The sequence below is a fragment of the Bradyrhizobium sp. USDA 376 genome (assembly GCF_054063675.1).
The window spans coordinates 5263754-5321424 of the sequence record NZ_JBSSGN010000001.1 but is presented as its reverse complement, the minus strand read 5'-3'; the positions used below and the strand labels follow the sequence as shown (position 1 = coordinate 5321424).

Below are 57671 nucleotides of genomic sequence, written 5' to 3'. Positions count from 1 at the left end.
TGATGGCGCCGATCGTGATCGAATCCACCATTCGCGTATCCTTTGCCGTGATGCTGTTCGCGACGCTCAGCTTCCTCGGCGTCGGTGCGCAGCCGCCTGCGTCCGAATGGGGGCTCATGGTGGCCGATGCCCGCCAGTACATGTATCAGGCGCCGTGGGGTCTGATCGTGCCCGCCGCGGCGATCGCACTCACCGCCATTGCCTTCAACCTGCTGGGCGACGGCCTTCGCGACGCCCTCAATCCGAAGGACGAGCGGTGATCCCGGCCCTTGCCATCAAGAGCTATACGCTCGACTACGCGACGGCCGCAGGGCCGGTGCGCGTGCTGCACGACATTTCGCTTCAGATCGGCCCGGGCGAGGTGCTGGGCCTTGTCGGCGAATCCGGCTCGGGCAAGAGCTCGCTCGCCTGGGCACTGATGCGCCACCTGCCGGACAATGCCCGCGAAATCGCAGGCTCCCTGCATCTCGGCGACACCGACCTTCGGCGCCTGAGCCCGCGGGAGCTGACCAGAATCCGCGGACGCCGGCTCGGCATGGTGTTCCAGGATCCATCGACCTCGCTCAATCCGACCCTCACCATCGGCCGGCAGGTGACGGAGACGCTGATCCAGCATCGCGGCCTCGGGCAGCGCGAAGCGGATGCGCTGGCCGTCGACCTGCTCGGCCATGTCGAACTGCGCGATCCCGCCGCGATCATGCGTCGTTACCCGCACGAGATCTCCGGCGGCGAGAAGCAGCGCGTCATCATTGCAACGGCGTTCGGCTGCCGGCCCGACATCATCCTGTTCGACGAGCCGACCACGGCGCTTGACGTCATCACCGGCGCGCGCATCCTCGAGCTGTTCGCCCGGCTGCGCCAGGAAACCGGCGTTGCCGCACTCTATATTTCCCACGACCTCGCGCTCGTGACGCGGGTTGCCGATCGGGTCGCAGTGCTGAAACGCGGCCGTCTGGTCGAGCAGGCCCCGGCCGCCGACATCTTCCGCGCGCCACGCCATGCCGATACGCAGGCCCTCGTGCAGGGGGTGCCAAGGCCCGAGCGGCGCCTCGTTCATGACAGGTCCAGTGACGAGATTCTCCTCTCGGCCTCGGACATCGAAGTCCATTACGGCCGCGCCGGCCTCTTCGGCCATGCGCCGCCGCCTGCGACGAAGAGTGTCGGGCTGGACGTGCGAGCCGGAGAGATTCTTGGCCTGGTCGGTGAATCCGGGTCGGGCAAATCGTCGGTGGCGCGCGCACTCACGGGTCTTGCCCGCTTCTCGGGCAAGGTCTGCTTCGACAATCAGGTGATCTCAGGCGCCCGCGACATGAACGCGGCCTATCGCCGCGACGTGCAGATCATCTTCCAGCATCCGGACTCCTCGCTCAATCCGCGCCACAAGATCGGCGAAATCCTGTCCCGCCCGCTGAAACTCTATGGCGGCAATGCTTGCCGAGATTCCCCGCCTTCTCGAGCAGGTCCGCTTGCCGGCCTCTTATGCCGGCCGCTGGCCGCACCAGCTCTCGGGCGGCGAGAAACAGCGCGTCGCCATCGCGCGGGCTTTCGCCGCGCGGCCGAAGCTCGTGATCTGCGATGAGATCACCGCACCGCTTGATGTTTCCGTGCAGGCGCAGATCATCGAACTCCTGCTGGCGCTGCGCGCCGCGACTGGAACCGCCTTTCTCTTCATCACCCACGATCTCAACCTCATCCGTCAGATCGCGCACCGCATCGCCGTGATGCGCCGCGGTGAAATGGTCGATCTGTTGCCGGCCGAGGATTTCGACGCAGAGCACGTTCATCCCTATACCCGCGAACTGATGGCCGCCTCGCCCGTGCCGGTCGGCTGACGAAGGATTTGCTTCCATGGATCACGACACACTTCTCGCCCGGATCGACGTGCCTGCCGCCCTCGACCTCTTGTCACGCATGGTGCAGCACAAGAGCTACTCCAAGTCGGAAGGCGAGAAGCAGCTCGCTTCCTTCATGGCCGGCCGCATGCGCGAGATCGGCCTCGAAACCGAGCTCACGCCGTTCGGCAACGAGGGACGCGTCAACGCCGTCGGCCGCTGGAAAGGGACCGGCGGCGGCAAGAGCCTGATGTTCAACGGCCATCTCGACACCAACCCGGTGACCGAAGGCTGGACCGTCGATCCCTGGGCAGGCAAGGTCGACGACGCCTTCATCTACGGCATCGGCGTATCCAACATGAAGGCCGGCGATGCCGCCTATTTCTGCGCCGTCAAGACGCTGATCGACGCCGGCGTCAAGCTGCGGGGTGACGTCATCCTCACTTACGTCGTCGGCGAGCTGCAAGGCGGGGTCGGCACCTACTCGCTGGTCGAGCAGGGACTTCGCGCCGACTATTTCATCAATTCCGAGCCGACCGACCTGAAGGCGATGACCATGCATGCGGCGGCCTTCATGTTCATCATCGAGCTCACAGGAAATACCCGCCATTTGTCCAAGCGCGAAGAGGCGGTCGACGCCATCACCGCGGCGTGCGATCTCATTCCGCGCCTCAACACGATGAAATTCTCAGGCGCCCTCTCACCGGAACACGAAGGCATCAACCGCGTTCATGTCGGCGTCGTCCACGGCGCGCTCGGCCGCGAGCTGCACGAATGGCGCGCGCCGCAGGTCGCCGATTTCGTGCGGATCAAGGGCTCGGGTCGCTATGCGCCAGGCCAGACCGAGGCCGGCGCGCTGGCCGACATGCGTCGCGAGCTCGATGCGCTCGAAGCACGGTTTCCCGGCCTCAAGGCCACGATCATGTCGGAGGATCGCTCCGGCGTACCGACCATGCCGCCATTCGAAGTTGCGCGCACGAGCCCGATCGTCGCGGCGATCAACCGCGCCTATCGCACGGTGCGTGGCGAAGACCAGCCGACCGGGCCCGTTGCGCCGAGCTGCTTCTACGGCACCGACGCCGGTCACCTGCACTATTTCGGCAAGATGGAAGGCATCGTCTGCGGTCCCGGCGGACGCTACAACACCATGCCCGACGAACGGGTCGATATCGTCGACTTCGTCGACATGATCCGCATCTACATGCTCGCGATCCTCGAGATTTGCGGCTGACGGGCGCTCGAAATCGCGCATCTGATCCCACGAAGGCGAATGACGATGTTGTTTCCGATCGACGAATATGTGACGCACGCGTCAAGCGCGTGCGCGAGCAGATGGCAGCACGAAATCTCGATGTCCTGATCATCGATCAGAGCGAGTTTCTCGCCTATCTCACCGGCTTCCTGATCTCGGAGAACATGTATCGGGCCTGCCTGCTGCCGCGCGATGGCGAGCCGATCATGATTCTCCGCGCCGTCGACCTCGGTCCGTTCAGCGAGAGCTCATGGCTGCAGCGCTCCGTCGCCTTCGCCGATTGGGAGGACCCGATCAAGGTCCTCGCCGAGACCATCCGCAGCCTCGGTTTCGCGGCAGGCCGTGTCGGCCTCGACGAAGATTCCTATTGCATGCCGCTGTCCCGCTTCAAGCATCTGTCGGCACAGTTGCCGGACGCACAGTTTGTCGACTTCTCCGGCGTGATGGCCCTGCTCCGCGCCAGGAAAAGCGCAAGGGAAATCGCCGTGCTCCGGCGCGCCGCCGCAATCGGCGATCGCGGCATCGATGCCGCTCTGAAGGCAGCCGGCGAAGGCCGGTCGGCCCGCGATGCAGCGGCAGCTGTCTATCAGGTGTTCATGCAGGAGGGCGCCGATGCGGCACGCGCGGGGATCATCACCGCCGGCGTCGGCAACGCCTTTCTGCACGGCGGGCTCACCAACCAGCCGCTCGCTAAAGGCGACATTCTGCATATGGAGCTGTTGCCCTTTATCGACGGCTACAGTGCCCGCCTGATGCGGTCGGCCGTCATCGGCGAGATCGACCCGCGCCGGTCGCAACTCGCCCGCCGTCTGATCGATATCCAGGACCGGCAGTTCGAAGCGATGAAGCCGGGCGCCGCAGCCGCCAATATCGACGCGCTTGCGAGAGATGCGATCCTCGCCGAAGGCTTGCGGCCCGACTTTCCCAACATCACCGGCTATTCGCTCGGCTGCTATCCGGCCCACACGCCGCGCACCAGCGACTTCTCACGCGTCTTCCTGCCCGCCGTCGACTGGAGGCTGGAGGAAGGCATGGTGTTCCACATGTATGTTTCCGCCGACGGGATCGCGCTGAGCGAGACCGTGCTGGTCACGGAAGCCGGGCATGAGTGCCTGACACGCACGCCACGGCAGGTGTTTCGGGTTTAAGTGGCGGGCCTCAATGCGCAGCGACGTCTACCTTGAAGGACTCGTTCAGTCATACTGAGCCGTGTGGGAGCTGCCTCGCTTCACCGCACTTTCCGCAACCGCCGGTCCTGTCGCGGGCGAGGCTCCGCCTGCTTTCGGGAATGTCAGCGTCTCGGTCAGCTCACCGCGCGCCATCGTCACCTCGCGCTGGTGCACCGAACTTAGTCGCCAGCCCTGGTAGTCTCCGTCGAGCTTCAGACGTAGCGTGGCCTTGCTCGTCTCGTCGACGAAAATACCAACACTCTGATCGCCGCCGACAACGGTTCCGACCAGCACGAGCCGCAGTTCGGCCGGCGGCGGGCTGGGCGGCACGGGGGGCGCTTGCGCGGCTGGCACCGAAATCACCGGCGACGGCGGCGGCCGCCGCGAGGCCGAGAAGATCGGCCGTTCGTTCGTGTCTGTCAGGGCCGCGAGCGGGACTGCCCAGAGCGGATTGCCGCGCATCGCCTCCCGATTGACCGGAGACCTCGATGGCGCGGCGGAAACTATTGGCTGCAACGTAGTGGGAGCCTCCCCGAGGCTGGACGTCGGCCCGCTGAAGCCCGGGACGTCGATATCCGGGAAATCCGCCGGCAACGCGGAGGTCGAGGCGGAGACGTCGAGCAGAGACGCCAGCACGAGCATGAACCCCACCGATATCCGCCGCGCCGCCTTGTGCCCTCTCATGTTCCTCGTCATCGGCCTGTCGGAAGCAACGCGCAAGATTCTCAGTCAAGGGGGCTGGCAGCCAGCTTAGGCAAGACAAGGGCTCGCCAGGCACTGAGCACCGGGAGCAAGGCTTATCGGCCGCCGATGTGACACTTGTGCGAAACATCCGCGACCCTCCCGATGTTTCCACCGCCTGTTGCGGTCCCGTCATTCGCGCCTCGACACCGGCTCGGGGCCCCAGTATGACATTGTTGCCGCATCGTCATACTCCCCTGCTAGAGCGTGACGCTGCTGATAATGGCTGTGGTGCGGAGGCGTAGCGGTGCGTGGGACCTTGTTGCGGATGTTCTCGGCCGCCGCATCGTCCGCCCTGTGTGCGTTCCCGGCTGCAGCCCACGAGCTCAGCGCGGCCGCCGAGCTTCCGCCGGTCACCGTCGCGGCGGAGGAACAGCCTCCGAAACGGCTCGCTCGCAAGAAGCCGCCGAAGAATGGCAGTCCGCGCAATCACCAGAGTGCCGCTCGCACGGACAGCACGACTGAGGGCGGCGGTGCGGCCGGCGCGGCGCCCGCGGGTCCGTCGGCCTTGCAGCCCACGGCCGCCAGCGCAATTCGCATCAGCGGCAAAGAGGTCAACGCGGTCCCGTTTTCACGGCCCGGCGAGGCCCTGGAAGTGGTGCCGGGCCTGATCGTCACGCAGCATTCCGGCGAGGGCAAAGCCAATCAGTATTTCCTGCGCGGCTTCAATCTCGATCACGGCACCGATCTCGCGATCAGCGTCGACGGGATGCCCGTCAACATGCCGACCCACGGGCATGGGCAGGGTTACGCCGACATCAATTTCCTGATCCCCGAGCTGATCCAGTCCATCGATGTGCGAAAAGGACCGTATTTCGCCGACCAGGGCGACTTTGCGTCCGCCGGCGCCCTGGCGATCGACTACGTCAACAAGCTGCCGCACAACATCGCAGAGATGACCTTCGGCAGCTTCGGCTATCGCCGCGCATTGGCGGCAACATCGAACTCCGTCGGCGCCGGCACGCTGCTGGCGGCGCTCGAGGCCACCAAATATGACGGACCGTGGCAAGTGCCGGACGACGTCCGCAAGCTGAATGGCGTGCTGCGCTACAGTCAGGGCACGCCGACCGATGGCCTGACGCTGACGGCGATGGCCTATTCCAATGGCTGGAATTCCACCGACCAGGTTGCGCAACGCGCGATCGACCAGGGCCTGATCGATCGCCTCGGCACGCTCAATCCGACCGACGGCGGCACCTCGAGCCGGTTCAGCCTGTCCGGCAGCTGGGCGCAGTCGGGCGACTACGGACAAACCAATGTCCGGGCCTATGTCGTGCGCTCCGACCTGCGGCTGTTCAACGATTTCACCTATTTTCTCGATAACCCCATCAATGGCGACCAGTTCAGCCAGCTCGACCGCCGCACGTTCGGCGGCGTCGATGCCCGGCATGCGTTCGACTGGCGCTTTGCCGGCATCGAGGCGCAAACCCGCGTCGGCATACAGAGCCGTTATGATGATATCCATGTCGGCCTGTTCAAGACCGAGCAGCGCAACTGGCTCTCGACCGTACGTGATGACCGCGTGCAGGAGGGCAATGTCGGCCTCTGGACCGATACGACCACGCGCTGGACCGACTGGCTGCGCACCACCGTCGGCATCCGCGAAGACGTCTTCGCCGGACACGTCTTCAGCGATACGCCGCAGAATTCGGGCAACGCTCAGGCGTCGATGGCGAGCCCGAAGGCCGGTCTCGTGCTCGGCCCCTGGTACAGGACCGAGTTCTACGCCAATGCCGGCTACGGCCTGCACAGCAACGACATCCGCGGCGCGACGATCACGGTCGATCCCAACGACAAGGTGACGCCGCTGGACCGCGTGCCGCTGCTCGTGCGCTCGCGCGGCGCCGAGCTCGGCGTTCGCACCAAACCGATCGAGGGCCTCACCAGCTCGCTCGCGGTCTTCGTGCTCGACTTCGACTCCGAGCTGCTGTTCGTCGGCGACGCCGGCACCACCGAGCCGAGCCGCCCCAGCCGCCGCGTCGGCGTCGAGTGGACCAACCAGTACAAGCCGCTGCCGTGGATGACGGTCGATCTCGACGTCGCCCAGACCCACGCCCGCTTCACCGATTTCGATCCGGCCGGCTCCCGCATCCCCGGCGCGCCGGCGTGGGTGGCGAGCGGCGCGGTCACGCTCGGCGGCGACACCGGCTGGTTCGGCGCACTGAAGGCGCGTTATTTCGGCCCGCGTCCTCTCATTGAAGACGATAGCGTGCGTTCGCGGTCGTCGCTGATCTTCAATGCCCGCGCCGGCTACATATTCGACAACGGCGTTCGGGTGCAGCTCGACGTGCTCAACCTCTTCAACGCCCAGACCAACCAGATCGAATATTACTACCTGTCGCGGCTGCCGGGTGAGCCAATCGAGGGCGTCGCGGATCGTCACGTCCATCCAGCCGAGCCGCTTGCGGTGCGGCTGACGGTGGCGGCGCGATTCTGACCGCGGCGAGCTTGCGCGACCGGCATGGAAGCCACCGGCGTCGGCCGTCATAAATCCTGAAAAAATCTGACATAGAGCGGATGCTTTGATGAACCGAGAGCACGAGTTCGGCTGACGCAAGACCCCGGCTCCGACCGCCCAGCCGGTCGTGTTCGAGGCAGGAGTGAGGGGAATGCAATCTGAGCCGGACATCACCATGATCGCCTCGGCAGAGCGGTTCGCGCGCACGGCACAGGACGGGGCCGTATCGACGCGTGGACAGGCCGCACGCCCCTGGGCGCTCGTCCCCATCGTGACGGCGTCGGGCTTTGCGGGCCTCGGCTACGAGATAGTGTGGACGCGCCAGTTGAGCCTTGCGCTCGGCACCGAGATGATGGCGGTGCTCGGTGTCATCGCCGGATTTTTCGGCGGCCTGGCCCTGGGCGCGTTCGCGCTCGATCGGATGATCCGCCGTTCGACGTCGCCATGGCGTGTCTATGCGGTCCTTGAAGCCGTCATCGCCATCTGGGGCCTGATCAGCGTGTGGCTACTGCCGGCCGCCGGGCGGGCCCTGTCGCCTCTGCTCGGCACCGAACCGTCTCCGGTCCTGCTGTGGGCCGGCAGCCTGGCGCTGCCGACGCTCGCACTGCTTCCCGCAACGATCGCCATGGGCGGAACTCTGGCCGCGCTGGAACGGATGACGCGACAAGCGCGCGGCGAGGCGCGCGTCACGGCCGGCGTGTATGGCGCGAATACGGCCGGGGCACTCGCCGGCACGCTCGCCTCCACATTCCTGCTGATCCCGGCGCTGGGATTTTCGGGGACGCTGCTCTGCCTCGCCGGCGTCAACGCGTTCTGCGCCCTCGCCACGCTCGCGCTTGGACCTGCTGCGGGCAAAGCCGATGCCGAACAGCCGCGGCCGCAACGAATGCGAGACCTGCGGCTCACGATCACCTTGTTCGCCACCGGACTGCTCGGAATCACATTCGAGGTTCTCGTGATCCGGCTTGCCGCGCAGGTGATGGAAGACACCGTCTACACCTTCGCAGGACTACTGGCTGCGTATCTGCTCGGCACCGCGGCTGGCGGCCTGCTCTGGCAGCGGACCGGGCGCGAGGCGACTGACGGAAATCTCCGCGGCCTGCTCGCCGCAACGGCATTCGCCTGCATCACGACTGCGGCGCTTGCGCCCTTTGCCGGCCGGCTGGTCGATATCGCATCGCCTGCGGATGTGTTCGGCGAACTGGCGGTGGCGATCGCCCTCTTCCTGGTTCCCGCGATTGCGATGGGCGCGCTGTTCGGCCTGCTGGCCCAGCGGATGAGCGATCAGCGCGGCTCGGTCGGCGCGGCGGTCGGCATCAACAGCCTCGGCGCCTGCATCGCACCGCTGGTTGCGGCGCAATTCCTGATCCCGGCCTTTGGCGCCTGGACGGCGCTGCTAGCCGTTGCGCTCGGATATTTGCTGCTGCTGCCGCCTAGCCGATCGGCATTGCTGTGGTCTGCGCTACCTGCGATCTCCGCACTCCTCCTGTGGCTCAATCCTGCGCCAACACTGACGCGGGTGCCGTCAGGCGGCGCGCTGCTTGCGGTGCGTGAAGGACCGATGGCAACGGCGAGCGTCGTCGACGACGCGGCAGGCACGCGCTACCTCGAGGTCAACGGGCATTTCCGCATGGGCGGGACAAGCTCGACGCGGTCCGACTATCGGCAGGCGATGCTGCCGCTGCTGCTTCACGGAGCGCCGCACCGCGCCTTGTTCCTTGGCATCGGCACGGGCGCCACCATGGTTGGCGGAACGCAAATGCCTGGTGTCAGCGTGCACGGCGTCGAGCTCTCCCGGGAAGTGGTGGACCTGCTGCCCTGGTTCGTCGATCCGCCGGCGGCGTCAGTGCCGCGGCTGACCGTGGCGGACGCCCGCCGCTACGTCGCGGCGGATACGGGCCAACACGACGTGATCATCGCCGACCTGTTTCACCCCGCGCTCGACGGCAGCGGCGCGCTCTATACGGTGGAGCATTTCCAGGCGGTGAAACGCAGGCTGGCGCCCGGCGGCATCTTCTGCCAGTGGCTGCCACTCTACCAGCTCGACATGCCTTCGCTCCGCGCCATCATCCGCGGCTTTCTCGACGTCTATCCGGACGGCGCGGCCTGGCTCAATCACTACAGCGTCCGCACACCAATGCTTGCCCTCATCGGAACACGGGACGGTGGCCATCCCGATATCGATGCGCTCGATGCGCGACTGCACGATCCCGCGACCGCGAAGGTCGTACGGCCGCTGGGATTCGAGGCCCCGATCGATCTGCTCGGCCAATACCTCGCAGGTCCACGCACTCTCTCCGCCTTCGCCGGCGAAGGTCCGCGCAACACGGATGATTATCCATTCGTGACGTTCGATGCGCGGCGGAATGTCCGCGCGCTCCGCGCAGCCCCCTGGTCGCTGCTGCTGGCCGTGACGAAAGACCTCCAGCCGGATCCGAATGAACTGCTGGCCGGGCCCGGGCGCGATGCGTTGAGCGCGCGCCTCACCGCCTACTGGCACGCGCGCAACCGCTTTCTCGAAGCCGGCGCGTCGCTGCCCGGCGATCCGCGCGGTGCCGCCCTGATCGAAGCGGCCTCTCCGGGCCTCATCGACGCACTTCGCCTGAGCCCCGAATTCGATCCGGCCTATGGGCCGCTGATGGGCATGGCGAGATCGCTGCTCGGTTCCGACCGCGCCGCGGCCGCCCGCCTGCTGCGCAAGATCAATGAGGCGGCGCCGTCAAGGCCTGAGGCGCGGGAGCTGCTGCTGCGCGAATTCGGCTTGCGGAACGAGTGATCCGCCGCCCCTACGGCGCGAAATTGACGCGATAGCCCCAGCAGTCGAGATGATCGGGAATGGCGTTGAAGGCGATCGTGATTCTCTGACCGCCCTGATTCCTCGGCACCTCATGATAGAGGTAGCTTGGAAACAGCACGAGATCGCCAGGCTCGGCCTCCGGCAAGGCATACTTGCCCGCGTTGAAGGGGCCGATCGCGGCTTCGCGCGTGTGGTGGCGGAAGGAGAAGTCGAAGCCGCCGGGCGGCCGCACGAAGACCGTCTTGCAGGCCGGATGCGAGGGCGTCAGATAGAAGATGCCGGAGACGAAGCTGTTGGCGTGGGAATGCAGCGTCTGGTTTCCGCCGGTCTCGAGCATGTTGGTCCACATCTCCTTGACGGTCCAGCGCAGCTCTTCGCCGAACAGGAGGACACCGAAATCGACCAGCTTGGGGACGGCAAGCTCGGCGATCTGACGGAACAGCTCGTTGTCGCGGGGGTCGGCAACTTCGGTGTGGAAGAGCTGACCCGAACGCAGGTTGCCCTCGATCCGGGTATTCCGGATCGCGGCCACGGCGGCTTCGTTCAGCGAGGGCGGTAGCAGCCCGGGCGAGCGCAGCAGGGGAATCGGGAAAAGCGGCTCGATCTGATCCATGTCGCAACGTCACCCTGTTCTTGAAACGCGGGCAGACAATGCGCGGGCTAAGATGACACTGCGATGACAGCGCGAAGGATCTCTAAAATTCTCCGATCCCGCTACTCGTCTGCCCGGAGCACTTTCAGCGTCTCGCCCGGCCGCAGCTCGTGCCGCCGCTCGCGCACCTCGTCAGAGGCACGCGAAGCCATGTCGAGACATTCGTCGAACTCGCCATTGCCGGCTTCGACCAGCGCCTGATGCAGGTGCCGCTCCGCGAAATAGCGCGAGAGATGATCGGGCGGCAAGGCCGCCGCCAATGCGCGCGCCTCCGCGACGGCGGCATTGCAATCGTCCCGGGTCGGTTCCTCCGATGCGGGCACCGCCGCGCCGGGTGCGGCCACAGCGCAGCCGAGACCGGCGAGCAGGCCGAATGCGCAGACGGTCATACGAAACAGATGCATGTCAGTCGCACCGGGCAGCAACGGCCCGCCTCAAAACGAGTGCGGCGGGGCGCAAAATTGCGCCCCGCCGGATGGCCTCACATCACGTCAGCGGTGGTCGTGATGATGATCGTCGTGATCGTGGTCGTGCTCAGCCCGCTGCCCGAGCCGGCGCGCCAGTTCGGCGTTGGTCTCGACCAGGAGCTTCGGCGAGCCTTCCGGCCTGACGAAGATCGGGTTGGCATAGAACCAGGCGTTCGAGTAGGCCTGAACGTCGTGGGTCACCTTCTTGGCACCGTTCACCGTCTCCAGATGCGTCGGGCATGCCGGATCGGTGCAGCTCACCTGCGCATTGTTGGCATCGAGCAGCGGATTGCCGGCGGTATCACTGACGTTCGGAGTGCCGTTCGGAATGTTGGTTCCGCGCGCGCGGATGTAGAACGGCTTGGTGCCCGCGGTAAACGTCGTCGTGAACCGCAGCCGCACGCCGTCACGGTCGCCCCGATGCTCGCGGTGCATCTGCGTCGCCGCGATCTGCCGGGCGATGGTCGCCGAGGCGTTGTACACGATCGACGCGCCGGCCGTGCCCGCGGCATTCGCCACCGCGTAGTTGGCCGCGTCAGGCGCAACGACGCCGGTGATCTGGCCCGTGATCAGATCGACATGGTCGAGCGACGGCTTGTTCAGCGGCTGCTTGATGCCCACCGGCAGCAGCAGCGGGTTGTTGAAGGTGTAGGGGCTGTTGTTCTCGTTTGGAATGGTCAGCACCATCTCGACCGTGATCTTCTCGCCGGGCCTCACGACCAGAGTCTCGCCCATGGTCTTCCAGTCGTCACCGCGCGTCTTGGCGCGGAACACCAGATCCGGACCGATGAGATCCGCATTGACCGAGTACGAGTTGCCCGAGCGCATGCCGTCGACGACGTGCTGCGACGAGAAGCGTCCGGCGTTCGGAACATACAGCTTGGTGTATTCGCCGGGAATGAAGTCGGCGGTCGTGAACGAGTCGCGCGCACCGCCGGCACCGCGGCTGTGCCAATCCGAGCTCACATACACGAAGAAGTTGCGGCCTTCGCCGAGCAGTCCGTCCCAGAGGCCGCCGACCTTCGCGGTGTAGATGCCGCTCATGCCGTAGGTGCCGCCGCCGACCGCGCCGGTGCCGTAGGAGCCGGAACCGCCATTGGCGCCGCCTTCGGCGAAGTGGCCGGGCGATTCGATGCCGAACGCGACCGTTGGGCCCGCATTGTTGAAGTCGCGGAAATGCTCGATATTGTAGCCCTTGTTGGCGGTCGCGCTGAACGGCCCCTGACGTTCGGTGTGGGTCGGGATGACGTAGGACTGAAGCGGGTAGTTCGCCTGCAGCCACTTGATGCCGGTGAGCGCCTTCTGGTGGCCTGCAGTGCCGGTGTTGTTGACGTTGTCCTTGCCCGGCCAGAGCTGGTTGCCGCCGGCGTCGATGACGGGGCCGATCGCGTCGGCGTCGGCGCGGTCGAAGCGGTATTCGAATTCCGCCATCTTGTCGGCGTTGCCGGTTCCCCGGCGCGGGTGCTGCCCGGTGATGACGGCGACGTCGACGTGCTCATGGCCGGGTGCGATCCACTCGAGACCCTCGATCAGCACCTTGTCGTATTGCGCCGAGCGATTGACGATGGTCGGATACTCGACCTCGCGGATCGACTGCCAGCGCCACATCTGCGCGCCGGTGCCGGAGCCGTTCGGGGTGCCCTTCAGGCTGCTGATCGTGATCCCGTCGATGGTCTGGCCGAGCGTCTGGCTCCAGGTCGTCGTGGTTTGTCCCGGAATATTGGCGCTGGTGTCGCTGAAACGGCAGTCGCGATTGCCGGAACCGCCGTGGTTGCCGAGCGTGAACCAGTCGAGGTCGAAATTGTTGCCGCCCGCCGACGCGGCGCCCCGCCCGACGGCGCGGTCGATGGTGTAGCCGGCGGCAACCGAACCATCCGTGCAGGTGTTGTGGTTGTGCATGTCACCGGCGACATAGGGATTGCCGCGGCGCTCGCCGCGACCGAACTCCTCGGCCGTCGCGCTCTGAGTCAGCGCCAATGATGCCGATGCGGCGGTCAACAGGATGGTCTTGCCAGATGGAAACATCTATCGCCCCTTATTCAAGTCGGATATCGCGAAACAGCAGAGACTGGGAATTCGAGGACTCTCTTGCCCCGACCGCGTGAGCGGATTCCCTGCGCGCGGCGATCATGACCAGAGTTCCGATACAGCTTCGTGAAGGATTTATGTTTGGTGTGCGCAGGTCGGCAATTTCCACGAGGCATCTTGCCTCCAGCGTTTGTCCGTTGCATTTTCCGCGCCGCGCGATGATGACAGTCGAAATGCTCTGCCGCATAAGGCGGCGGCGTGTGCTGCGAGATTTGTGACAACCATATGTCAATGCCGGCGACACCAGTTGAAGTGCAGTCCTTTCCGATATCGCACGCGGGAGGTTCGGACCCGGGCGCAAATGTCGCCGCTGGCATGACGAAGCCTTCGCCTTCCCTCCTCTCGGCGCTGGTGCGCCTCTCGCGCGAACCCTTGCTGCACTTCATCCTGCTCGGGGGGATCATCTTTGGCATCGACGCCGTGCTGCATCCCCCTGCCAAGGACGAAAAGGTCATCACAGTCACCAAGGCGATGCGTCAGTCCTTCATCGACAATTTCGACGAGGACAAGGAACGCGCCCCGTCCAGCGAGCAGCTCCAGAAGATGATCGACAGCTGGGTCGCGAGCGAGATCCTCTACCGCGAAGGCAAGGCGCTTGGCGTCGATCGCGGCGACGAGACGATCCGCGACCGGATTGCCTTCAAGATGCAATTGTTGATCTTCGACCAGATCCGCGTCCCGCGTCCCACGGACGAGCAGCTCCAGGCATGGTTTGCGGAGAATCACGCCCGCTTCGACGAGCCCGAGCGCGTCTCCTTCTACATCACCCCGCCCACGGACCAGGCGACGGCGCAGCGTCAGCTCGACGACATCGTCCAGCAGCGCGAATCCGAGGAGCTGCAGCATCTCACGCGCGCCGTCCTCGCCCGGCCGGTCGACAGTCTTGCCGCAGGCTTCGGCGAAGGTTTCCGCGATCAACTGCTGGCGATGCCGGAAGGGGAATGGAAGCTGCTGCAATCCAAGGACGGCTGGCACGTCGCCCGGCTGGATTCCCGGCGCCCGGGGAATCTTGCCAGCCTCGACAAGGTTCGGGATGAGGCCGCCAGGATCTGGCATACGGATGAGACCCGCAAGCTGGCCTGGGAAGCGGTCAAGCGGCTCAAGGCGTCCTATCAGGTGCGGTACGAGCCGTGAGAGCGATCCAGTATCTGCGATTGGCGCTGCTGGCTCTGGTGCTGGCGCTGGCCGTACTCATCCGGCCGTCGGCGCTCAGTGCGCATGAAGCGGCGATGGGCGTGCTCGAATTCCGCGAGGTTCGACCCGGTGCCTTCGTCGGCCGCTGGAGCATCGAGCCTTCGATCGGGGCATCGCGGGTCGACCTCAGGGTGCCGCCGCACTGCTTTCTCCGCCTGCCCGAGATGAATTGCGGCGCGAAGGGGCTGGTCGGTCCGATCACCATCACCAATCTCGGCTCCAACATGTCGGTCGTTCTGATCAAGGTCATCCCGATCGAGGGCGAGCCGCGCAGCTACACGATCTCGACGGCCAATCCGGTCGTCTCCGTTCTCGGCACCGGCGCGCCGACGCTCGAGGTGTGGCTCGAGCTCGCCAGGACCTACGTGAACTACGGCATCGACCACATTCTGCTCGGCGCCGATCATCTGCTGTTCGTGCTGGGTTTGATCTGGATCGTCGGCAGCGGCTGGCGTCTGGTGAAGACGATCACGGCCTTCACGATCGGACACAGCGCCTCGCTCGCCGCGGCAGCTTTCGGCCTGATCGGCGTGCCGGAGCGCCCGCTCAATGCCTGCATCGCATTGAGCATCGCGTTCGTCGGAGTGGAAATCGTCAAGCAGCAGCGCGGCGAGATCGGGCTCACCGCCCGCTATCCCTGGATCGTGGCATTCAGCTTCGGCCTGGTGCACGGCATCGGCTTCGCAAGCGCGCTCGCGGGACTCGGGCTCGAACGCCGCCTGCTTCCGGCAGCGTTGCTGTTCTTCAACATCGGCGTGGAGATCGGACAGCTCGCCTTCGTGCTGCTCGTGCTCGCCCTGATCTGGGCGCACCGACGGCTTGATGCCGTCGTGCCGCGCTGGGGCGAGGCCTTGCCGGCCTACCTCATCGGGTCGGTGTCGATGTTCTGGTTCTTCGGCCGTCTGGCGCGCGTGTTCGCCGTGATCTGAGCGAGAGTCCACACAATGTCTTTGCGCCTTCCCCTACCCCTCACGATCGCCATCGTTTCGTTCGCACTGACGCAACCGGCTCTCGCGCATGAGCAGGCCGGCGTGGCGGGCGGACTCCTCAGCGGCCTGCTCCACCCGGTCACGGGCATCGACCATCTGATCGCGATGGTGGCGGTCGGGATCTGGGGCGCGCAGCTCGGCGCGCCCGCCATCTGGATCCTGCCGATCACCTTCCCGCTCGTCATGGCGATCGGCGGCGTATTGGGCGTGCTGCATGTGCCGCTTCCGATGCCGGAATTGATGATCGCCGCCTCCGCCGTGATCCTCGGGATTGCCGTCGCCGCCCGGCTGCGCCTGCCCTTTGCCGCGGCTGCCATCGTCGTCGCGGTGTTCGCGATTTTTCACGGTCATGCGCACGGCGCCGAGCTGCCGCGCGCGGCGAACGCGCTCGCTTATGGCGTCGGCTTCATCACCGCCACCGGCCTGTTGCATCTGTGCGGCATCGCGATCGGCACGTTGACGCGCTGGCCCGCCGGCGAGCGGCTCATCCAGGGACTTGGGGCCGGCATTGCGGCAGTCGGCTGCTATTTCCTCGCGCAGGGCGTCGGAGCCTTCGCATGAAGCTGAATTCCGCGCGCCTGTTGATCGCGACAGCGATGCTGCTTGCTGGCGGAAATGCCGCCGAGGCGCATATCGTCGCGGCCCGCCTCGGCGATTTCTACATGGGTGTCGTGCATCCCCTCACCGATCTCCAGGATGTCGTTCTCTGGACCGCGACCGGCGTGCTGGCGGGTACGCTCGGAGCCGCCAGGGGGCGCTGGCTCATCGCTGTGTTTCCGCTCGGACTGCTGGCCGGCTTGCTCCTCGGGCAGGTCTTCGGCGCGGCTTCCACACAGCTTGCGGACGCGGCAATGATGCTCGCAGTCGGCCTGCTGCTCGCGGCCGCGGCGCAGGTGCCCACAGTGTTGCTCTGCGCGATGGCCTTCGCGGTCGCCGTGATAAGAGGCGCTGCGAACGGCGCCGACCTCGCGCCCGAAACCGACCGGCTGCTGTTTGCAGCAGGATTGACGTGCGTCGGCTACGCCGCCATCACCCTGACGATGGCGCTGACCGCGGTGTTCAGGCGAACGAACTCGGACAGTGCAACATCCTGGCGAGCCATTGCCGTCCGCGCGCTTGGCGGCTGGATCGCTGCGATCGGTCTGATGATGGCAAGCCTTGCACTGGCGTCATGAGGGCGCAAGGTTGTAGGATCAGTCAGGAACTGGAGCTGGAAGGCAGGCCTCCGAACCAGCCGCCGAAATAGCCGGCATAAAGCGCCGGCCGTTCGAGATTCATCGAATGCCCGATGCCGGGCACGATCACGAGACGGCAATCCGGCATCGCCTTGGCCATCGCGCGAAGATCATCCCGCGCAATCCAGCCGTCCCTTTCACCCCACAGCACCATATGCGGATGCCGCAGTTCCGGCATGCGGCGCTCGAGCTCGCGGCTTTCCTTTTCGCGCGTGAGGTTGACGGGGGTGCCGATCCAGATTCCTTCCGAGACGCCAAACGTCTGGTCGATGATGCGGTCGAACAGCGCCTCGATCTCGTCCAGCCCGTCGCGAAAGCGCGGGATGGCGCTCGGCGCCATGCTTTCCGGCACGAACAGCGAGGACGCCGCCGTTGCCATGACCGTGCGGGTCAACTCCTTGCTCATCATCATCGACCGGAACAGGCCGATCTGGTCGGCATTGAAGGCCATGCCGAGCGGCGTCACCGGATCGAGCGCGAACACCCGCCCGAAGCGCTGCGGCTGCATCAGCAGCATGCGCGCAGCGATGATGCCGCCGGTCGAATGCGTTGCGAGATGGCAATGGCCGATGTCCAGCGTATCGAGCGCCGCCAGCATGTCCTCGGCGTGTTGCTGCATGGAATAGTTGGAATAGTCGACGTTCGGCTTCGGCCGATCGCTGTCACCGCATCCGCGCCAGTCCAGGCCGATGACCCGCAGCCCCGTTGGAAACAGCGGCGCGGCGAGCTCGATCCAGTCCTTGCTGGCGAGATTGCCATGGATGAAGACGACGGTGACGTCGCCCTCTCCCCACTCTCGCCAGCCAAGCTGGACCTCGCCCGCCTGCACCCTCCGCATGAGAGCGTCCTATTTGTTGAGGCCCGCAGTCGGCGCCGCGCCGGGAGGCGTCGGGGCCACCGGCAGCGCCGACACCACCGCGCCCCTGATCATACGGTCGGTGCCGAGCGGCGACGAGGTATCGACCGTTCCCTTGGTGACGAAATCCACCACGTCGACGGAGAACTCGACCGGGTTGTCCGTATGGATGAAATGTCCGGTCTCCGGATAGATCTTGAGGATCGGCCGGTTGCCGGCATTGATCATCCGCGACATGAAGGGTGTGATGACGTCGCGCCCGAGATCCGTGAGCCCGTTGAAGGCGGGCGTCGGAATGAACGGCTCCTTGTCGCCGAATGACAGGAAGATCGGCGCCTTGATCTTGGTGACGCGCTCATAGAGATTCTTCGGATCATCCTGCTGAAGCTCCGCTCCGATCGTGTAGATGTCGAAGATGAAAACGTTGCTCCATTGCTCGAGCTCTTTCGGGTTGCCCCTGGTGAGCCCGACGCGCTGCTCGGTGTGCAAGCGGGCATATTCGCTGTCGCTGAAGAAGTACCCGCTCTTGGCAGCTGAAACTGCGCCGGTGTTCGGATCACGCTTCTTGAAATAGAAGAAGTCACGGATGTTCTGCTCATCGCGCGCCTTCTCCGCCGCGAGGATCCCGGTCTGATCCCAGACCTGCTTCCATTTGTCGAAATCGCGGCCAAGGCCGTCGGCGAAAAGAGGCGCCTTCTTGTCCTTGGCGATGGTGATCTCGCGCGGATATTCCTCGAGGCCGGAGGGGGCTTCGAGGGCGAGGCCCTGCACCGCATCCGGCCAGGTCAGCGCGTAGCCCACTACGAACTGGCCGCCGAGCGAGTGGCCGAGATAATAGGCCTTCTTGACGCCGAGCTGGTTGACGACGAGATCGTAGATGACCTCGCGCATGTCCTGCATGGTGCGCGCCGGGCTCTTGTCGAGATTGCCGGGACCGGACATGCCGTAATGCGGCAGGTCGGGCACAATCACGCGCAGGCCGCTGCGCAAGGCATACTGCATGATGTTGCCGTAGTGCCCGCCGAATGCGCCCTTGCCGTGGATGATGACGAGCACCTTCGGGTCCTTGTCGGTGCCGGCATACTCGTCCATGTACCCGATTTCCCAGGAATTGCCGCTCTTGTCCTTGGCATTGCCGAACTTGACCGGATAGGGATAGGTCACATACGCCTTCCAGAACGACTTCTTCGGATCGATGTTCTTTGCGACGTCGGGCACGCGATAATTCTTGTCGACGAATTTCTGCGCACGATCGAGACTCGCAACGTCATCCATGAAGGCGACGAACTTCGGATCGTTCTTGCGCTGGTTGATGATTGGGAACACGCCGTAATGCGCGACCGGACTCTCCTGCGCGATCAGGTCCGCGCCGGGCACGCGATCGACGGCCTGCTGGGCGAGCTTGAAGTTGAGCCAGAGGTCATTGGTGATGTGCATCACCAGCGTGCGGGCCTGGATGCGGCCGAGATAGGGATTGACGTTGTGGGTCTCGCCCACTCGGTTGCGCCAGACGAGATCGACCGCGTCGTAGAGCTTGGCGCGGTTGGTGACGTTCAAGCCGGCTTTCTCGTTCGGCGGGTCCCAGTAGAAAATCTCGGGCTGGACCGCCGCCCAGTTCTGGGTGGTGCGGAAAGCGAAGTCATAGCCCGTCATGCCGAGGATCGACCAGCCGAATGCCACGCCCGGCACCGGGTGCTTCTCCTTGGGCAGCTTGTAATAGTCACCCTTGGTCGCCTGCCAGACCGGGTCGCCCTGGATCGCGGCCGTCATCATCTGGAAGGTCCAGTTGCCGACAGGATCCTCGCCGTCGGACTGCGTGGTGCCGCCGATCGGCATCAACGCGCCGATATATTCGGGATGCATGACGCCCCAGACATAGGTCTGGGTGCCGCCCATGGAGACGCCGGTCACCAGAGCGACGCGCGCGACCTTCAGCTCGTCGCGCAGCAGGCGATAGTTCGCCTGCACCATGTCGTAGTAGCTGTACTGCGGAAACTTGATGCCGAGACCGTCGGATGGCTTGCTCGCCCCCCAGGTGCCGAGCGGATCGACCATGATGACGTAATAGCGGTCGGTGTCGATCGGCCAGCCCGGACCGATGATCGGCACGCCGCCCGACAGGGCAGCGCCTTTGACCCACTGCTCGTACATGTCGGTGGAGTCGCCGGAATAATAGGAGTTGATCACGATGGCATTGGTGATTTCGCCGGCGGCATTGCGACGCGCGTTGCCGATCGCGATGTAGCCGGTGCGCAGCTTGCCGCCGCCAAGCGATTCCAGCGTCACGCCGCCCTCGCCGCCATTCTCCCATTTCGAGGGATCGGCCAGGTCGTACTTTCCGCCGAGGCGGAAATTCGCGATCTCATAGGTCTTCTTGAGACCGTCATGCTGCATCTGCGACGAGCGGCGGGTGAACGGCTGCGCCACCGCAAGCGCGGTGCCAACCAGCAACAAGATCAGGCTGACGATGCAACGCTTGAGCGCGTTTCTCCCGGTCATGGCGACTCCCTCCTGGCAGTGTTTTGCGCGCACGCTAGGTTGGGTGCCCCTGGGAAGTTTGATTTAGCTCAATGGAATCGCCGCCCCCGCGTCGAGGATCGCGGCCATCATCACCCGGCCGGTGCCCGCAATGCCCTTCCTCAGTCATGGCTCATATCGGATCCGCTATGAGCTCGACGGACCGGCAGATGCGCCGGCCTTTGTGCTGGTTAACGGCCTCACGCAATATTCCGAGCTCTGGGGCGCCTATCGCGACGCGCTGGTCGCACGGCATATTCGGGTCGCGACATTCGACCTGCTCGGCCAGGGCGCCTCCGACAAGCCGGCGCTGTTCATCGATCAGGACGACCACGTCGCCGTGCTGCATCGCCTGATCGGCGAGCTCGGCGATGGCCCGGTCTTCCTCGGCGGCATCAGTTTCGGCGGACTGATCGCGCTGCGCTATGCCATCGCGCACGGCGCGCGGCTGTCCGGGCTGGTGCCGATGAGCTGCTTTGCCGAGCTTTCGCCGCAACTGCTGCTGATCGGCAATGCCCTGCGGACCGGCCTCATCCTTGGCGGCACCAGTTATCTCCAGGATCTGTTGCTGCCGATGAACCTCTCGGATCAATGGCTGAAGCCGCTGCTGGACAAGCTCGACAGCGTGAAGCGGCAGGGCTGGCTCGTGAACGACGTCTACGCCCTTCAGAACCTGATGGAGTCCTTTCTCGACTTCAAGCCGCTGACGCCGCAGCTCGCCTCGATCACGGTCCCGACCATGATCCTGAATGGCGAGTTCGACTTCCTCACGCCACGCTCGTTGCACGAGACCCTCCGGCTCGAGATTCCCGACAGCGCGCTCGTCATCATTCCGAGGGCCTATCACGCCTTCACCCTGGAAAAGGCGGCTCTCACCGCCGACCTGCTGGCGCGCTTTGCCGAAGACGTGATGGCCGGCCGCTGGCAGGGCAACAAGCAGGTCTTGATCGCGCCGGAAGAGGCCGGCGGAGATTTTTCACCGTTTCCGGACGGGTATGACCATCTGCGCGCGATCCCGGTGCAGAGGGCGGCAATATGAGCGCGTTCCTCGGACCGCTGGAGGCCGACGGCCGCGTCCCGCCGCACCAGCAATCGCGGGTCTCCGCATTCCTGCTCTCCGCCCATGGTGCGCTGGCGCGGCAATTCGCGCTTGCCCTTCCCGCGAAGTTCGACGCAGCCTGGCAGACCGAGCTGAACGCCCAGCTCTATCGCGAGAGCGAGATCGTCTCGCTTCTGATGCGTGCAACCGCCTGGGTCCCGGACCTCGCGCTGGGCCCCATGGCCGCGTCCTGGGAGATGTCCTGGCTTCCGGCGCCGATCGAAGGCATCGCCGATCGCGCCCGCGCGCAGGTCGTCCAGCTCGCCACCCTCGCGCATGCCGTCCACGCCGGGATCCGGCCCGCGGCCCTGCTGCCGACGGACGCCAATGCCAACGATCCTTTCGTGACGGCGCTGCGCCGCATCGAGTTCGAGAGCGGCCGGTTATTGCAGGCGCAGATCCTGTTCCTGAAGGGACCGGATCTACTTCCTTTTCGGGACGCCGTGAGCGCAGCGCTCGATCGGCGGCATGCCGAGGTGCGCAGACTCTGGAACGAGACGCTGAAAAGCATCGGCGTCGTCCCGCAGTAATCAGCCGGCGGCTTTGACGCAGATCAAAGCTGCGAGACCGCCCGCCTCCAACATCGACCCGCAATTCAACCTGCACTTGCCGACCGGAGGTCCGACCATGAAGGCCGTTTCCGTCGAAGAAGCCGTCGCGATGATCCCCTCCGGCGCGAGCGTCATGGTCGGCGGGTTCATGGGCGTCGGGACACCGGAACGTCTGCTGGATGAGCTCGTCCGGCAAAACAAGGCAGGCCTGTCCCTGATCTGCAACGATGCGGCCACGCCCGGCAAAGGCGTCGGCAAGCTGTTCGATGCGACGCTGGTCTCGAAGTTGACCGCGACGCATATCGGCCTCAATCCGAAGGCCCAGCAGCAGATGCTTGGAAAGCAGATCTCGGTCGATCTCGTGCCGCAAGGCACCTTCGTCGAACGCATCAGGGCGGGCGGATGCGGATTGGGCGGCGTGCTGACGCCGACCGGCGTCGGCACCCTCGTTGCGGAAGGCAAGCGCCAGATCGAGGTCGACGGCAAGCCGTTTCTGCTCGAGACCGCCATTCGCGCGCAGTTCGCGCTGATCCATGCCTTCCTCGCCGACTATCTCGGCAATCTCGCCTACGCGCTGACCGCGCGCAATTTCAATCCGATCATGGCCATGGCGGCCGACACGGTCATTGTCGTGGCCGAGCACATCGTACCCGTCGGCGTCATCGCACCCGATCACGTCGTCACGCCGGCGCCGCTGGTCGACTACATCATTGCAAACGGGTGACGCCATGGATCCGCAGATCATCATCGCCCGCCGCGTCGCCAAAGAACTCCGCGACGGCAATCTCGTCAATCTCGGCATCGGCATCCCGACGCTGGTCGCGAACTATGTTCCGTCCGATCTCAAGGTCTTCTTCCAGTCCGAGAACGGGCTGATTGGCACCGGGCCGATACCGGAGCAGGGAATGGCGCATCCCCTGCTCACCGACGCCGGCGGCCGGCCCATCAGCGCGCTTCCGGGTGCGTCGACCTTCGACAGCGCGATGTCGTTCGGCCTGATCCGCGGGGGCCATGTCGACGTCACCGTGCTCGGCGGCCTTCAGGTCGATGCGCACGGCCTTCTCGCCAACTGGATGATCCCGGGCAAGATGGTCCCGGGCATGGGCGGCGCGATGGACCTCGTCAGCGGTGCCAAGCGCGTCATCGTCGCCATGCAGCACGCGGCCAAGGGCAAGTCGAAGATCGTTGCCCAATGCACGCTGCCGCTGACCTCGGCGCGGCCGGTGAGCCTCGTCGTCACCGACATGGCCGTCATCGGCTTTCCCGACGGCAGGGCGACGCTGCTCGAAACAGCACCGGGCATCAGCATCGGCGAAGTCCTGGCGGTGACGGAGGCCGAGCTCGCCATTCCCGACACTGTCCCGGAAATGAAGATCTGACGGGGTGACCATGCGCATATTCAGCGATTTCAACGAAATCAAATCCGCCGTCGGCACCGAGATCGGCGTCAGCGACTGGGTTGAGGTGTCGCAAGCGCGCATCAACCAGTTCGCGGAGGCGACCTGCGACGAGCAATGGATCCATGTCGATCAGGAGCGCGCAGCCAAGGAGATGCCCGGCGGCAAGACCATCGCCCACGGCCTGCTGTCGCTGGCGCTGGCGCCCCTCTTCATCCGATCGGTGATTGGCCTGAAGGGCCTGCGCAACACGCTGAACTACGGCGCCGACCGGATCAGATATCTGGCGCCGGTGCCGGCGGGCTCGAAGCTGCGCGGCCGCGTCACCGTCGCCGAAGCCGAGGACGTGCCGCCGGACGGGTTGCGCGTCAACTATCACCTTGTGATCGAGATCGAGGGCGGCAAGAAGCCGGCCTGCATCGCCGAGCTGATTGCGCTGCACTATCACTGAATCAAAAAAGGTCGAAAACAACCCCATGCACAGTAGCGGCGGCATTGACGGCATTGCACTTTTTCTGCCGGCCTTTTTCTGCCTGGCCAAATCGTTTGACCCGTCGGGCAAAACACTGGCATTATGCCACGATCAGCCCACAGCCTCCTGACTGCCAACCCGGCGTGACAACACGTGGTCGGGGTCAGTCGATGATGTGATACCCGCCGTCGATGTAGAGCACGCCGCCGGTCATCAGCTTGGCGCCGTCAAGCGCCAGGAAGGCAGTGGCGTTGCCGACGTCGTCGATGTTGACGAGGCTGCGCGACGGGGCCTTCGACTGCGCCTTGTCCATGAGCTCGTCGAATTCGGGAATGCCTGATGCTGCGCGCGTCGCCAGCGGGCCCGGCGAGATCGCGTGAACGCGGATGCCCTTCGGACCCAGCTCGGCCGCGATGTAGCGGACCGACGCCTCGAGCGCGGCCTTGGCCACGCCCATGACGTTGTAGTTCTCCACCACCATCTGGCTGCCGTAATAGGTCATGGTGAACAGAGTGCCGCCGTTCTTCATGAGCGGCTCGGCGAGATGAGCCATGCGCATGAACGACCAGCACGAGACATCCATGGTCTTGAGGAAACCGTCGCGGCCGACGTCGACGACACGGCCGTGCAACGCCTCCTTGGGCGAGAAGGCGATCGAGTGAAGCAGGAAGTCGAGCTGGCCCCACTCGGCCGCAATGCGCTCGAACACCGCTTCGGTCTGTCCTTCGACCATCACGTCCAGCGGCATGAAGATCGGCGCCTCCAGCGCCTGCGCCAGGGGCTCGACATGTTTTTTGGCGCGATCGTTCAGGTAAGTGACCGCGAGATCGGCGCCGAGCGCACGAAACGCCCGCGCACAGCCCCAGGCGATGGACTGGTCATTGGCGATACCGACGATCAGGCCCTTCTTTCCCTTCAGGGCCACCTTGCTGTCCGGGAATACTGGGATCATGACACCCTCTCAGATCGTGTGCTTTGCGACGAGCCGTTGACCAGCATCGCCAGCGTGTGCTGCGCAATCATCAGCTCCTCGTCGGTCGGGACGACATAGACGGGGATGCGACTGCCGGAATGCGAGATCAGCCGTGAATGACGGGCATTTTCGTCGGCATCGAGGGTTACACCGAGCCAGGCGAACTGCTCTGCCACGCGAGCCCGGATCGATGCCGAATTCTCGCCGATGCCGGCAGTGAAGACGAAGGCATCCAGACCCTGCAAGGCCGCAGCCAACATGCCCGCACTGAGCCCGATCCGGTAGACGAAGTAGTCGATCGCGAGCCGTGCATGGGCATCGGTGCTCGCCTCGAGTTCCCGCATGTCGTTGCTGACGCCGGACAGGCCCTTCAGTCCGCACTCGCGGTAGAGAAAGTCCTGCACCCTCGAAGCCGACATGCCCTTCTCCGAAATGAGATAGAGCACCACGCCGGGATCGATCGTCCCCGGCCGCGTTCCCATCGGCAGGCCATCGAGCGCCGTGAAGCCCATGGTGCTCTCGACGCTGCGCCCGTCCTTCAAGGCGCACATCGAGGCGCCACTGCCGAGATGGGCGACGATCACGCGCCCGCTGGCGATCTCGGGCGCGACATGGGGCAGTGTTCGAGCGATGTATTCATAGGACAGGCCGTGAAAGCCATAGCGCCGCACGCCCTCGGCATGAAGCTGGTGCGGGATGGCATAGTGGTCTGCGACCGCCTCGTGCGTGCGGTGGAAGGCGGTGTCGAAACAGGCCACCTGGAACAGCGTCGGGAAGTTCGCGAGGAGCGAGCGGATCGGCGCCAGGTTATGCGGCTGATGCAGCGGCGCCAGACTGACGAAGCGCTCCAGCCTGCACACGACGCCGTGGTCGATCACGACCGGCCGCGAATAGTCCGGACCGCCATGCACGACGCGGTGGCCGACCGCGATCGGCGTCACCCGAAGCTCGTTCCGCAACCAGTCGCCGGCAACAGCCATTGCCGCCGGGACATCCGGCACGGCTTCGATCGGGTAGGCGCGATCGACCAATGGGCCGTTGCTCGTGCCGCCGGCGCGCAGACGCGGCCGGCTGCCGATGCCGTCGATCTGTCCCTTGATCTGCCGCCGAAGGGTCCCCTCGCCCTCGATCGAATAGACTTGAAACTTGACGCTGGAGGAGCCGGCATTGACGACGAGGATCGTATCCATGGCGTCACGCGGCCACTGTCGGCGCCTTCTGGCGCCTGGCGCGAGCATAGAGCGCGGCAACCGCGCAGGATGCCATGCGCGCGCGTGGTGAATCCGCCCGCGAGGTGAGGACCACCGGCACGCGGGCGCCGAGCACGATGCCCGCGCCATCCGCCTTGGCGAAATAGGCGAGGTTCTTGGCCAGCATGTTTCCGGCCTCGAGGTCCGGAACGACCAGGATCTGCGCACGGCCGGCGACCTCGGAGGTGATGCCCTTGATCCGCGCGGCTTCCAAGTCGATCGCATTGTCGAACGCCAGCGGACCATCGAGCATGCCGCCGGTGATCTGGCCGCGATCGGCCATCTTGCAGAGGGCCGCGGCCTCGATCGTCGAGGGGATTTTCGAGGTCACGGTCTCGACCGCCGACAGGATCGCGACCCGCGGGGTCTTACCAACGCCGACCTGGTTGTAGAGGTCGATCGCGTTCTGGATGATGTCGCGCTTGGCGTCGAGATCGGGGAAGATGTTGATCGCGGCATCCGTCACGAAGATGGTCTCGGCGTAGGCCGGCACATCCATGACGAAGACGTGGCTGATGCGCCGGTCGGTGCGCAGGCCGCCAGTCTTGGCCGTGACGGCGCGCATCAATTCGTCGGTGTGAAGGCTGCCTTTCATCAGCAGCTCGCCTTTGGCGGCATGGATGAGCTCGACGCCCTTGGCCGCGGCGTCCTCGCTATGCGCGGCATCGACAATCTCGAACCCGGACACGTCGAGATCGAATTTGGCGGCCGTATCCCTGATCTTCCGCTCGGGCCCGACAAGGATCGGCCGGATGATGCCGGCGCTTGCACTGTCGATGGCGCCGCGCAACGAGGTCTCGTCGCAAGGGTGAACGACGATGGTCGGCAGGGGCGCCCCCGCCTTCGCCGCCGCGATCAGGCGGTCGTATTTGCTGCCGGAATGGGCCCCCGTCGTGTCGGCCGACATCATGTCACTCCCGCTTCCGCCAATCCGCGTTACGACGCTCTTGCCTTCTCTGCCTTGGAGTCGAAAGGGGCGACGTTCGACGTCAGCTCTCCCTCTCCGGCGAGACCAAAAAGCCCGGCGATCTGCTTCAGGCGATGGGCGCGCTCGCCGGTGATGTCCTCGCTCGCCGACAGTACCTCGCGCATCGCGGCGAAGGCCTGGCGCCGCTGGCTCATGTCGTCGGGCAGCAATTTCGGGATCGCAGCCAGCGCACCGTCGCGATCGAGCAGCAGCATGAAAAACTGCTCGCGGACCAACATCTTGAATTCGGCCAGCGTCATCCGGGGGCCGGCATGGTCCCGCCGCACCTGCCGCAGCGCCTCGATGCTGCGCTCGTCCACCATGCCGCGGGCGGAGCCGACATAGAGCAGCGAACGGAGCGCTGCTTCGCGAAGCCCGCCCTCGCCGATGCGCGATTTCAGCTCGGAGATTCGCTTCTTGAGCATCGCGCGATGCTCCGCCGACATCTCGCGGCGCTGCGAGGGCGCGGAATTCGGATCGACGCCTACGGCCGCTTGCAGCAATGGCGAGCCGTAGACATTGAGGAAGATGGTCTCGCTCAGAGCCTCCTGCGCGTCGCGCCAGCTGTCGAGCGCATGGACAATCTGCTTCGACATCTGCTCCTGGAATGCCAGGAACGGATTGTCCTTCGAGACCGGCCTGCGGTTGTCCTCGACGCGATCGGCGGCCGCCTTGACGGTGGACATCCAGGGATTCCGGCTGCTGAAGGCCTCGTATTGCATTCGCAGCGGATGCATGTTGCGCGCCCAGTCCGCCACCTGCGGGGTCACCATCTTCTTGACCCAGGGTTGGACGAACTTCTGATAGGCCGCCAGATTGAGTTCCGAGACGCGCTTGGCGGCGGCAAACCGCCTCTCATCCTCGGGCGAATTGCCCCCCATCGCGCGGATATCGTCGAGCGTGCGGGCCTCACAGCGCATCACCCACTGCCCAACCGCGAGATCGGCATTGAGCGTCTCGTCGCCCCTCGCCTCGAACGTCGCCTCATAGAGCCCGGGCGGAAGCACGTCGATCAAATCGATGTTGCTGGAAAACTCGGCATGCTCCTTCTTGGCGACACCGCCGGATACGAAGATGCCGAGATGGCCGATGCTCTCGTGGACGGTATAGACGATGGTCTGGCCATACGCCCTGATCTCGTCGACGTCGGCGTAGCAGTCCAAAATCCAGTCGAGCGCCTGCTGCGGCGGCGTGACGTTGTCGCCCTTGGAGCAGAACACCACGATCGGCGAGCGGATATTGCGCAGGTCGACCTTCTGTCCGTCCGACATCTCGATGCGGCCGGCGGCGAGATTGTTGCCGATGAACAGCTCGTCGACGATGAACTGGATCTCTTCGGCATTGAGGTTGACGTGCCCGCCCCACCAGCGCTCGAAATCCAGATAGCGTTCGGCCTCGGTGTCGACCTTGGAATAGACGTTGTACTGCTTGGTCCAGAGCGTGTTGGACGGGTTCTGGTTCTCGAAGTTCTGCACCAGCCAGGCGCCGTCGAACTTGCCCGCGCCGAGATCGCTCGTCAGCGCCGTCAGCCAGCTTCCGCCCAAAAGGCCACCGGAATAGCGCATCGGATACTGGCCGTGCACGCCGGCCCAATAAGCCAGCGGCGCGCCGGCGATGATCAGGGGTCCGAACAGCTCCGGGCGCAGCGATGCCAGGATCATGACGGCCCAGCCGGCCTGGCAATTGCCGATCACGCAGGGCTTGCCGTCGGCTTCGGGATGACGGCTGATGACGGTCTCGATGAATTGCGCTTCCGCGCGCGCGATGCGCTCGATGGTCTGGCCCGGCACCGGCTCGGGCAGGAAGCCGATGAAATAGCAGGGATGCCCCGCCTTCATCGCGACGCCGATCTCGCTGTCGGCCTTGAAGCCGCCAATGCCCGGCCCGTGGCCGGCACGCGGATCGACCACCACGAACGGCCGCCGGCTCATGTCGATCTCGACATCCTTGGGCGGAATGATGCGCACAAGCGCGTAGTTGACCGGCTCCTCCAGCGTGCGGCCGTCGGCGATCAATTCGGCAGCATATTGCAGCACATGCGGCGCGACCTGCGCGACATGCTCGCGATACTGGTCGCCACGCTGACGCATGATGTCCAGAAACAGCACACTGCGCTGCCCCGCATCGACCATGTATTCGACGGCGGAGGCCACAAGGCCCGACATCGGGCCATCCGGCAGTTTCAGATTGTCCATCGCCATGTTCGCCCTCGTCGTCGCGTCCAGCCATTCAAGGAGCCCGCGGATGGCCGACGTTGATTTAGGTCAACGGTCAGTGACCGCGCGCGAGGTTCCCTGCGCAAGCCTGGCGAGCTGCCTTTCGCGGCAGGCTTGATCCGTGCCAGGCGGCAGGTATCGGCAAGCGGCTGAACGGGAAAGGCGCGCGTTGATGGAGACTCCAGCAAGTTTCACTTGTCGGGAGACGCTACGTGACGGCACCCCGGTCGAGATCCGGGCACTCCGGCCGGAGGATGAGGTCGGTATGCTCGACGCGCTGGACCAGTCCAGCATGCAAACACGCCAGCGTCGCTTCTTTGCACCGAAGCGCCATTTCTCGGACCGCGAGCGCGCCTATTTCATGGAGATCGACTTCGTGAATCACGTGGCCCTGGTTGCCTGCGCGAAGGATGCGGGCCGAGACGTCATCATCGGCGGAGGCCGCTACGTCGTCGCGACGCCCGGCTGCGCAGAGATGGCCTTTGTCGTTGTCGATGCCTGGCAGGGACGCGGCATCGGCACGCTGCTGGCGCAGCATCTCATTGCGCTCGCGCGCGAGGCCGGGCTGACTGAACTGACTGCGGAGGTCATGTCGGACAATACGGCGATGCGCCGCGTGTTCGAACGGCTCGGCTTCAGCCCTGCGGCGAAGCGAGATCCTCAAACGATTCATCTGGCGTTGAAGCTGACCTGATGACCCCCGAACTGGATTTCCACTTTTTCCTTGATCTTGATCAAGGGTCCGCCGGCTGGCCCGTGGGTCAGTCGACACCATCGCCGCAAAGACGGAGGTCGTCATGACGTATGGTATGATCGGTAAGCTGTTTGCTGCGACCATCGTGGTCGGCGCAGGCCTGTCTGTCTCCATCAGCGGATCATCCAGCGAGGGACCATCGCTGTCCTTCAGCCAGGCAGATGCACGGGTCGGACGTCCCGCGACCCCTGTATCGGTCGCCGGCGTGGCACGCCGGACCACCCGGCGCGCTGTCGTCGGGACCGCGGCCGTCGGCGCTGCGGCCGCAGGCACGGCATGCGTTCGCGTGCTGGTCAACGGGACGTATGTCTGCCGCTGACCATCGTCGAAATGACACGAGGAAGCTGAATTCTGCGGATGATCTGCATCCGCAGGACAGGCTGCGCGTCATCCGAGCGCCGGAATGAACAGCGGCAGCAGAATCCAAAGACGCTAGTGGATGGTCGGGTTGTCGAAGCGCTTTTCCGCCTGCGCGGTCACGATCTCGATGTGTGCTGTGTTGTGCCTTGCTGCCAGTTCGCGAGCAGCCGCTTGATCCCGGCTCCATCCCGGCTCACCGCGCGCACGCCGCTCGCGATAGTTGATCAGCCAGACAGTTTCCCCGTAAGTCAGGCCCACGAAGACGTCACGCCCCTCGGAATCCGGTCCCAATTCGCTCAAGTAGGTGACGTGACTCCGTAGCTTCTCCGGCGTCATTGCTCATCTTCCCGCTTGGCCATTTGCTGGGGAGCGCGGTCGCAGAGGAATGATCTGCGCCGAGCGCACCGGCTCTGGAAGCTCGGCTGAAGTCGATTGCGATCCCTTTTTGGCCCTGAACTTCGTCCAACGAAGCCCGGGCGTGTAGCCGTAGAGCACATTGAGCCAGGTTTCAGACAGCGTCGCGCTCGTGAAAGGCAATTCGGGCAAGTTCCACTCAGCGTCTCTCTCGATGCCCGGATTCATAGGCACCCGAACCGCAGCCTCTCCCCATACCAGGCCGCCGGCTGGCAATTCGACGTATTCGCAACGGTCCCGTTCTGTCCATTCCTGGACTGAATGGGCAAGACTTCTGGGATGATCGGCGGAGAAAAGGCCGACGATCTGATGACTGTCAATTGAGCGGACGAGATAAGCTGGCATGGCAATGTCCAAAAATTGAATATTGCCTATTTTTCCCGATCCTGCCAAGCCCCCTCGTGCCCGTCAAGCGTGCACCCAGTGATAAGTGCCCGATGATCTCGTCCGATATTGCTGTGCGGAATCTCGAAAGAAGGCCCTACTCATCGACGTTCAGATGAACGCTTTTTCCTTTTCTTCCCGCAATATCAACCGAACGATTGATGCTCAGCAGGCTGGTTCGATACACTCGGCGTGATTTACCAAGTAAGCGGTTTTGGTTTGACCTAGATCAATGAAACCGCAGACTCGAACAACCGGGACTTTGCATTTCCCTCCCGGGGCTGGAGCAGCGCCGTCCGCCACTGCATTTCGAGCGGACGGCGCCGTTGGACTATCGCGGCCGGACCAAACGAATGGCGGCCATCGCCCGGAGCCTGGTCTTAAAGAAGACTCGGGCTATCCGTCTTCGGGATGAAGCGCAGCCTTCATGCTCCGCAGCCTGGCTATTCTCCACATGATCTGCTCGACCAGGCCGTCATCGAAATCAGACAGCTGAACGACGAGCTCCTTGAATCTCTGAATCTTCCTGTCGAAGATCAAGCAACGATCACACATCGTCTGCAATTGCCTTGGCGAAATGGCTGCTGACACGGGCAAGACAAATCAAAAAATATCGAGATGAAATTAATGATCGTAACGCCAGCCGTAAAGGACGCGCTCGGTGGAACCATGATGCCCATCCCGCGACGTGGCAGTCGAGTACCGAAACCAACGCGATGCGTCGTCACGGAAAGCCATCTCGCCGACCTGCCGTGTGCGCTTCGGCGGACGGCAAGATTGAGCGGTTTTTGCCGTCCGGCAATGTCGCCCTTCGAAAGAAGAGCAAGTGACCTGTGCGTCTGCGTCAACGGGACGACAGCCTGCTCAGGCCCCTATCTTCCTAATGTCGACGAAGACGATCTTTTCCGGTTCACATAAATCTCTATAATAAACGCTTTAATCGACGCATTTAATCGATAGGTATTGCATTGCCATCATCCATAGAATTGATCGTTGCCTCTCATGTGGCACTCAAGGACCGGCGCGGCCTCGAAGAGCTGCGCGCGCATCGGCGCCAGCTGCTCGAGCAACTCCGGACCGTGTCAGGCATCGACCCGAGCCGGACCATTGAGCGGATGGAGGAAGACATTCGGGCGATCGACGACGGGCTCGAGCAACTCAAGCCCCCGCCGGGAACCGTGCCTGAGAATGAATGGCGCTAGGCTCGGATCCGCGCTTTCGAGAGCAGGCTCGTCTGCCGCTCCATTTGAAGCGCCAGCTGCTTGCGTTCGAATCTAAGAGCGGCCTGTTGGTCGAGCGTGATGTGCCCCTCTCGCTCGAGAATACTGATGAGAAAGACCCGGTCCTCAATATGCCGTTGGCGCTTCTGGATATCCTCCATGATGCCTTCCAGCTCGGTTCGAAGATCTGAATTCACAATTCATGCCTTTCAATCTCACGCTGAAATGCATCCACTATGTGTCTGACACCTTAAGCAAAGTTTGCATCCGGATGGCTGCTGTCGCTGTCCGTCCTTACCTTGAATGAGCGTGCCGTTATTTCCGGGGCGTGCTGCCCGCGGTCCCATGAGGAGGGACCCGGGACATCGCCTTGACCGCCACACGAACGCGAGCCGGTCGGGGCCCGCGCTGATGACCGTCGATTGAAGGCAAGCCGATTGCGGGTCGAGCCGCTCGGCCGTTTACGCGCCCTCGGATCCGAATCGACGAAGGCCGGATGGTGCTGGCCGACCCCAGGCGGTCTCCAACTCCAGAGTGGGGAAAGCATTCAACCCGCAGCGCAAAACGTCGCGGCCGTTCTGCCCCGCTCGCCCGCATGCGGAACCCGACCAATCGAATGCCCCCCACATCGCAGCACAGCAGCCGCGCAATTGATTAGTAAAATCAGGTTGCTAGGGAGCAGAGCACACGCAGAATTTGTGCGCCGCAGCAGGCCCTGTTGCCGTCTATAAGGGCTAATTAATTGGGCCGCCTGGGCCAGGCTCCGTGGTGTTCGCGCAAGGGACGTCGGATCGATTACTGCAAGCTGTGACTGAAATGTCATAGGTGGTGCCGTAGCATTTTGCTAATTCTTCCCAGGCAATAATATTTGTTAAAAGACGTTTATGGTGGGGACCATGAAGCCGGCGCATTTAGCCTTCGCAACGATCATCCTGGCCGTCGCCCCCGCGAAAGCCGAGCAATTTTCAATCAACGATGCCTTGAAACAGGCGATGCAGACCAACCCGGGGGTGGGTGAGGCCTCGGCCAACCGCCGCGCAACCGAGAGCGAGCTCCGCCAGACCCAGAGTACGCTGTTACCGCAGGTCCGCATCGACGCCAGCTACGGACCGGAAAAGTTCGACCAGACACCCGGCTTCATAGCGCCGAGCATAGCGGTTCCAACGACGGGGGCCGGGCCGTGGCGCAATGGAAGCCAGGAATCCGTGGTCGTCCGGCAGCTCCTTTTTGATGGTTTCACCTCCATCCACGAAGTATGGCGCCAGAATGCGCGGGTGAACGCCGCTGCAGCACGCGTCAAGGAACGAACCGAGCTTATCGCCCTTGACGCCGCCGAAGCTTACATCGACGTCGTGCGTTATATGCGCATGGTGACCCTGGCCCAGCAGAACGTCGCCAATCACGAGAAGATCTTCTCGAACGTGAACTCCCGGTTTTCGGGCGGCCGGGCCGGCGAAGGCGACCTCGAGCAGTCGAGGGAGCGCGTCGAAAGTGCTCGCGCGGCCCTCGCCGAATTTCGCCGCAGCCTCGAGGACGCACGGGCGAAGTACCGCAAGGTCGTCGGCATAGAGCCTTACAATGTGCGGTTCCCGGGCACGTTGCGGGGGCTCCCGGCCAGCCGGGATGAAGCGCTCGCGGTGACGCTGCGGTTCAACTCCACGATCAACGCGGCCCAGTCCGACGTCGATGCCGCCAAGCACGCCTTCAAGTCCACGGACGGCCTGTTTGCCCCGAAATTCTATCTCGAAGGTCGGGCGACGCATTACGACAACTCCTTCCCCTACGTGGCTGCCGCCGGTTCGCCCTCCGTCACCCATGAGGACTACAGCGGCAAGGTGGTGATGTCCTGGGACATCTTCCGCGGCGGACAGGACGCCTGGAACCGCTCGGAAAAGGCTGAACGGTTTACGGAAGCGACCGCACGGCACGCCCGCCTGCAGCGGGATGCGTATGAGTCGATCGACAAGGCCTGGAACGCTCGCACGGTCACGCAGACCCGCATTGCGGCGCTGACCAGCGAGCTGGAGGCGGCCCGGAAGACCATCGCCGCCTTCCAGAAGGAATATGAGCTGGGCCAGCGCTCGCTCATCGACCTCCTGAACGCCCAGAACCAGTTCTTCAATGCGCAGGTTTCGCTGACCTCGGCGCGCGCGGTCGTGGTGTTTGCCGATTATCAGCTGCTCGCTGCAACGGGAACCCTGATCGAATATTTGAAGGCGCCTCCCCCGGTCGACGCAGCCCCGACCGATCTCAACCTGTTTGGTCTGCCGGATTACAAGGCGCCCACGTTCCGCTGGACGCTGCCGCAGAGCGGTTCGGAGCCGCTGCGGACTGCTGTCCCGGCGCCGACAGCAGCGCCCGTCCGGCTGTCCTATGCCGCGACCGAGCCTGCCACGTCCGCTTTCGGCGATCGCTGGTCCGGTGAGCCGGCGTCAGCCAAGGTTGCCGGCGTGTCGGCCTGGTTTGCGGAGCGGCAAAGCTCCAGCGGGCCGATCGTGCTCGACAGCGCGACCGGCCAGCGCAGCTCATACGCCGCGACCGAGAAGCCCCATTGGCTACTGACCGCATTCTCGCCGATTACAAAATAGCAACGTCGGCCGAATGCCCCATTGAAAAGCCCGCACATTTGTGCGGGCTTTTTTGATTTCGGCCACCCCCGATAATGCACGGATAGCCTTTCGGGCGCGCGGTTGTTAATCGTTAATCTCGACCGCCCAAATAAGTAAATGAATTAACTCGCAGTTTGTCGTAGTCTTTCGACGACTTTGCCAAGTTCGCGTCATCGCTTTTCATTTAAGGCATATCAGCTTGCTGTTTCGTCAAACAAAGACGGCTTCGGCCCAAGGTGCGCGCCCGGACAGCATCGGCGAAGAGTCCGCGGCGTCGGCCCGGGCCGAGCGGGTGGAAGCGAAACAAAGCGATCCCCTGCTCGACTCGCTCATCTTTCTGGCCGGACATCACGGCAGGGCCGTGACACGCGATGGCTTGCTCGGCGGCCTGCCAATCCTCGATGGACGCCTGACGGTTTCGCTCTACGAACGGGCGGCGCGCCGTGCCGGCCTCGAGACCGAGGCCACCAAACGCAAGCTGCTGGACATCCCGTCGCTCGTTCTTCCGGTCGTGCTGATCATGAAGAACGGAACGACGCTGGTCCTGCTGAGCATCGACGAGACCAAGCGTACCGCCAGGGCGATCGACCCAAGCAACCGGCCGTACGTGCCGCAGATGCTGACCCTCGACACCATCGCTGCGGGATATACGGGTTACGCATTTCTGGTCCGGGCCGCCGCCGAGTCGGACCCGCGAGCCGTCGCCGCCGGCAGTCTCCCCCGGCAGCACTGGTTCTGGTCCGTCGTGAAGGCCCATTGGCGCAACTACGGACACATCGCGCTGGCGGCGCTGCTGATCAACATTCTGGCCCTGGCCATGCCGCTCTTCACGATGAGCGTCTATGACCGGGTCATCCCGAACGGAGCGATCCCCTCGCTCATTGCTCTCTCGATCGGCATGGGTCTTGCGATCGTCTTTGACCTGATCCTGCGGATGGTCCGGAGCAAGATGATCGACGTGACGGGCAAGACGATCGATGTCGTCCTGGCCGCCAACATTTTCGAACACGTCATGGCCGTGAAGATGTCGCAGCGCCCGACATCCGTCGGCATTGTTGCCAACCAGCTTCGGGATTTCGATTCCGTTCGCGAGTTCTTCACCTCGGGCAGCGTCGTCTCGGCAACCGATCTGCTGTTTGCCATCCTGTTTGTCGCCGTCCTCTTCCTGGTCGCGGGGCCGCTGGCCTGGGTGCCGCTCCTGATGCTGCCGATCATGATCGGAATTGGCCTGGTGCTGCAACGCCCGCTCAATCGGGCGATGAAGCGCCTGCAGGCCGAATCGGCGGCCCGCCACGGCGTGCTGGTGGAATCGCTCGCGGGCCTCGAAACCGTGCGCGCGTCGGGCGGCGAAGCAAGGATGCAGACGGCCTGGGAGCGTTCGGTTGCAGCGACAGCCCGGTCCGGCGAGGCCGTTCACTTCTGGTCATCCCTGGCGCTGACTGCCGCAAACTCGGCGCAGATGTTGACCAGCCTGCTCTTGATCGTGATCGGCGTCTTTCTGATCCAGAACGGCAGCCTGACGGTCGGCGCCCTGGTCGCGGCGAACATGCTCGCCGGCCGGGTCTTGGCGCCGATTGCCGGCATCGCATCCGTGATCACCCGCGGCACTCAAACTTTCTCGGCGCTCAAATCCATCGATCGACTCATGACTCTGGAACGGGAACGTTCGCCGGAACGAACTTATCTCGCCAGAAAGATCGACCAAGGCACCATCAGCTTCGAGAACGTCTCGTTCACCTACCCCAACGCGCCTGGAAAGGCGCTGGACAAGGTCACCTTCAAGATTCAGAGCGGCGAGCGCGTTGGAATCATCGGCCGGGTTGGCTCGGGAAAGACGACCGTCGGGCGCCTGTTGCTCTCCTTCTACGAGGCACAGGATGGCCGCATCCTGATCGATAGCGTCGACTCGCGCCAGTATGATCCCGCCGACCTGCGCGCCGGCATCGGCTTTGCCATGCAGGACACAGATCTGTTCTTCGGCAAGCTGCGCGACAACATCACCTTGGGCTATCCGGCCGCGACCGACGAGGAAGTGCTTGCGGCCTCGCGCCTGGCCGGCGTCGAAAGCTTCATCGCGGGCCATCCCATGGGCTACGACATGCCCATCGCAGAGGGCGGACGCAGCCTCTCGGGCGGTCAAAAGCAGGCTATCGGCCTGGCGCGCGTATTGATCCGCAAGCCCAAGATCCTGTTCCTGGACGAGCCAACCGCCCATTTCGACGTCCGCAGCGAAAGCGAGTTCCTTGAACGGCTGAAGAAACTCGACGATGCGCAGATGACCATCATCATCTCCACTCACCGTCTCTCACTGCTGACCATGGTCGATCGGCTGCTGCTGTTCGACAACGGCCGGCTGGTTGCCGACGGGCCACGCGACCACGTCTTGAGCCTGCTGCAAGGCAAGACGCCGTCGACCGAGCCGGCCGTCAATCCCAGAGTGGTTCAACAAGTCTCGCCGGCGCAGAAGTCCAATGTCAGCTGATTTCGCATACGCCAACGATATCCGCGCGGCCGTCCGGTTGAGAACGCCGCGGACCTCCCGCATGCTGCTGTGGGCGTTCTTCGCCCTGCTCGCCACATTCTTGATCTGGGCCCATTTCGCCGTGCTTGAAGAGGTCAAGCGCGGCAATGGCAAGGTCGTGCCCTCGCGGCAGATCCAGGTCGTGCAATCCCTGGAAGGCGGGATCGTCGGCGACATCCTGGTCCAGGAAGGAGCGGTGGTTGAGCGGGGGCAGTCCCTGATGCGGATCGACGACACCAAGTTCGCTTCCGAGTTTGGCGAGATACGCGAGCGCCGTGCCTCGATGGCGGCCCGCCTCGCCCGGCTCGACGCCGAAGCGAAGGGCCGTAGCGAGATTGTCTTTCCCGACCAGACCGATGAGGTCGCTCCCGCTGCCGTCGCAACGGAACGGAGCGTATTCAAGACCCGCGCCCTCAAGGTGGCGCAGGATGTCGACGTTCTCAATCAACAGATCGCCAGGCTGACCCAAACATCGGGCCTGCTCGATCGCGAGCTCGCATTGACGCGCAAGCTGTACGAGCAGAAGGTCGTTCCCGAGATCGAGATGCTGCGGCTGGAGCGTCAATCCGCGGAAGCCAAAGGCCAGATCGCCGAAGCCAAGGCGAAGATTGCGACCACGATCTCGACCTTCCGGGCGCAGGCGGACGAGGACCTCGCCAAGTCGAGGGCCGACCTCGCCGTGCTTGACGAGAACATCAAGTCCGCCCAGGACAGGGTGCGCAGGACGGATCTGCGTTCGCCGGTTCGCGGTATCGTCAACAAGCTGAACGTCACGACGATCGGCGCCGTCGTTCAGCCGGGCGCGAACCTCATGGACATCGTTCCGCTCGACGACACCTTGCTGGTCGAAGGCAAGATAAGGCCGCAGGATATCGCCTTCATCCGCCCGGGCCAGGATGCCGTGGTCAAGATCTCCGCCTACGACTCCTCGGTTTATGGCCATCTCGCCGGCAAGGTCGAGCGGATCAGCGCTGACACGATCCTCGACGACAAGGGCGAGGCGGCGCAGCGGCCGGAGACCTACTATCGCGTGATGGTTCGAACCGACAAGAACCATCTCGGCACGGAGGAAACTCCGCTTCCGATCATTCCGGGCATGATCACGACCGTCGAGATATTGACCGGCAAGAAGAGCGTTCTGGATTACATCATGAAGCCGGCTCGCACCTTGCGGGATGAGGCGCTGCGCGAGCACTAAAGCGCGATGAGATTGGGATGAATCGTCATCGCGCTTTGGGTTGTTGTTTCAGCATGATCTCATCGGAAAACCGCTTCGCACTTTTCCGGATCATGCTTTAGATCCGTCCCCCGGTCACCTTGCTTAACGCGACCTTAACGCGCGATCGCAAGCTTTAGCATTGCCGGTGGGGCTCGGTTCATCGCACCGGCTCATTCCTGGCCGCCCCCTCCCCGGTCTTAACCCGACTTAAGCGCGCCCACGCGCACGCTGGCTCCCGATAAACAGGTCGGGATGATGACCAGGCGCGTAAAGACGCCGGCAACGTCCCGAAATATGGGGACGGTCAATGAAGTCGCGTTGTGGACGGCGACGGCAGGACATTCTGGCGTTTACCGCGGCCTTGCTGGTTTCGCTCACCGGTGCTGCGACCTCGGTCGCGTTTGCAGCCGATGCCGGGCCGGCCGATCCGCGTGAGATCGCGCCATCGGGAGCGGAGACCATTCAAGCGCCCGCGACGTTCTTCACGATCAACGCGGTGCTGGCAAAGCTCGACCGCGAGCGCGGCCGCGGGCCGAATGCCATGCGTCTGGCAGCGCTGACGCCTCCCTCCCCCACGGCGACGGATGTCCGGCCTGAGGCCGCCTCTCCGGCCGGCGCGCCGTCGCTCGGCAATGAACCCTTCGGTCTCTTCACGTTCCGGGCACCTGACAACGCCATCTGGCGCAAATGGCGCACGGTTGAAGCAGAGATCGCCAACGAGCAGGTCCTGCTCGAGCGCTGCCGCTCCGATGCCGTGACCTGCCCGCCGAACGCTGCGCAATTCCTCAGGCTCGTCGGCGCGGTCAAGGCGAAGTCCGGTCGCGCTCGGCTCGAGGAGGTCAATCTCGGCGTCAACACCGCGATCCGCTATGTCAGCGATCTCGTCCAGCATCGGGAGCTCGACCGCTGGAGTTCGCCGCTGGCGAGCTTTGCGACGGGCAAGGGCGATTGCGAAGACTATGCGATCGCCAAATACGCAGCACTGCGCGAAGCGGGTTTCCCTGATACCGACATGCGCCTGCTCCTCGTCCGCGACCGTACCGTCCGGCAGGATCACGCGGTGCTTGCGGCGCGTCTCGACGGCCGATGGCTGATCCTGGACAACCGGTGGGCGGGCCCGCGGGAGGACAACGGCGAGCTGAACTTCGCACCGCTGTTCGCGATCAATCACGACGGCGTGCATCTGTTCGCCAAGCCGTATGCGAAGGCTGCGCCGCTCACGGCCGAAGCGGCACCGGCGGCGGCGGGCCCGGAATGGGCGGGCTCGGAGCCGGCGGATGCGGGTGGCGGCGGGTCACTGAGCACGCTGCCACCGCTTCTTTGAGATATTGCTTCTATGAGACCAAGCAAAACCGCCGGCGAGAGGCCCCGCCGGCGGTTTCATCGTGAACTCCAGCTCGCTTACGCCACGTGGACGGCGGTGGCTGCGGGTACGCCCGTGCTCATGTGGGCAAGATCGACGGCATTTCCCGCCGTTCCGTTCGCCGAATACCAGAGCTCGTTGTGATCGGTGTTGAACAGGAACTGGTTGGCAGAGTTGTTCCAGGCACCAGCCTGCGTTGCGTCGGTCACCTGAGTGAACGAAGCCTGCTGAGGACTGCTGATCGGCAAGTTCAAGCCGGCGACGTCGACGACGATGCTGTCGCCCGCGTTGAAATCAACCAGCGTGTCGTGCCCGTTCGCAGAACTGCCCTGCAACACGAACACGTCGTTCCCGCCGTTTCCTGTCAACACGTCGTTGCCGCCGTTGCCGGTCATGACGTCATTCCCGGTCGTGCCCTGAACGGACTCGGCTGAGGACGTCCCGACAAAAGTGCTGCTTCCCTCCAAGGTGACATTGAGGGTTTGGGTAGCCGTCTTGTCGCCATCGCCATCGAGGTTGGTAACCTGGAACGTCAGGTTGGCGTCTTGCGTCGTCGTCGTGGTTTCAATAAAACCGGCAGAGATGATCTTGATGTTGTCGTTATCGCTCGTATCGTTCGCGCCACCGCTGCCGAATGACTCCGTCCCGCTGCTTGCTCCGGCAGCGCCCACGGCGGAATTGAGGTTGATGCCGCTACCGGTGAGCGACTGGGTGGACGTAACGACCTGAACGCCCGTGAGAAGGTAGTTCTGCCCCACTCCGTTCCAGTCATAGCTGTCGATAACGACGACGCCATCGTTGCCTGACGGGACGGGGTAGCCCGCGGGAGGCGGATTAGCAGCCGTAAAGATGTCGGCATTGTCGACGACCACAGCCTTGGTGGTGTGCACGTCGTCGACCGTACCAAAGTTCCCGTCAGCACCGGCTCCAACCAGTTCGAGATTGACGACCAGGTCCTTCGTTCCGATGTTGAAGAACTCCAGATAGATGCCGCTGGCGTAAGCCGTAGGCTGCGAGCCCGGGATACCATGCGGGTCCGCGGTGAAGAAGTTCATGTTCAGGACTTCGCCAGGCTGAAGCGTGTTGCTGGCGACGCCCAGAGCTGAACTGGACACCGTCACATCGGTCGGATTGGCCCAGAACAGTTCACCGCTCGCGTAGGCACCATCGCCCGGACTGCTCGTGCCCGAAGTCATGCTCACATTCGGGTTGTTGGTCTCGTGCGAGCCCGAGAATTGCACGAAGAAATTCGTGTCAAGCTGGGCGACAACATAGGGCGCCGGCCCGCTGTTGTCCTGGTTCAAGCTGTTGTCCTGATAGCCCTGGAAATGGACATTCGCACCGCTCGTGTTCACGATGCTCACGCTCTGGATTGGATTTGCGAGTTCCACCGTGTAGGTGCCCGCAACCTTGTCGAACACCAGCGTTCCGGTGTCCTGAACGGTCACGCCTGGCGTGGCCGGGTTCGGTGCATAGGAGAACGATATGCCGAACGTCGCAAAGTGCGAATCCTCGGATTGCCACGTCACGGTTGGCGTTGTGATCGCGACACCTCCGACCGTGCCCGTGAGCGTGATCGGCGCGAAATCCGAGTGGGCGGCGTCGGCATACGTATTGTGATCCGCACCCACGTTGTAGACATAGGCGCCCGTTCCTCCCGGGGTCGGGTTGCTTCCGTTGGCGTAGATCAGATCGGTGTGAGCCGAAACGATCGGACCATCGTCGCCGAACCTGATCTGGGGCCCTAGATCCAGCGATGCGGTGTTCGACGCCTGATCACCGTCGGCATCCGTCGAGACCGCTGTCGCGGTCAGAGTCAGGATACCGGCCGCCAGCGCCTGAAGATCACTGATGTATGATCCATTGTAGGTGCTTGTCGTGGTGTGATCGATCGACCCGGACTGCGTCAGCGTCACGTTGCTGCCGCTGAGGCTGACGGTGAAAATCGTGTTCCCGCCGCTGACGCCGCCTTGCGTCAGAGCAGTCGACCCGGTGATGACCCCTCCGATATTGTAAAGGTAGATCGCGCTGCCGTTATGCGTCAGGCCGGTCGCCGTCCCATGCCCGCCAGCATTGCCGGGCGTAAAGCCGGCGGCAAAGCCGAGAGCATAGCTGGTGAACGTTGTCGTTCCCGCACCGTCCGTCCCGTAGTTCGTGCCGTTGATCGAAAATACACCGGCATAATTCTGGGTCGCGATCAGGAGCGAGACGTTTTGGTCTCCAACCGCCTGAGTGCCGACGAAGTTGCCGCCGGTCAAAGCACCATCGAACGTCAGAAGAATCGGGTCGTTCGCAGAGACAGCAATCGTCGGTGCCCTCGGACCGTCGTCCTGGATCGCAAACACGCCGGTGCTGAGATCGAGCGGCGTCGACACGTGGTCGCCGTCCGCATCGGTGATGGTCTGCACCAGCTGCAGCGTACCCGCCGCCAGCGTCAGATTGTCCGCATCATCAGGGTTGCCCGTGTTCGGGTGCCACAGGTTCTGCAGCTGCGTGAAGGTCACGTCACCGGTGGTCTCGTTGATGGTGATCGTGAAGTAGGTGATGCCGTTCGCGGTGCCGCTGATGGTGTCGCCGGCGAGGTTCAGCACGATCTGTGCGCCCTGCCCCGGATGCGCCGGGTCGACGTCGGCCGGATCCAGCGCGTACAGGCCGGACGCGACGTTCGGGCCGCCGTTCAGCGTCAGCGTGTACTTGGTGGTGCCGGCACCGTCCGTGCCGTAGCTGCCGCTGGTGAAGTTGTCGGCGAAGTTCGCCGTGAAGGTGGCACGGCCAACCGGCGCCGCGCCGCCGGCCGTGTCGGTGCCGATCGCGCTCTCGTCGAGCACAAGCGTGTCCGCAGCCGCCCTGATAGTGCCGGCGGTCGGGCCGTCGTCCTGGATCGCGAACACACCGGTGCTGAGGTCGAGCGGCGTCGAGACGTGGTCGCCGTCCGCATCGGTGATGGTCTGCACCACCTGCAGCGTGCCCGCCGCCAGCGTCAGATTGTCGGCATCGTCCGGATTGCCCGTGTTCGGATGCCACAGGTTCTGCAGCTGCGTGAAGGTCACGTCACCCGTGGTCTCGTTGATGGTGATCGTGAAGTAGTCCGTCCCGCCGGCCGAGCCGGTGATGGTATCACCGACCTGGTTCAGCACGATCTGCGCGCCCTGGCCCGGATGCGCGGGGTCGACGTCGGCCGGATCCAGCGCGTACAGCCCGGACGCCACGTTCGGGCCGCCGTTCAGGGTCAGCGTGTACTTGGTGGTGCCGGCCCCGTCGGTGCCGTAGCTGCCGCTGGTGAAGTTGTCGGCGAAGTTCGCCGTGAACGTGTCCCGTCCGACCGGCGCCGCGCCGCCGGCCGTGTCGGTGCCGATCGCGCTCTCGTCCAGGATCAGCTGGTCCGCAGCCGCCCTGATCGTGCCCGCAACCGGGCCGTCGTCCTGGATTGCGAACACGCCGGTGCTGAGGTCGAGCGGCGTCGTCACGTGGTCACCGTCCGCATCGGTGATGGTCTGCACCACCTGCAGCGTGCCCGCCGCCAGCGTCAGATTGTCGGCATCGTCCGAATCGCCCGTGTTCGGGTGCCACAGGTTCTGCAGCTGCGTGAAGGTCACGTCACCGGTGGTCTCGTTGATGGTGATCGTGAAGTAGTCCGTCCCGCCGGCCGAGCCGGTGATGGTATCACCGACCTGGTTCAGCACGATCTGCGCACCCTGGCCCGGATGCGCCGGGTCGACGTCGGCCGGATCCAGCGCATACAGGCCGGACGCAATGTTCGCGCCGTTCAGCGTCAGCGTGTACTTGGTGGTGCCGGCACCGTCGGTGCCGTAGCTGCCGCTGGTGAAGTTGTCCGCGAAGTTCGCCGTGAAGGTCGCTACGCCGACCGGCGGCGTGCCGCCGGCCGTGTCGGTGCCAATCGCGCTCTCGTCCAGGATCAGCTGGTCCGCAACTGCGGTCACCGTGCCCGCCGTCGGGCCGTCATCCTGGATCGCGAACACGCCGGTGCTGAGGTCGAGCGGCGTCGAGACGTGGTCGCCGTCCGCATCGGTGATGGTCTGCACCACCTGCAGCGTGCCCGCCGCCAGCGTCAGATTGTCGGCATCGTCCGGATTGCCCGTGTTCGGATGCCACAGGTTCTGCAGCTGCGTGAAGGTCACGTCACCCGTGGTCTCGTTGATGGTGATCGTGAAGTAGTCCGTCCCGCCGGCCGAGCCGGTGATGGTATCACCGACCTGGTTCAGCACGATCTGCGCGCCCTGGCCCGGATGCGCGGGGTCGACGTCGGCCGGATCCAGCGCGTACAGCCCGGACGCCACGTTCGGGCCGCCGTTCAGGGTCAGCGTGTACTTGGTGGTGCCGGCCCCGTCGGTGCCGTAGCTGCCGCTGGTGAAGTTGTCGGCGAAGTTCGCCGTGAACGTGTCCCGTCCGACCGGTGCCGCGCCGCCGGCCGTGTCGGTGCCGAACGCGCTCTCGTCGAGGACCAGCTGGTCCGCAGCCGCCCTGATCGTGCCCGCGGTCGGGCCGTCGTCCTGGATCGCGAACACGCCGGTGCTGAGGTCGAGCGGCGTCGAGACGTGGTCGCCGTCCGCATCGGTGATGGTCTGCACCACCTGCAGCGTGCCCGCCGCCAGCGTCAGATTGTCGGCATCGTCCGAATCGCCCGTGTTCGGGTGCCACAGATTCTGCAGCTGCGTGAAGGTCACGTCACCGGTGGTCTCGTTGATGGTGATCGTGAAGTAGGTGACGCCGTTCGCCGTGCCGCTGATGGTGTCACCGGCGAGGTTCAGCACGATCTGCGCACCCTGGCCCGGATGCGCCGGGTCGACGTCGGCCGGATCCAGCGCATACAGGCCGGACGGAACGTTCGCGCCGTTCAGCGTCAGCGTGTACTTGGTGGTGCCGGCCCCGTCGGTGCCGTAGCTGCCGCTGGTGAAGTTGTCGGCGAAGTTCGCCGTGAACGTGTCCCGTCCGACCGGCGCCGCGCCGCCGGCCGTGTCGGTGCCGATCGCGCTCTCGTCCAGGATCAGCTGGTCCGCAGCCGCCCTGATCGTGCCCGCAACCGGGCCGTCGTCCTGGATTGCGAACACGCCGGTGCTGAGGTCGAGCGGCGTCGTCACGTGGTCACCGTCCGCATCGGTGATGGTCTGCACCACCTGCAGCGTGCCCGCCGCCAGCGTCAGATTGTCGGCATCGTCCGAATCGCCCGTGTTCGGGTGCCACAGGTTCTGCAGCTGCGTGAAGGTCACGTCACCGGTGGTCTCGTTGATGGTGATCGTGAAGTAGTCCGTCCCGCCGGCCGAGCCGGTGATCGTGTCACCGACCTGGTTCAGCACGATCTGCGCACCCTGGCCCGGATGCGCCGGGTCGACGTCGGCCGGATCCAGCGCATACAGGCCGGACGCAATGTTCGCGCCGTTCAGCGTCAGCGTGTACTTGGTGGTGCCGGCACCGTCGGTGCCGTAGCTGCCGCTGGTGAAGTTGTCCGCGAAGTTCGCCGTGAAGGTCGCTACGCCGACCGGCGGCGTGCCGCCGGCCGTGTCGGTGCCAATCGCGCTCTCGTCCAGGATCAGCTGGTCCGCAACTGCGGTCACCGTGCCCGCCGTCGGGCCGTCATCCTGGATCGCGAACACGCCGGTGCTGAGGTCGAGCGGCGTCGAGACGTGGTCGCCGTCCGCATCGGTGATGGTCTGCACCACCTGCAGCGTGCCCGCCGCCAGCGTCAGATTGTCGGCATCGTCCGGATTGCCCGTGTTCGGATGCCACAGGTTCTGCAGCTGCGTGAAGGTCACGTCACCCGTGGTCTCGTTGATGGTGATCGTGAAGTAGGTCGTGCCGTTCGCCGTGCCGCTGATGGTGTCACCGGCGAGGTTCAGCACGATCTGCGCGCCCTGGCCCGGATGCGCCGGGTCAACGTCGGCCGGATCCAGCGCATACAGCCCCGACGCAACGTTCGCGCCGTTCAGCGTCAGCGTGTACTTGGTGGTGCCGGCACCGTCCGTGCCGTAGCTGCCACTGGTGAAGTTGTCGGCGAAGTTCGCCGTGAACGTCGCAACGCCGACCGGCGGCGTGCCGCCGGCCGTGTCCGTCCCGACCGCGCTCTCGTCCAGGATCAGCTGATCCGCAGCCGCGGTCACCGTGCCCGCCGTCGGGCCATCGTCCTGGATCGCGAACACGCCGGTGCTGAGGTCGAGCGGCGTCGAGACGTGGTCGCCGTCCGCATCGGTGATGGTCTGCACCACCTGCAGTGTATTGGCCGCCAGCGTCAGATTGTCGGCATCGTCCGGATTGCCCGTGTTCGGGTGCCACAGATTCTGCAGCTGCGTGAAGGTCACGTCACCGGTGGTCTCGTTGATGGTGATCGTGAAGTAGGTGACGCCGTTCGCCGTGCCGCTGATGGTGTCGCCGGCGAGGTTCAGCACGATCTGCGCGCCCTGGCCCGGATGGGCCGGGTCGACGTCGGCCGGATCCAGCGCGTACAGCCCGGACGCAACGTTCGCGCCGTTCAGCGTCAGCGTGTACTTGGTGGTGCCGGCACCGTCGGTGCCGTAGCTGCCGCTGGTGAAGTTGTCGGCGAAGTTCGCCGTGAACGTGTCCCGTCCGACCGGCGCCGCGCCGCCGGCCGTATCGGTGCCAACCGCGCTCTCGTCCAGGATCAGCGTATCCCTGAACACGTCAGACAGGTGCCCAGCCGTCGGGCCGTCGTCCTGAATCGTGAATACGCCCGTGCCGAGATCGATCGGCGTCGACACGTGGTCGCCGTCCGCATCGGTGATCGTCTGCACGATTTGAAGCAGCCCAGCGCTCGTCGTCAGCGTCGCGGCGTCGTCCGAATCGCCCGTGTTCGGGTGCCACAGGTTCTGCAGCTGCGTGAAGGTCACATCACCCGTGGTCTCGTTGATGGTGATCGTGAAGTAGGTGACGCCGTTTGCCGTGCCGCTGATGGTGTCGCCGGCGAGGTTCAGCACGATCTGCGCGCCCTGCCCCGGATGCGCCGGGTCGACGTCGGCCGGATCCAGCGCGTACAGCCCGGAGCCCACGTTCGAGCCGGTGAGCACCAGCTTGAACACGGTGTTGCCCGCGCCGTCGGCGCCGTAGCCGCCGCCCGAGAAATTGTCGCCAAACTTGGCCGTGACCGTTGCCAGGCCAACCGGTGACGCACCGCCAACCGTGTCGGTCCCGCTTGCGCTCTCGTCCAGGACAAGCGTGTCCGTCGCCCCCGTCACCGTGCTCGGAACCGGGCCGTCGTCCAGAATCGTCAAATGCGGACCGACGTCAACGCTCGCGCTTGCGCTCTGGTTGCTGTTGTCGGTCACCGTCGCCGTCAGCGTCACCAGGCCGGCCGCCAGCGAAATGCCCTCGTTGGAATCGGACGGGTTGTTCTCGTGAACGCTGCGCAAATCCGTCAGCGTAATGTTGCCGGCCGCATCCACCGAGATCGTGAAATCCTTGAGCCCGGCGGCCGCCGCTCCGGCATTCGCTCCTTCGCGGCCGACGACGACTCCGTTCTCCAGGAACAGAAACACGTGATTCCTGGTCTGCGAATCGATCAGTCCGCTATCCACGCCCGGCGCACTGATCGACAGCGCAAAGGTCAGCGACTGCTGGCCGCCCGGCACATTGAGCGTGACGGGCAAAAGACCTGAAACCGTCGTACTCGCCAGACCAGGCGCGGTACCGTCGATGCCGTTCGTCGCGGCCGTCAGGAAGCTCTCGTCCACGACCAACCCGGGCAGCGTGCCCAGCGCAATCGTCGGAGCCAGCGGGGTCGGCGTCTGTGGGATAAAACCGGTTGGTAGATTGATCTGAAACGTCCCCAGTTCCTCCTGGGGAGCCAGGATGTTGGTCGGCACCGGGGGCAGCGGGTCGACTGTGAACGGGCTGAAGTTCGCACCGCTCGCCTGCGCATTGTTCTGGCCGAGCGAATCGCCAGCTGCGGGAAGCACGGATGCATCATTGATGATCGGGAAGGCGCTGGCGAACTCGGCGACGGTCAGATCGCGGCCCGGCGCAACCTGGATGGTGAGATTGCCGAGTTGATCGTGGCGGGAGTCGAAGAACGGCTCGACCGTCACCGTGGAGTGATTGTCGAAGAGAATGATCAGCTTCTCGCCGATATGAACGAGCGTAATCTTCTCGTTCGCAATAGCCGAAAAGTCGACTTGAACCTTCTGGTCGTATCCGAGGTTCAGAACGACCGCTTGATCGGCGAATGGCTTGGTCAGCTTGAAGATGCGTGGCGGGGAGGCGTTGTTCGAATTTCCAGCAGTAGCCTGGGCAACCCGAAATTGCTCATTCATGAAATCTCTCCGCCTAAAGGACGTGAAGTGAAAAATTGCAGGCAAATTTACGTCGAAGTGTATCTTTAAGCTATTGTTAACCCCGACGGCGGTCAAGAAAACTATTTGGTTAATCAATACTTTCGATAAGGATGTGGTAAAGAGGACCGCGCGGCCGCGATATGTCGCAAAACGGGCCGGATGAACGCCGTTTTGGCGCGTGTCGCTCGAGGCCTGAGGCGCGGCAGCTGGAGCAAAGGATGGTAAAATTACTGGTAACGGCCGTGCTCGCCGGATCCTTATTGCATGCCGCGGCCGCTCAAAACCCGCCGGCGCCGGACGCCCAGATGGTCGAACGCACGGTCAAGGCCCAGCCGAACAAGGACACGCAAATCGGGCTCTACATTAACGTCAGACCCGATTGCACCTCCGGCCCGCTGCCAACCATCCGTTTGGCAACCTCACCGACCTCGGGAAAGGTCGTCGTAAAGTCCGGTAAGGTGAAGGCGACCAACTACAAGGCCTGCCTGGCACTGGAAGTGCCGGCTTACGTGGCCTTCTACAAATCGCCCCCGGACTTTGTCGGCGACGATACGTTGACGATCGAGGTCAAATATCCCGGCGGACGGACCGAGATTCAAAAGATTACGGTCAACGTCGCCGGACCCGGCGGCCAGAAAATCTAGGGCTAAATATCGTCGCGGGTTCGGCGCCAACATTGCGCAGCCATCGTCGGCCGGGCCTGAACTCAGTCCACCCGCGTGACCTCACATTGGCTGCGTGCGTTCGGTCCGACCAGGCCGATATTGACGTTCTTGAACTGGTAGCTCGCATGCGCCGGAACAGGCTGGTTGGCCCACACCAGAACTTTCGTTGCGCGGTCTCGATCCTCGTCCATCCAGCAAGTCAGCTCGATGCTGTCGATCTTCCTGTCGGTGCCGTTGAAAAGCATAAAGCTGGCGATTCCGTAATTATCGGCCCGCCGCGTCGTCTGGAATGCGTCGATCTTGACCAACTCGCCTAGCCCGGAAGGTGCAGCGGGCGGTCGAGTGTCTTGCGCCGCCGCCGCGTCAATCAGGGCGCACAGCCCTGCCAAGCAGACGATTCCGATCAACAACCTCATGATGCGCCTCATCCCCGAACGCGGCGATATTTCCGCGTCTGCAGGGTTGGCGCAAGGGCCTGCCGCTATTGCGGCGCGGAAGCCTCGGCAGCTGTCTTACGGCAATGCAGCGTCAGTGAGAGAGCGTCTTTGCGCCCGAGCTCTGCTCCGCGCCTGCAGCACAATCGCCGATCCGATGTGCCACGACCAGCTCGACCCTCGGCATCTGCCCCTCACTCAGCTCGTTCTGCTCAGTGTAGGACTCCTCGCTGTGAACCGTGATCACCGTGCTGACGGGGCCCATGAAGTCGCAACGGTTTGCGAAAGTGTATTGATTGTTCTTCTTTTCGGGTCTCGCAGAGACGCAGCTGCCGACCGAGGGAGACGAGAACGTCGCCTTCATCGAGACGGTCGGATCGACACAGGCCGTCAGCTCCCGCTCGAGCAAACGGTGCTTCGGCTTGCGATGAGCGACCATATCGAGCGTACGAACGAAGTGCCAAAGACCTTTGCGGAAGGTCGGCCCCTGGAATTCATCCGCCTTGGCTACAGTGGTGATTGAGGTGATCAGAAGCGTCAGAGCGGCGCAACGGACGAAAGAGGTCGCAAGGATTGAATGCCGGCCTGTGGTCATCGTCTCCATACCTGCTCGCTTGCTCCCCAAGGGATAGCCGCACAGTCGAAAAGCACTGCCTCAGGTTCAGGCACCGTCGTAAAGCAAACATTAACATCGCGAGAGACCCGTTAAATTACGGAAAACCCGCTTGCACGACCTGCAGCGTTTTCGAATCGCCGTGGCTACCCCTGCTCCCCACGCGACTTCTTGTCACGGCGTCGGACGGTCGGTCAACCACGCACCATTACGGAAGGTCAATGGCACGGCTTAAAGGCAGCTCACGCGCCATTAATTCTGGCGACCGCGGCATTTCGGTAACACTGAGCCGGCCGGATTACGGGGAGAGCTCACCGGCCAAACAGAACGGTCGCGAGCGCGACGGTACTTAAATAGAGTCGGGCAAGCCCTAAACGAGCCCGGCGTGATCGCAAATCACGAAGGCGAAGGCGTGAGTCTTCGTGCAGCAAGAGACGCAACTTGCGGGGTTAAATCGAATTTATGCTGGAGGTCACGCAAAAATCCGGGGCGCTTGAACATGTTCCTCGCGAACGACAGCGGTCCCGGCCAAGGGGTTTCTGAAAAGCTGAAAATGGCCGATCGTCAGTCCCCGCGCGAAGCGCCAGGATGACGCGCCGCGAAGGGTCCGGCGTGCTCCGAAAGAAGCCCGCGCTGATTGACCTTTGATGCCATTTTTGCTCTTTTAGTTGAATATTTCTCGCTTTTGGGGGCTGCGATGCAGAGCAGATTCAGTGGACTTCTTTGGGGAGCGGCCTTTTTGAGTCTGGCCATCGGTACGAGCCAAGCCAGCGCGGCTGATCTGGGCCTGATGGCCTCACCCGCAGCGGTCGGAAACTGCAGCGAACTGGTGTTTGTCTGCGAGAATGGCAAGCAATATCCGCTTTGCCCGATCGCGGTTTCCGTTGCCGGCGAGGTCGTGACGGCATCCCTGCACACGGGACGCCATGGCGGTGCGCATGTCCGGCTGGTTCCAATGGGCGTCGGGTATCGCTACGCCGGACGGGGCATCTGGCTCGACGGCTTCCGCGAAAATGCCCTGCTGAACTTCGGCAAACATAGCCAAATCGCCTGCACCCTCGCCCACTAGAGCCTTTCCCGTTCCGATGGAATCGGAACGGGGCTCTAGATTCTAGTTTTGACGCGTTTTCTTGACGCGAACCGGTACCCACTTCGCTCGAAAACGCTCTAGTGCGAGGAGCGCCTGAGGCGAGTTGATCAGCCCTTGGTGCGCAGCACGGCTCCCTGCGGCCTCGGGTGCATATAGGCCTTGGGCTGAACGTAGACCGGGCAGTAATTATTCCATTGATACTGCTGCCAGTTCCACTTCCAGCAGCCAGCGTCGATCTGCGGCGCGGGGCCGAAATCCAGACGATACGGCTCGTCGCCGTAGGGATAGGGGCCGCTGTGCGCGGCGCTTGAAACGAACATAACAGTCAGGGAAATGGCGGTCGCGGCCAGCAATTTCGGCATGTTGCCCTCGATCTTCACGCGCTAATGCGCGACAGTGCCAAAGCAGGAGTTTCCAATCAAGGCCCTAGTAGGCGAATCGTCGAGCGCCGTCCGGTTGTTCGCTCGCATCGCCCATCTTGGCGGCCTGCCTGATCATCGTGGTCGCCGTGCAAGCCAATCTCGCCATCCTTGCTGCACTTGCGAGTCGTCCGAACGGACGGATTACGTTTGCCGAGCTCGAGCGGCAACTGCGGACGCATGACGAGAACGGTGACATCGAAGACCGGATAGAACAACAGGTCTCCGCCGGAATCGAGCTGATTGAGGCCGGCCTTGCCGTCGTGAATGGCGACAGCCTGGAGATCACCGAGGCCGGCCGCTCGGTCATCGAGGCTCTCCCCGATCGCTCGTCGCCTCAGTCGAAGTCGCTTGAAAACATCGATCATCTGATTGGCCCCGAGGTGCGCTCGAGGATGTTCAATCTTGATCTCCGCGAGGATACCGAACCCCACGCGCCCCAAGCTCACTCCCACCAAGACTCGAACGCTCCCCCGACAGACCACAACGACGGCCCACCGAGGCATGCGGCCAAGCCAAGCCGCGCCGGGCTGGATGTGAACGCCGCTGTTCCCGAACCGGCAATCCCGCCGGCCATAGCGGCCCCGCCATCGACAACGGCCCGCCGCTTCACCTCACGCGGACCAAAGCCTGCGCCGGACAACAGCGACTGGCGAGCCCGCACGTTCCAGGCAATTGCCCGGCCGCTGCATCGGCTGGCTGCACTATGGCGGCGGCACCTTGAGGAGGATCTGCCGAAAGCGCGGACGGTCAGCCGGGGAACCAGCGTCAATGGAATCGCTATTGCGCTCATCAGCCTGCTGGTCGTCATCATCTGCGCCGGCGCCGTGATTGCCCTGCGACAGATCAGGTCGCTGCAGACGGAAATCTCCTCCCTGCAGCGAGAGCTCTCGCCGCTGAAGGAGCGGCTTTCGCGGTTTGATCAGGCAGAAAAAGCACGGCAGGCCGAGGAAAAGGCGCGAGAAGAACGCAGTAAACGGACGGCAGACAATCCGCCGCAGCAAGCGCCTCTCACTCTGTCGCGGGAGGAAATTCAACTCATTCGCGACTATATCAAACCTGCACCGGCCGTCGGCTCCTCCGCAGCGCCGGCGGTTGGCGATCCGCTTCCCGGAGCGACGATCCCCTTCCCATCGCCGATCATGGAAAAGGTGCCCAAATTGCTCGGCGCGAGATTCGCGATCCGCAACGGGGCCATCATCATCGTCAGAAGGGACAGCCGTCAGATCGACGCTGTCGTTGGGCCGAACTGAGCTCCGATCCATCAGAGCGCGAGCAAGTAAGGAAATTGTCTCGTCAGATCGAGATCGAGGTAACCGCTGCCGTCGATCCATTGATGTGGGCAATAAGCAAGCGTGGATGGATCGATCAGCAGACCATCTCGAAGAATTGCCTCGCGCGTACCTATTCTCCCGGTCGCTATCTCGCCTTCTTGCGGATCGAAGCGCAACGCATCAAACACAGCGGTATCGTTTGTCACCCGAAGCCCCTGCTGAAATGAACATCTCGAAAGCGACAAAGATTATCGATCCGATTAACCGAGGCAAGCCTTATCGTTTTTGCGGCTGCTAACTCACCGCCAGGCGCATCCCCTATTCGCTATCGCTGTCACTCGAGAGCGGATAGGCTCGGATGCGTCTACTCCTGTTTCTGACATCCAATTTGAGAGGAGAAACGCGATGCGAGGCACTTCATACATCCTGGCGGCTGCGGCGCTTCTTGGGATCGGCACCCTCGTGATATCCGGATCGGCCGTTGCTGGCGGAACGCGGATGGGAACGGGCGGCCTTCCCACCGTCGACAATGCGTGGGGGTTCGGATACGGCCAGGGCCCGTCCTTCTATGGACAGTATGCGCCCCTTGCGGAAGACAGCTACGTCTTCAGTTACGAGTATCCTGTTTTTGCAGGCCGCGACGTGCGAGCAATCGCCGTCGACCTCTCCAATTCACGCTTTCGACACCGGCCGGTCGCCGGCCCTGGAATTATCTACTACCGCGGCCAGTATCCTCGCCCGTACCGCATGAACCAATATTGGTGAGCTGATCGACGGAGCTCCCTGCGCGGCCACCAGCGCCGCGCAGGCGTAGAAGGCGCGTCATCCCTCGTCTGCTTGCGCATCCCCGTTGGGACCATCCGGGTTCTCTTTCGATTTATACACGCGCTTGCTGACCAATCGCTTGATCGCATCGTAAGCTTCGAGCAAAGGCGGCGTTAACGAGAAGAAAGCGCCAAGCGCAACTGCGATGACGACGTGCCGTAGCAAGACGCGATCGTCCGCAGTTTCAGTCGTGCCGGAGTTCATCCCGGCTGCGATAGCCGTGGCGTCGCCCGACCTGCCGGCGACGTTCGCCGTCCGCGGCTTACGCGGCGGAATCATCACGACGACGAAGAGAACGTTAATCAGCAACCAAATGCCGAGAATGATTAACAGCGTCCTCATTCGAAAAATCCAAAAAAATCCGCTACGACTGAATTCTCGCGCCATCCGAAGGCTAAAATGTGCCCATGGATCAGTCACAGTTGTCCAGGCCATTCCCCGATGCAAGCCTAAATCTTGGTCGTTAAAGATTAAATCTGCCAATAAAAACGTGATCGGCGCGCGGGCCCACGCTCACCCGCACCGGCATGGCCTCCGATTTCGGCCTGAACGGCAGTCTTGGCCTGCAATACGAGGCGACATGCGCATCGCTGGTATCGCGACCGTGCGATCCCTAATCCAGGAACTCAACGCCGATGCGATTTCCGCTGGACCAGACGACACGGCAGTCCCGGATGATGCGATCCTTCTCCAGCATCAGCTTGATGCGGGGTCTGACGTAGACCTTGTCCGCCATCTCGATGGCGGCGCCAAGATCGGAGAGACTGACGACGCGGCATCGCATGCTTGATCCGTCGCCCGCGATGTATGCGACCTCGTCGACTGTCGCCCGCTGCTGCCTGCGGCGCTCCTCCACGACAACTCACCCCTTACTCGCGTTCTTGCCGCGCAGGAAGTGAACTCCAATGTTGTCGCCGTTGATCCAGGCCAGCTCGCAGCGGCGGAAGGCTGCTCCGGTCGTCGAAAGCAGCAGGAAAAACTCCTTCAGCGCAAGCCCCTCGATCGACCCTTCGATCTTGAGCTTCGCTCCGGCTTCGGCCACGTCGGTCATCTGACATTGCCGGCTCCACGTTCCGTCGATAGCCACCATGTGCACGTCGACGCCGCGCGAGAACTCGATACGTGCCGTTCCACGTTTTTCGGGTGGTAGCGAATCAGACATAGGACGAAACCCCGATTTGAAGATGCAATCGAGTCGCAGCTCGCCGCCCGCTGGACAAACCAGGCTCACGAGACGCCCTTACGAAATTACGCACCCCTCGGCCACCGGCCGAAGTACACAGCATTGAAATTGCACAACGTCTCAATAGTGCGGGACAAAACTTCAGGAAAGGCTAATGAGCCCGTCGGATTTCGGCAAATCGAAACCGGGGTCTCCGGCTGCAGCGCATCGGAGCGCATGCGCGGATCGAGAGCTCGCAACGCCCCGCCCTTGACCGGATTTATGATCGTAAATCCGGCATCAGCCGCCGTAAAACAGACTTAACTCGATTTTATATTCCGGTATTCCTGCGGGTTTCAGGCAGGGTTCCATGGTGCTACGGTTCCATCGCGAGCGACGGAACCCTTGCCAGCCCCGGGGTGAACGGCGCCGCAAAACGACCTTGGCCCGCCTCCACTGCCCTTTTTGCCGGAGGCGGGCTTCCTTTCCATTTACCTGCCCAAAACTGAAAGGGGCCGCTCAAAGAGCGACCCCTTGCCGGTTGAAATGATGGTCCGTACTGAAATGCCAGCCCCGGCATCAACACCCTACCGGTACTGAAGTGCCATGTGGATTCCGTTCTACTACGGTGAACCATACTGCCGTAATTTCAGGGCGTTTTCCCGCGCCCGGCGCGCCGATTTGCCCGCTGGGCCTGAAAAAACAAGGCCTCAGCGCGCTGGCGTGGCCGGCGCAGACCCCGGCGCGGTCGGCGCCGGCTTCGGTTTTACGGCGGCCGGCTGAGCTGCGGCCTGCGGCGACGAGCCGGCCGGCACCGGTTTCGGCGCGGCGGGAGCCGTCGTCCGCGGCGGCGGCGGCGTGAGCTTCTTGGGCTGCTCCAGGCGGATCAGTTGATCCCTGACAGCCTTGATTTGCTCGGCTGCATTCGCATTGTCGCGCTCCGCCAATTCCTGACCGGCCTTCACTTGATCGGAAAGCCTCGCAACGGCGCGGCCCAATTGATCCTGGCTGGTCTTGAGCTGCTCGCCAAGACTTGCGCTATCGCGGACCAATTGATCGCGACCAAGCTTGAGCTGCTCGATCTCCTTTTTCAGGCTTGCGAGATCGCGCGACATCGATTGGAGCAGCGGGGTCAACTCGGGTGGTAGAGATCCCGGCGCGACCATGGTCGCAGGCGATGTTTGCGAGGTCGTCTTCGCGGCATCGCCGGACGAGCCCGGCCAGACCACAGCGGCGGCGCCTGCTCCCGCGGCCAGCACGACGCCCGCAAGCCCAAACAGGCCCCATCCTCGCAGCGAAATCCGGTTGCTCGAAACAGCGGCACGTTGCGTGTTTGTGCCCAGCGTCTGCAGGTCAGGCCGGAGGCTTGCGGCCTCCAGCTTCGATGGTGGCTGCTCGGAAGCTCTGCTGGCGCGTTCGTACTCGTCGGACCGGACGATGTGCGCTTCGGGCGCCGGATTTCGTGAAATGCCGGCTTCGCGAGCACTCAGCTTTCCGAAGCTCCCTTTCGGAGCGTCAGTGCCATGCGCGGGACCGTCGAAAGACTTTGCGGCGCGTTCGCCGGCAGTCGCCCCGTCGTGGGGCTCAGGGTCAAAATAAGTCGTACGTGATGGCGGCTCGTTGAGTATGCCGGCAATGGTATCGCTCAACGCCTGCAATTTATCTGTACTCATTCGCCACCTTCGGCCAAACCCGAACCAAGCGCGGTCCGTCTCAAAACGCGACGGGGCGGGATCGTCGTTTCTACGGTACCGGCTGTCAAGATTGCGCGGGGCACCCGCCATGCTGTCGGCGGCGCGGCAGCACCTCGATCCTGAACCTTCTATTCCGGGAAGCAGTCGAGATTCACGATCCGCACCTCGGATCGATCCCCATCGTGAGACGCAATTGCCCTCACGCGGCGAATTGGCGTCGGAGGCTTCCCCGCGAACGGGCTATTCCAAGCAACGCGATGGGCCAACCTATGGCTGTTCTGACTTCTTGCCGACGATCCACCTCACGATTGGCCATCCCACCAAGAAAGCTGATGCAACTACTCCAGCCATTCTTATGAATAGGGTGCCGTAATCCTGATCTAAGAAAAATGGACGTCGGTCATAGAAGATGAACACGAGTATGACGCTGAGCGCGCAGCAAAGGGCCGTTAGTAACCGAGAAACTTGTCCTTCCAGATAGCTGAGGCGCTCGTCGAGTTTGTCGTTATCCACCGTTCGCCCCCGTTGGTTTTCGGCTTTCATGCCTAGCCGCCAGACGTCCGCCATTTTGGTCCGTCGGTGAGATGGTCTGCCAGTCGAAAAACGCTACTTTTCCCGTCCCCGTGATCTTACGGATTAACTGTACCCCTACAAGCTGAAACCATTGGCCGATTCGCAAGTCCAAGACGGTTTATGTTTGGCTTATGCCGATCCCAAGAAAACCGATGTTTCCCGGAAGTCGCCCGCCAGTTTGCGGCCGGGACAGGCAAGCTTATCAACCCAGAACGAGATGACAACCGAGGCGAACTGATCGCAGTCGGCAACGTGGCTTTGGATCGTATGCCGACCGCGGCGGCAGCCAATAATCATTAGATGCGGTGAAGGATGCTAGGCCGACTTAGTCACCCATTTAGGCGCAACCACCCTCGCGGAGTTGCGGACAACTAGCATCCCCCGGCGTGACTTGAAGAGCAAAGGCCCTCTGCGGGGTCGGCACCCACTTCCCCGCTCGCCAAGCCTGCGGTACGCTAGCTCCTTTATGAGGCATTAAATGAACCGTTCAGTCTGGGCAATTGCTGTCCTGAGTTTTATTGCCGGTATGCTCACCGTTATCGTACTTGTCGAGATTGTGAGGTCGAAGCACACCCGAGCTGGAGTGGCATGGATTAACGGCGAGCG

General features: G+C 63.6%; 48 protein-coding genes and 1 pseudogene (1 of these 49 cut by a window edge). 27 read left to right on the top strand and 22 right to left on the bottom strand.

Translation table 11 applies throughout. The features are described 5' to 3' along the window. The 4 genes and pseudogenes from ACVJ19_RS24550 to ACVJ19_RS24535 form a co-directional block, all read left to right on the top strand. Nucleotides 1-260 carry the end of an ABC transporter permease gene (locus ACVJ19_RS24550; RefSeq protein WP_453951671.1) on the top strand. 571 nt of this gene lie to the left of the window's left edge, so 260 of the gene's 831 nt are visible here — the last part of the coding sequence; its start codon lies off the left edge, out of view; it ends in the stop codon at nt 258-260. Continuing rightward, nucleotides 257-1832 (top strand): annotated as a pseudogene (locus tag ACVJ19_RS24545) (ATP-binding cassette domain-containing protein). Before ACVJ19_RS24550 ends, ACVJ19_RS24545 begins: the two are co-directional and overlap by 4 nt. Before the next feature lie 16 nt (nt 1833-1848). Further along, the gene (locus ACVJ19_RS24540; RefSeq protein ID WP_453951669.1) at nt 1849-3063 is read left to right on the top strand and encodes a M20 family metallopeptidase; all 1215 of its coding nucleotides are present in this window, start codon (nt 1849-1851) and stop codon (nt 3061-3063) included. Nucleotides 3064-3164: 101 nt separating this feature from the next. After that, nucleotides 3165-4232 (top strand): M24 family metallopeptidase, encoded by a 1068-nt coding sequence (locus tag ACVJ19_RS24535; protein WP_453951668.1) that lies wholly within the window; start codon nt 3165-3167, stop codon nt 4230-4232. Nucleotides 4233-4277: 45 nt separating this feature from the next. On the opposite strand, the gene ACVJ19_RS24530 is transcribed toward ACVJ19_RS24535, so the two are convergent. Further along, on the bottom strand, nt 4278-4895 hold the full coding sequence (locus ACVJ19_RS24530) for a hypothetical protein (protein WP_453951667.1): 618 nt from the start codon (nt 4893-4895) through the stop codon (nt 4278-4280). 367 nt (nt 4896-5262) lie between these two features. Here ACVJ19_RS24530 and ACVJ19_RS24525 point away from each other — a divergent pair, with 367 nt between their 5' ends. Continuing rightward, nucleotides 5263-7431: a TonB-dependent receptor gene (locus ACVJ19_RS24525; RefSeq protein ID WP_453955198.1), complete on the top strand. Its 2169-nt coding sequence runs from the start codon at nt 5263-5265 to the stop codon at nt 7429-7431. A 172-nt stretch (nt 7432-7603) separates the two neighbouring features. Then, nucleotides 7604-10228, top strand: coding sequence for a spermidine synthase (locus ACVJ19_RS24520; RefSeq protein ID WP_453951666.1), 2625 nt, complete (start codon nt 7604-7606; stop codon nt 10226-10228). 10 nt (nt 10229-10238) lie between these two features. On the opposite strand, the gene ACVJ19_RS24515 is transcribed toward ACVJ19_RS24520, so the two are convergent. The 3 genes from ACVJ19_RS24515 to ACVJ19_RS24505 form a co-directional block, all read right to left on the bottom strand. Continuing rightward, nucleotides 10239-10862, bottom strand: coding sequence for a putative 2OG-Fe(II) oxygenase (locus tag ACVJ19_RS24515; protein ID WP_211405997.1), 624 nt, complete (start codon nt 10860-10862; stop codon nt 10239-10241). Between the two features lie 101 nt (nt 10863-10963). Continuing rightward, nucleotides 10964-11305, bottom strand: coding sequence for a hypothetical protein (locus tag ACVJ19_RS24510; RefSeq protein WP_453951664.1), 342 nt, complete (start codon nt 11303-11305; stop codon nt 10964-10966). 87 nt (nt 11306-11392) lie between these two features. Next, the gene (locus ACVJ19_RS24505; RefSeq protein ID WP_453951663.1) at nt 11393-13393 is read right to left on the bottom strand and encodes a hypothetical protein; all 2001 of its coding nucleotides are present in this window, start codon (nt 13391-13393) and stop codon (nt 11393-11395) included. Nucleotides 13394-13771: 378 nt separating this feature from the next. On the opposite strand from ACVJ19_RS24505, the gene ACVJ19_RS24500 reads away from it, so the two are divergent. From ACVJ19_RS24500 to ACVJ19_RS24485, 4 genes are read left to right on the top strand one after another with little or no spacing between them, the layout of a single operon-like run. After that, nucleotides 13772-14590 carry a peptidylprolyl isomerase gene (locus tag ACVJ19_RS24500; protein WP_453951661.1) on the top strand — a complete coding sequence of 273 codons (819 nt, stop codon included), beginning with the start codon at nt 13772-13774 and terminating at the stop codon, nt 14588-14590. Further along, on the top strand, nt 14587-15579 hold the full coding sequence (locus ACVJ19_RS24495; RefSeq protein ID WP_453951660.1) for a HupE/UreJ family protein: 993 nt from the start codon (nt 14587-14589) through the stop codon (nt 15577-15579). Before ACVJ19_RS24500 ends, ACVJ19_RS24495 begins: the two co-directional genes overlap by 4 nt. A 15-nt stretch (nt 15580-15594) precedes the next feature. After that, entirely contained in the window at nt 15595-16200 is a 606-nt protein-coding gene (locus ACVJ19_RS24490) for a HupE/UreJ family protein (protein ID WP_453951659.1), read from the top strand. Next, complete coding sequence (locus ACVJ19_RS24485; protein WP_453951658.1) at nt 16197-16814, top strand: HupE/UreJ family protein; 618 nt, start codon at nt 16197-16199, stop codon at nt 16812-16814. The genes ACVJ19_RS24490 and ACVJ19_RS24485 overlap by 4 nt, the downstream gene beginning before the upstream one ends. Nucleotides 16815-16836: 22 nt before the next feature. Here ACVJ19_RS24485 and ACVJ19_RS24480 read toward each other — a convergent pair whose 3' ends face one another. Together ACVJ19_RS24480 and ACVJ19_RS24475 are read right to left on the bottom strand one after the other, a co-directional pair. Further along, a complete protein-coding gene (locus ACVJ19_RS24480) occupies nt 16837-17712 on the bottom strand; it encodes an alpha/beta fold hydrolase (protein ID WP_453951657.1) in 876 nt (291 codons plus the stop codon). A gap of 9 nt (nt 17713-17721) precedes the next feature. Next, entirely contained in the window at nt 17722-20229 is a 2508-nt protein-coding gene (locus ACVJ19_RS24475) for an alpha/beta hydrolase (RefSeq protein WP_453951656.1), read from the bottom strand. A gap of 130 nt (nt 20230-20359) precedes the next feature. Between ACVJ19_RS24475 and ACVJ19_RS24470 the strand changes: the two genes are divergently transcribed. From ACVJ19_RS24470 to ACVJ19_RS24450, 5 genes are all read left to right on the top strand, one after another. After that, complete coding sequence (locus ACVJ19_RS24470; RefSeq protein WP_453951655.1) at nt 20360-21286, top strand: alpha/beta fold hydrolase; 927 nt, start codon at nt 20360-20362, stop codon at nt 21284-21286. Then, nucleotides 21283-21876: a hypothetical protein gene (locus ACVJ19_RS24465; protein WP_453951654.1), complete on the top strand. Its 594-nt coding sequence runs from the start codon at nt 21283-21285 to the stop codon at nt 21874-21876. Before ACVJ19_RS24470 ends, ACVJ19_RS24465 begins: the two co-directional genes overlap by 4 nt. Nucleotides 21877-21973: 97 nt before the next feature. Further along, nucleotides 21974-22621 (top strand): CoA transferase subunit A, encoded by a 648-nt coding sequence (locus ACVJ19_RS24460; RefSeq protein WP_453951653.1) that lies wholly within the window; start codon nt 21974-21976, stop codon nt 22619-22621. 4 nt (nt 22622-22625) lie between these two features. Continuing rightward, a complete protein-coding gene (locus ACVJ19_RS24455; protein WP_453951652.1) occupies nt 22626-23276 on the top strand; it encodes a 3-oxoacid CoA-transferase subunit B in 651 nt (216 codons plus the stop codon). Nucleotides 23277-23286: 10 nt separating this feature from the next. Next, nucleotides 23287-23745 carry a MaoC family dehydratase gene (locus ACVJ19_RS24450; RefSeq protein WP_456739447.1) on the top strand — a complete coding sequence of 153 codons (459 nt, stop codon included), beginning with the start codon at nt 23287-23289 and terminating at the stop codon, nt 23743-23745. Nucleotides 23746-23929: 184 nt separating this feature from the next. Here the strand turns inward: ACVJ19_RS24450 and fabI are convergent, their stop codons facing one another. Genes fabI through ACVJ19_RS24430 form a run of 4 tightly spaced genes read right to left on the bottom strand, consistent with a single transcriptional unit; the run spans nt 23930 to nt 29157 of the window. Continuing rightward, nucleotides 23930-24718, bottom strand: a complete 789-nt coding sequence (gene fabI / locus ACVJ19_RS24445) for an enoyl-ACP reductase FabI (protein WP_453951651.1) — start codon at nt 24716-24718, stop codon at nt 23930-23932. After that, the gene (locus tag ACVJ19_RS24440) at nt 24715-25929 is read right to left on the bottom strand and encodes an acetate/propionate family kinase (RefSeq protein WP_453951650.1); all 1215 of its coding nucleotides are present in this window, start codon (nt 25927-25929) and stop codon (nt 24715-24717) included. The genes fabI and ACVJ19_RS24440 overlap by 4 nt, the downstream gene beginning before the upstream one ends. Before the next feature lie 4 nt (nt 25930-25933). After that, a complete protein-coding gene (locus tag ACVJ19_RS24435) occupies nt 25934-26896 on the bottom strand; it encodes a phosphate acetyltransferase (protein ID WP_453955197.1) in 963 nt (320 codons plus the stop codon). 29 nt (nt 26897-26925) lie between these two features. Beyond that, complete coding sequence (locus ACVJ19_RS24430) at nt 26926-29157, bottom strand: DUF3141 domain-containing protein (RefSeq protein WP_453951649.1); 2232 nt, start codon at nt 29155-29157, stop codon at nt 26926-26928. Nucleotides 29158-29344: 187 nt separating this feature from the next. On the opposite strand from ACVJ19_RS24430, the gene ACVJ19_RS24425 reads away from it, so the two are divergent. Both ACVJ19_RS24425 and ACVJ19_RS24420 read left to right on the top strand, forming a co-directional pair. After that, nucleotides 29345-29866: an N-acetyltransferase family protein gene (locus ACVJ19_RS24425; protein WP_456739446.1), complete on the top strand. Its 522-nt coding sequence runs from the start codon at nt 29345-29347 to the stop codon at nt 29864-29866. Nucleotides 29867-29969: 103 nt separating this feature from the next. Next, nucleotides 29970-30245: a hypothetical protein gene (locus ACVJ19_RS24420; RefSeq protein WP_453951647.1), complete on the top strand. Its 276-nt coding sequence runs from the start codon at nt 29970-29972 to the stop codon at nt 30243-30245. Nucleotides 30246-30358: 113 nt separating this feature from the next. On the opposite strand, the gene ACVJ19_RS24415 is transcribed toward ACVJ19_RS24420, so the two are convergent. Continuing rightward, nucleotides 30359-30622 (bottom strand): hypothetical protein, encoded by a 264-nt coding sequence (locus ACVJ19_RS24415; RefSeq protein ID WP_453951646.1) that lies wholly within the window; start codon nt 30620-30622, stop codon nt 30359-30361. Nucleotides 30623-30625: 3 nt separating this feature from the next. Next, the gene (locus ACVJ19_RS24410; protein WP_453951645.1) at nt 30626-31093 is read right to left on the bottom strand and encodes a hypothetical protein; all 468 of its coding nucleotides are present in this window, start codon (nt 31091-31093) and stop codon (nt 30626-30628) included. Between the two features lie 995 nt (nt 31094-32088). Between ACVJ19_RS24410 and ACVJ19_RS24405 the strand changes: the two genes are divergently transcribed. The 6 genes from ACVJ19_RS24405 to ACVJ19_RS24380 all read left to right on the top strand — a co-directional run bounded on the left by ACVJ19_RS24405 (nt 32089) and on the right by ACVJ19_RS24380 (nt 39977). Further along, the gene (locus tag ACVJ19_RS24405) at nt 32089-32286 is read left to right on the top strand and encodes a hypothetical protein (protein ID WP_453951643.1); all 198 of its coding nucleotides are present in this window, start codon (nt 32089-32091) and stop codon (nt 32284-32286) included. Further along, nucleotides 32277-32495, top strand: coding sequence for a hypothetical protein (locus ACVJ19_RS24400; RefSeq protein WP_453951642.1), 219 nt, complete (start codon nt 32277-32279; stop codon nt 32493-32495). Before ACVJ19_RS24405 ends, ACVJ19_RS24400 begins: the two co-directional genes overlap by 10 nt. Before the next feature lie 705 nt (nt 32496-33200). Beyond that, nucleotides 33201-34892, top strand: coding sequence for a TolC family outer membrane protein (locus ACVJ19_RS24395; protein ID WP_453951641.1), 1692 nt, complete (start codon nt 33201-33203; stop codon nt 34890-34892). 313 nt (nt 34893-35205) lie between these two features. After that, nucleotides 35206-37395, top strand: coding sequence for a type I secretion system permease/ATPase (locus tag ACVJ19_RS24390; protein WP_453951640.1), 2190 nt, complete (start codon nt 35206-35208; stop codon nt 37393-37395). After that, nucleotides 37385-38632 carry an HlyD family type I secretion periplasmic adaptor subunit gene (locus ACVJ19_RS24385; RefSeq protein WP_453951639.1) on the top strand — a complete coding sequence of 416 codons (1248 nt, stop codon included), beginning with the start codon at nt 37385-37387 and terminating at the stop codon, nt 38630-38632. The genes ACVJ19_RS24390 and ACVJ19_RS24385 overlap by 11 nt, the downstream gene beginning before the upstream one ends. A gap of 328 nt (nt 38633-38960) precedes the next feature. After that, nucleotides 38961-39977 carry a transglutaminase-like cysteine peptidase gene (locus ACVJ19_RS24380; RefSeq protein ID WP_453951638.1) on the top strand — a complete coding sequence of 339 codons (1017 nt, stop codon included), beginning with the start codon at nt 38961-38963 and terminating at the stop codon, nt 39975-39977. A 77-nt stretch (nt 39978-40054) separates the two neighbouring features. Here ACVJ19_RS24380 and ACVJ19_RS24375 read toward each other — a convergent pair whose 3' ends face one another. Continuing rightward, a complete protein-coding gene (locus ACVJ19_RS24375; RefSeq protein ID WP_453951637.1) occupies nt 40055-48295 on the bottom strand; it encodes a DUF5801 repeats-in-toxin domain-containing protein in 8241 nt (2746 codons plus the stop codon). Between the two features lie 239 nt (nt 48296-48534). Between ACVJ19_RS24375 and ACVJ19_RS24370 the strand changes: the two genes are divergently transcribed. Continuing rightward, entirely contained in the window at nt 48535-48960 is a 426-nt protein-coding gene (locus ACVJ19_RS24370; RefSeq protein WP_453951636.1) for a hypothetical protein, read from the top strand. A 62-nt stretch (nt 48961-49022) separates the two neighbouring features. On the opposite strand, the gene ACVJ19_RS24365 is transcribed toward ACVJ19_RS24370, so the two are convergent. Both ACVJ19_RS24365 and ACVJ19_RS24360 read right to left on the bottom strand, forming a co-directional pair. Next, nucleotides 49023-49397, bottom strand: coding sequence for a hypothetical protein (locus tag ACVJ19_RS24365; RefSeq protein WP_453951635.1), 375 nt, complete (start codon nt 49395-49397; stop codon nt 49023-49025). Nucleotides 49398-49509: 112 nt separating this feature from the next. Further along, nucleotides 49510-50010, bottom strand: a complete 501-nt coding sequence (locus ACVJ19_RS24360) for a hypothetical protein (protein ID WP_453951634.1) — start codon at nt 50008-50010, stop codon at nt 49510-49512. Between the two features lie 655 nt (nt 50011-50665). Here ACVJ19_RS24360 and ACVJ19_RS24355 point away from each other — a divergent pair. Further along, nucleotides 50666-51097, top strand: a complete 432-nt coding sequence (locus ACVJ19_RS24355) for a hypothetical protein (RefSeq protein ID WP_453951633.1) — start codon at nt 50666-50668, stop codon at nt 51095-51097. 128 nt (nt 51098-51225) lie between these two features. Here the strand turns inward: ACVJ19_RS24355 and ACVJ19_RS24350 are convergent, their stop codons facing one another. Continuing rightward, nucleotides 51226-51480, bottom strand: a complete 255-nt coding sequence (locus tag ACVJ19_RS24350; protein ID WP_456739445.1) for a hypothetical protein — start codon at nt 51478-51480, stop codon at nt 51226-51228. 116 nt (nt 51481-51596) lie between these two features. On the opposite strand from ACVJ19_RS24350, the gene ACVJ19_RS24345 reads away from it, so the two are divergent. Beyond that, nucleotides 51597-52790 carry a hypothetical protein gene (locus tag ACVJ19_RS24345; RefSeq protein ID WP_453951631.1) on the top strand — a complete coding sequence of 398 codons (1194 nt, stop codon included), beginning with the start codon at nt 51597-51599 and terminating at the stop codon, nt 52788-52790. An 11-nt stretch (nt 52791-52801) separates the two neighbouring features. Here ACVJ19_RS24345 and ACVJ19_RS24340 read toward each other — a convergent pair whose 3' ends face one another. Then, entirely contained in the window at nt 52802-53017 is a 216-nt protein-coding gene (locus ACVJ19_RS24340; protein ID WP_453951630.1) for a hypothetical protein, read from the bottom strand. 199 nt (nt 53018-53216) lie between these two features. Between ACVJ19_RS24340 and ACVJ19_RS24335 the strand changes: the two genes are divergently transcribed. After that, nucleotides 53217-53576 (top strand): hypothetical protein, encoded by a 360-nt coding sequence (locus ACVJ19_RS24335; RefSeq protein ID WP_453951629.1) that lies wholly within the window; start codon nt 53217-53219, stop codon nt 53574-53576. Nucleotides 53577-53633: 57 nt separating this feature from the next. Here ACVJ19_RS24335 and ACVJ19_RS24330 read toward each other — a convergent pair whose 3' ends face one another. From ACVJ19_RS24330 to ACVJ19_RS24310, 5 genes are all read right to left on the bottom strand, one after another. After that, nucleotides 53634-53978: a hypothetical protein gene (locus tag ACVJ19_RS24330; RefSeq protein WP_453951628.1), complete on the bottom strand. Its 345-nt coding sequence runs from the start codon at nt 53976-53978 to the stop codon at nt 53634-53636. A 271-nt stretch (nt 53979-54249) separates the two neighbouring features. Beyond that, nucleotides 54250-54492 carry a PilZ domain-containing protein gene (locus tag ACVJ19_RS24325; protein ID WP_260384772.1) on the bottom strand — a complete coding sequence of 81 codons (243 nt, stop codon included), beginning with the start codon at nt 54490-54492 and terminating at the stop codon, nt 54250-54252. 6 nt (nt 54493-54498) lie between these two features. Further along, nucleotides 54499-54798 carry a PilZ domain-containing protein gene (locus tag ACVJ19_RS24320; RefSeq protein WP_453955196.1) on the bottom strand — a complete coding sequence of 100 codons (300 nt, stop codon included), beginning with the start codon at nt 54796-54798 and terminating at the stop codon, nt 54499-54501. Nucleotides 54799-55508: 710 nt separating this feature from the next. Next, on the bottom strand, nt 55509-56582 hold the full coding sequence (locus tag ACVJ19_RS24315) for a hypothetical protein (RefSeq protein ID WP_453951627.1): 1074 nt from the start codon (nt 56580-56582) through the stop codon (nt 55509-55511). Between the two features lie 177 nt (nt 56583-56759). Next, nucleotides 56760-57035, bottom strand: coding sequence for a hypothetical protein (locus ACVJ19_RS24310; RefSeq protein WP_145832137.1), 276 nt, complete (start codon nt 57033-57035; stop codon nt 56760-56762). Nucleotides 57036-57671 lie beyond the last annotated feature (636 nt).

What these genes read in the sequence shown, in the direction of transcription:
- ACVJ19_RS24540 (WP_453951669.1), top strand. Translation starts at nt 1,849, where the DNA reads ATGGATCACGACACACTTCTCGCCCGGATCGACGTGCCTGCCGCCCTC.
- ACVJ19_RS24535 (WP_453951668.1), top strand. Translation starts at nt 3,165, where the DNA reads ATGGCAGCACGAAATCTCGATGTCCTGATCATCGATCAGAGCGAGTTT.
- ACVJ19_RS24530 (WP_453951667.1), bottom strand. Translation starts at nt 4,895, where the DNA reads ATGCTCGTGCTGGCGTCTCTGCTCGACGTCTCCGCCTCGACCTCCGCG.
- ACVJ19_RS24525 (WP_453955198.1), top strand. Translation starts at nt 5,263, where the DNA reads ATGTTCTCGGCCGCCGCATCGTCCGCCCTGTGTGCGTTCCCGGCTGCA.
- ACVJ19_RS24520 (WP_453951666.1), top strand. Translation starts at nt 7,604, where the DNA reads ATGCAATCTGAGCCGGACATCACCATGATCGCCTCGGCAGAGCGGTTC.
- ACVJ19_RS24515 (WP_211405997.1), bottom strand. Translation starts at nt 10,862, where the DNA reads ATGGATCAGATCGAGCCGCTTTTCCCGATTCCCCTGCTGCGCTCGCCC.
- ACVJ19_RS24510 (WP_453951664.1), bottom strand. Translation starts at nt 11,305, where the DNA reads ATGCATCTGTTTCGTATGACCGTCTGCGCATTCGGCCTGCTCGCCGGT.
- ACVJ19_RS24505 (WP_453951663.1), bottom strand. Translation starts at nt 13,393, where the DNA reads ATGTTTCCATCTGGCAAGACCATCCTGTTGACCGCCGCATCGGCATCA.
- ACVJ19_RS24500 (WP_453951661.1), top strand. Translation starts at nt 13,772, where the DNA reads ATGACGAAGCCTTCGCCTTCCCTCCTCTCGGCGCTGGTGCGCCTCTCG.
- ACVJ19_RS24490 (WP_453951659.1), top strand. Translation starts at nt 15,595, where the DNA reads ATGTCTTTGCGCCTTCCCCTACCCCTCACGATCGCCATCGTTTCGTTC.
- ACVJ19_RS24485 (WP_453951658.1), top strand. Translation starts at nt 16,197, where the DNA reads ATGAAGCTGAATTCCGCGCGCCTGTTGATCGCGACAGCGATGCTGCTT.
- ACVJ19_RS24480 (WP_453951657.1), bottom strand. Translation starts at nt 17,712, where the DNA reads ATGCGGAGGGTGCAGGCGGGCGAGGTCCAGCTTGGCTGGCGAGAGTGG.
- ACVJ19_RS24475 (WP_453951656.1), bottom strand. Translation starts at nt 20,229, where the DNA reads ATGACCGGGAGAAACGCGCTCAAGCGTTGCATCGTCAGCCTGATCTTG.
- ACVJ19_RS24470 (WP_453951655.1), top strand. Translation starts at nt 20,360, where the DNA reads ATGCCCTTCCTCAGTCATGGCTCATATCGGATCCGCTATGAGCTCGAC.
- ACVJ19_RS24465 (WP_453951654.1), top strand. Translation starts at nt 21,283, where the DNA reads ATGAGCGCGTTCCTCGGACCGCTGGAGGCCGACGGCCGCGTCCCGCCG.
- ACVJ19_RS24460 (WP_453951653.1), top strand. Translation starts at nt 21,974, where the DNA reads ATGAAGGCCGTTTCCGTCGAAGAAGCCGTCGCGATGATCCCCTCCGGC.
- ACVJ19_RS24455 (WP_453951652.1), top strand. Translation starts at nt 22,626, where the DNA reads ATGGATCCGCAGATCATCATCGCCCGCCGCGTCGCCAAAGAACTCCGC.
- ACVJ19_RS24450 (WP_456739447.1), top strand. Translation starts at nt 23,287, where the DNA reads ATGCGCATATTCAGCGATTTCAACGAAATCAAATCCGCCGTCGGCACC.
- fabI (WP_453951651.1), bottom strand. Translation starts at nt 24,718, where the DNA reads ATGATCCCAGTATTCCCGGACAGCAAGGTGGCCCTGAAGGGAAAGAAG.
- ACVJ19_RS24440 (WP_453951650.1), bottom strand. Translation starts at nt 25,929, where the DNA reads ATGGATACGATCCTCGTCGTCAATGCCGGCTCCTCCAGCGTCAAGTTT.
- ACVJ19_RS24435 (WP_453955197.1), bottom strand. Translation starts at nt 26,896, where the DNA reads ATGTCGGCCGACACGACGGGGGCCCATTCCGGCAGCAAATACGACCGC.
- ACVJ19_RS24430 (WP_453951649.1), bottom strand. Translation starts at nt 29,157, where the DNA reads ATGGCGATGGACAATCTGAAACTGCCGGATGGCCCGATGTCGGGCCTT.
- ACVJ19_RS24425 (WP_456739446.1), top strand. Translation starts at nt 29,345, where the DNA reads ATGGAGACTCCAGCAAGTTTCACTTGTCGGGAGACGCTACGTGACGGC.
- ACVJ19_RS24420 (WP_453951647.1), top strand. Translation starts at nt 29,970, where the DNA reads ATGACGTATGGTATGATCGGTAAGCTGTTTGCTGCGACCATCGTGGTC.
- ACVJ19_RS24415 (WP_453951646.1), bottom strand. Translation starts at nt 30,622, where the DNA reads ATGACGCCGGAGAAGCTACGGAGTCACGTCACCTACTTGAGCGAATTG.
- ACVJ19_RS24400 (WP_453951642.1), top strand. Translation starts at nt 32,277, where the DNA reads ATGGCGCTAGGCTCGGATCCGCGCTTTCGAGAGCAGGCTCGTCTGCCG.
- ACVJ19_RS24395 (WP_453951641.1), top strand. Translation starts at nt 33,201, where the DNA reads ATGAAGCCGGCGCATTTAGCCTTCGCAACGATCATCCTGGCCGTCGCC.
- ACVJ19_RS24385 (WP_453951639.1), top strand. Translation starts at nt 37,385, where the DNA reads ATGTCAGCTGATTTCGCATACGCCAACGATATCCGCGCGGCCGTCCGG.
- ACVJ19_RS24380 (WP_453951638.1), top strand. Translation starts at nt 38,961, where the DNA reads ATGAAGTCGCGTTGTGGACGGCGACGGCAGGACATTCTGGCGTTTACC.
- ACVJ19_RS24375 (WP_453951637.1), bottom strand. Translation starts at nt 48,295, where the DNA reads ATGAATGAGCAATTTCGGGTTGCCCAGGCTACTGCTGGAAATTCGAAC.
- ACVJ19_RS24370 (WP_453951636.1), top strand. Translation starts at nt 48,535, where the DNA reads ATGGTAAAATTACTGGTAACGGCCGTGCTCGCCGGATCCTTATTGCAT.
- ACVJ19_RS24365 (WP_453951635.1), bottom strand. Translation starts at nt 49,397, where the DNA reads ATGAGGTTGTTGATCGGAATCGTCTGCTTGGCAGGGCTGTGCGCCCTG.
- ACVJ19_RS24360 (WP_453951634.1), bottom strand. Translation starts at nt 50,010, where the DNA reads ATGACCACAGGCCGGCATTCAATCCTTGCGACCTCTTTCGTCCGTTGC.
- ACVJ19_RS24350 (WP_456739445.1), bottom strand. Translation starts at nt 51,480, where the DNA reads ATGCCGAAATTGCTGGCCGCGACCGCCATTTCCCTGACTGTTATGTTC.
- ACVJ19_RS24335 (WP_453951629.1), top strand. Translation starts at nt 53,217, where the DNA reads ATGCGAGGCACTTCATACATCCTGGCGGCTGCGGCGCTTCTTGGGATC.
- ACVJ19_RS24330 (WP_453951628.1), bottom strand. Translation starts at nt 53,978, where the DNA reads ATGAGGACGCTGTTAATCATTCTCGGCATTTGGTTGCTGATTAACGTT.
- ACVJ19_RS24320 (WP_453955196.1), bottom strand. Translation starts at nt 54,798, where the DNA reads ATGTCTGATTCGCTACCACCCGAAAAACGTGGAACGGCACGTATCGAG.
- ACVJ19_RS24315 (WP_453951627.1), bottom strand. Translation starts at nt 56,582, where the DNA reads ATGGCGGGTGCCCCGCGCAATCTTGACAGCCGGTACCGTAGAAACGAC.
- ACVJ19_RS24310 (WP_145832137.1), bottom strand. Translation starts at nt 57,035, where the DNA reads ATGAAAGCCGAAAACCAACGGGGGCGAACGGTGGATAACGACAAACTC.